General features: G+C 69.4%; 51 protein-coding genes. 20 read left to right on the top strand and 31 right to left on the bottom strand.

The window, feature by feature from the left end:
• Positions 1-24 precede the first annotated feature (24 nt).
• The 11 genes from ACE3QP_RS15755 to ACE3QP_RS15705 form a co-directional block, all read right to left on the bottom strand.
• Complete coding sequence (locus ACE3QP_RS15755) at positions 25-1,131, bottom strand: FAD-binding domain-containing protein (RefSeq protein WP_374437436.1); 1,107 nt, start codon at positions 1,129-1,131, stop codon at positions 25-27.
• A complete protein-coding gene (locus ACE3QP_RS15750; RefSeq protein ID WP_374437435.1) occupies positions 1,128-2,654 on the bottom strand; it encodes a cryptochrome/photolyase family protein in 1,527 nt (508 codons plus the stop codon). The genes ACE3QP_RS15755 and ACE3QP_RS15750 overlap by 4 nt, the downstream gene beginning before the upstream one ends.
• Complete coding sequence (locus ACE3QP_RS15745) at positions 2,651-2,743, bottom strand: DUF2256 domain-containing protein (protein ID WP_374437434.1); 93 nt, start codon at positions 2,741-2,743, stop codon at positions 2,651-2,653. The genes ACE3QP_RS15750 and ACE3QP_RS15745 overlap by 4 nt, the downstream gene beginning before the upstream one ends.
• Before the next feature lie 59 nt (positions 2,744-2,802).
• Positions 2,803-4,371 (bottom strand): deoxyribodipyrimidine photo-lyase/cryptochrome family protein, encoded by a 1,569-nt coding sequence (locus ACE3QP_RS15740; protein ID WP_374437433.1) that lies wholly within the window; start codon positions 4,369-4,371, stop codon positions 2,803-2,805.
• Positions 4,372-4,454: 83 nt separating this feature from the next.
• Positions 4,455-5,756: a histidinol dehydrogenase gene (hisD, locus tag ACE3QP_RS15735; protein WP_374437432.1), complete on the bottom strand. Its 1,302-nt coding sequence runs from the start codon at positions 5,754-5,756 to the stop codon at positions 4,455-4,457.
• Entirely contained in the window at positions 5,753-6,286 is a 534-nt protein-coding gene (locus ACE3QP_RS15730) for a GNAT family N-acetyltransferase (protein ID WP_374437431.1), read from the bottom strand. The genes hisD and ACE3QP_RS15730 overlap by 4 nt, the downstream gene beginning before the upstream one ends.
• Positions 6,286-6,945 carry an ATP phosphoribosyltransferase gene (gene hisG / locus ACE3QP_RS15725; RefSeq protein WP_374437430.1) on the bottom strand — a complete coding sequence of 220 codons (660 nt, stop codon included), beginning with the start codon at positions 6,943-6,945 and terminating at the stop codon, positions 6,286-6,288. Before hisG ends, ACE3QP_RS15730 begins: the two co-directional genes overlap by 1 nt.
• Positions 6,945-8,216: a UDP-N-acetylglucosamine 1-carboxyvinyltransferase gene (murA, locus tag ACE3QP_RS15720; RefSeq protein ID WP_374437429.1), complete on the bottom strand. Its 1,272-nt coding sequence runs from the start codon at positions 8,214-8,216 to the stop codon at positions 6,945-6,947. The genes hisG and murA overlap by 1 nt, the downstream gene beginning before the upstream one ends.
• The gene (locus tag ACE3QP_RS15715; RefSeq protein ID WP_374437428.1) at positions 8,216-8,461 is read right to left on the bottom strand and encodes a BolA family protein; all 246 of its coding nucleotides are present in this window, start codon (positions 8,459-8,461) and stop codon (positions 8,216-8,218) included. The genes murA and ACE3QP_RS15715 overlap by 1 nt, the downstream gene beginning before the upstream one ends.
• 1 nt (position 8,462) lies before the next feature.
• The gene (locus tag ACE3QP_RS15710) at positions 8,463-9,230 is read right to left on the bottom strand and encodes an ABC transporter permease (protein WP_374437427.1); all 768 of its coding nucleotides are present in this window, start codon (positions 9,228-9,230) and stop codon (positions 8,463-8,465) included.
• Positions 9,227-10,132, bottom strand: coding sequence for an ABC transporter ATP-binding protein (locus ACE3QP_RS15705; protein ID WP_374437426.1), 906 nt, complete (start codon positions 10,130-10,132; stop codon positions 9,227-9,229). Before ACE3QP_RS15705 ends, ACE3QP_RS15710 begins: the two co-directional genes overlap by 4 nt.
• Positions 10,133-10,211: 79 nt before the next feature.
• Between ACE3QP_RS15705 and ACE3QP_RS15700 the strand changes: the two genes are divergently transcribed.
• The 3 genes from ACE3QP_RS15700 to ACE3QP_RS15690 are packed head-to-tail and all read left to right on the top strand — an operon-like array spanning position 10,212 to position 13,266.
• Complete coding sequence (locus ACE3QP_RS15700; protein ID WP_374437425.1) at positions 10,212-10,868, top strand: TetR/AcrR family transcriptional regulator; 657 nt, start codon at positions 10,212-10,214, stop codon at positions 10,866-10,868.
• Positions 10,869-10,877: 9 nt separating this feature from the next.
• Positions 10,878-11,654, top strand: coding sequence for a hypothetical protein (locus ACE3QP_RS15695; RefSeq protein WP_374437424.1), 777 nt, complete (start codon positions 10,878-10,880; stop codon positions 11,652-11,654).
• Positions 11,644-13,266 (top strand): MFS transporter, encoded by a 1,623-nt coding sequence (locus ACE3QP_RS15690; RefSeq protein ID WP_374437423.1) that lies wholly within the window; start codon positions 11,644-11,646, stop codon positions 13,264-13,266. The genes ACE3QP_RS15695 and ACE3QP_RS15690 overlap by 11 nt, the downstream gene beginning before the upstream one ends.
• Positions 13,267-13,290: 24 nt before the next feature.
• Here the strand turns inward: ACE3QP_RS15690 and ACE3QP_RS15685 are convergent, their stop codons facing one another.
• Together ACE3QP_RS15685 and ylqF are read right to left on the bottom strand one after the other, a co-directional pair.
• A complete protein-coding gene (locus ACE3QP_RS15685) occupies positions 13,291-16,602 on the bottom strand; it encodes an EAL domain-containing protein (protein WP_374437422.1) in 3,312 nt (1,103 codons plus the stop codon).
• 87 nt (positions 16,603-16,689) lie between these two features.
• The gene (gene ylqF / locus ACE3QP_RS15680; protein WP_374437421.1) at positions 16,690-17,673 is read right to left on the bottom strand and encodes a ribosome biogenesis GTPase YlqF; all 984 of its coding nucleotides are present in this window, start codon (positions 17,671-17,673) and stop codon (positions 16,690-16,692) included.
• A gap of 136 nt (positions 17,674-17,809) precedes the next feature.
• Between ylqF and ACE3QP_RS15675 the strand changes: the two genes are divergently transcribed.
• From ACE3QP_RS15675 to ACE3QP_RS15665, 3 genes are all read left to right on the top strand, one after another.
• Complete coding sequence (locus ACE3QP_RS15675) at positions 17,810-19,129, top strand: iron-containing alcohol dehydrogenase (protein ID WP_374437420.1); 1,320 nt, start codon at positions 17,810-17,812, stop codon at positions 19,127-19,129.
• A gap of 22 nt (positions 19,130-19,151) precedes the next feature.
• The gene (locus ACE3QP_RS15670) at positions 19,152-21,353 is read left to right on the top strand and encodes a saccharopine dehydrogenase NADP-binding domain-containing protein (RefSeq protein WP_374437419.1); all 2,202 of its coding nucleotides are present in this window, start codon (positions 19,152-19,154) and stop codon (positions 21,351-21,353) included.
• A 492-nt stretch (positions 21,354-21,845) separates the two neighbouring features.
• Positions 21,846-24,491, top strand: a complete 2,646-nt coding sequence (locus ACE3QP_RS15665; RefSeq protein ID WP_374437418.1) for a prolyl oligopeptidase family serine peptidase — start codon at positions 21,846-21,848, stop codon at positions 24,489-24,491.
• Between the two features lie 33 nt (positions 24,492-24,524).
• Here the strand turns inward: ACE3QP_RS15665 and ACE3QP_RS15660 are convergent, their stop codons facing one another.
• Positions 24,525-26,087 carry a C69 family dipeptidase gene (locus ACE3QP_RS15660; RefSeq protein ID WP_374437417.1) on the bottom strand — a complete coding sequence of 521 codons (1,563 nt, stop codon included), beginning with the start codon at positions 26,085-26,087 and terminating at the stop codon, positions 24,525-24,527.
• Between the two features lie 46 nt (positions 26,088-26,133).
• Between ACE3QP_RS15660 and ACE3QP_RS15655 the strand changes: the two genes are divergently transcribed.
• A complete protein-coding gene (locus ACE3QP_RS15655; protein ID WP_374437416.1) occupies positions 26,134-27,330 on the top strand; it encodes a M24 family metallopeptidase in 1,197 nt (398 codons plus the stop codon).
• Here ACE3QP_RS15655 and ACE3QP_RS15650 read toward each other — a convergent pair whose 3' ends face one another.
• Complete coding sequence (locus ACE3QP_RS15650) at positions 27,331-28,761, bottom strand: wax ester/triacylglycerol synthase family O-acyltransferase (protein WP_374437415.1); 1,431 nt, start codon at positions 28,759-28,761, stop codon at positions 27,331-27,333.
• 97 nt (positions 28,762-28,858) lie between these two features.
• On the opposite strand from ACE3QP_RS15650, the gene ACE3QP_RS15645 reads away from it, so the two are divergent.
• Positions 28,859-29,110: an acyl-CoA-binding protein gene (locus ACE3QP_RS15645; protein ID WP_374437414.1), complete on the top strand. Its 252-nt coding sequence runs from the start codon at positions 28,859-28,861 to the stop codon at positions 29,108-29,110.
• Positions 29,111-29,264: 154 nt separating this feature from the next.
• Here ACE3QP_RS15645 and ACE3QP_RS15640 read toward each other — a convergent pair whose 3' ends face one another.
• Genes ACE3QP_RS15640 through ACE3QP_RS15630 form a run of 3 tightly spaced genes read right to left on the bottom strand, consistent with a single transcriptional unit; the run spans position 29,265 to position 32,643 of the window.
• Positions 29,265-29,582 (bottom strand): polyhydroxyalkanoic acid system family protein, encoded by a 318-nt coding sequence (locus ACE3QP_RS15640; protein ID WP_374437413.1) that lies wholly within the window; start codon positions 29,580-29,582, stop codon positions 29,265-29,267.
• Between the two features lie 5 nt (positions 29,583-29,587).
• On the bottom strand, positions 29,588-30,613 hold the full coding sequence (locus tag ACE3QP_RS15635) for an aminopeptidase (RefSeq protein WP_374437412.1): 1,026 nt from the start codon (positions 30,611-30,613) through the stop codon (positions 29,588-29,590).
• Complete coding sequence (locus ACE3QP_RS15630; RefSeq protein WP_374437411.1) at positions 30,610-32,643, bottom strand: molybdopterin-dependent oxidoreductase; 2,034 nt, start codon at positions 32,641-32,643, stop codon at positions 30,610-30,612. Before ACE3QP_RS15630 ends, ACE3QP_RS15635 begins: the two co-directional genes overlap by 4 nt.
• A 196-nt stretch (positions 32,644-32,839) precedes the next feature.
• Between ACE3QP_RS15630 and ACE3QP_RS15625 the strand changes: the two genes are divergently transcribed.
• Genes ACE3QP_RS15625 through ACE3QP_RS15610 form a run of 4 tightly spaced genes read left to right on the top strand, consistent with a single transcriptional unit; the run spans position 32,840 to position 36,809 of the window.
• On the top strand, positions 32,840-34,189 hold the full coding sequence (locus ACE3QP_RS15625; protein WP_374437410.1) for a saccharopine dehydrogenase NADP-binding domain-containing protein: 1,350 nt from the start codon (positions 32,840-32,842) through the stop codon (positions 34,187-34,189).
• Positions 34,176-35,366 carry a M20 aminoacylase family protein gene (locus ACE3QP_RS15620; RefSeq protein WP_374437409.1) on the top strand — a complete coding sequence of 397 codons (1,191 nt, stop codon included), beginning with the start codon at positions 34,176-34,178 and terminating at the stop codon, positions 35,364-35,366. Before ACE3QP_RS15625 ends, ACE3QP_RS15620 begins: the two co-directional genes overlap by 14 nt.
• Positions 35,363-35,905, top strand: coding sequence for a DUF1415 domain-containing protein (locus tag ACE3QP_RS15615; protein ID WP_374437408.1), 543 nt, complete (start codon positions 35,363-35,365; stop codon positions 35,903-35,905). The genes ACE3QP_RS15620 and ACE3QP_RS15615 overlap by 4 nt, the downstream gene beginning before the upstream one ends.
• A 1-nt stretch (position 35,906) precedes the next feature.
• Complete coding sequence (locus ACE3QP_RS15610; RefSeq protein ID WP_374437407.1) at positions 35,907-36,809, top strand: 5'-nucleotidase; 903 nt, start codon at positions 35,907-35,909, stop codon at positions 36,807-36,809.
• Here ACE3QP_RS15610 and ACE3QP_RS15605 read toward each other — a convergent pair.
• The 5 genes from ACE3QP_RS15605 to tyrS form a co-directional block, all read right to left on the bottom strand.
• Positions 36,800-37,816 carry a hypothetical protein gene (locus tag ACE3QP_RS15605; RefSeq protein ID WP_374437406.1) on the bottom strand — a complete coding sequence of 339 codons (1,017 nt, stop codon included), beginning with the start codon at positions 37,814-37,816 and terminating at the stop codon, positions 36,800-36,802. The genes ACE3QP_RS15610 and ACE3QP_RS15605 overlap by 10 nt on opposite strands.
• Positions 37,809-38,378, bottom strand: a complete 570-nt coding sequence (locus ACE3QP_RS15600) for a sigma-70 family RNA polymerase sigma factor (protein WP_374437405.1) — start codon at positions 38,376-38,378, stop codon at positions 37,809-37,811. Before ACE3QP_RS15600 ends, ACE3QP_RS15605 begins: the two co-directional genes overlap by 8 nt.
• Before the next feature lie 12 nt (positions 38,379-38,390).
• Positions 38,391-39,218, bottom strand: coding sequence for a hypothetical protein (locus ACE3QP_RS15595; RefSeq protein WP_374437404.1), 828 nt, complete (start codon positions 39,216-39,218; stop codon positions 38,391-38,393).
• A gap of 84 nt (positions 39,219-39,302) precedes the next feature.
• Entirely contained in the window at positions 39,303-39,551 is a 249-nt protein-coding gene (locus tag ACE3QP_RS15590) for a hypothetical protein (protein WP_374437403.1), read from the bottom strand.
• The gene (gene tyrS, locus ACE3QP_RS15585; RefSeq protein ID WP_374437402.1) at positions 39,541-40,770 is read right to left on the bottom strand and encodes a tyrosine--tRNA ligase; all 1,230 of its coding nucleotides are present in this window, start codon (positions 40,768-40,770) and stop codon (positions 39,541-39,543) included. Before tyrS ends, ACE3QP_RS15590 begins: the two co-directional genes overlap by 11 nt.
• Positions 40,771-41,098: 328 nt before the next feature.
• Between tyrS and ACE3QP_RS15580 the strand changes: the two genes are divergently transcribed.
• Positions 41,099-42,475 (top strand): peptidoglycan DD-metalloendopeptidase family protein, encoded by a 1,377-nt coding sequence (locus ACE3QP_RS15580; RefSeq protein ID WP_374437401.1) that lies wholly within the window; start codon positions 41,099-41,101, stop codon positions 42,473-42,475.
• The gene (locus ACE3QP_RS15575; protein ID WP_374437400.1) at positions 42,472-43,557 is read left to right on the top strand and encodes an anhydro-N-acetylmuramic acid kinase; all 1,086 of its coding nucleotides are present in this window, start codon (positions 42,472-42,474) and stop codon (positions 43,555-43,557) included. The genes ACE3QP_RS15580 and ACE3QP_RS15575 overlap by 4 nt, the downstream gene beginning before the upstream one ends.
• 56 nt (positions 43,558-43,613) lie before the next feature.
• Here ACE3QP_RS15575 and erpA read toward each other — a convergent pair whose 3' ends face one another.
• The 3 genes from erpA to rplM form a co-directional block, all read right to left on the bottom strand.
• The gene (gene erpA / locus ACE3QP_RS15570) at positions 43,614-43,973 is read right to left on the bottom strand and encodes an iron-sulfur cluster insertion protein ErpA (RefSeq protein WP_198112824.1); all 360 of its coding nucleotides are present in this window, start codon (positions 43,971-43,973) and stop codon (positions 43,614-43,616) included.
• Positions 43,974-44,075: 102 nt separating this feature from the next.
• Entirely contained in the window at positions 44,076-44,468 is a 393-nt protein-coding gene (gene rpsI / locus ACE3QP_RS15565; protein WP_374437399.1) for a 30S ribosomal protein S9, read from the bottom strand.
• Positions 44,469-44,470: 2 nt separating this feature from the next.
• The gene (gene rplM / locus ACE3QP_RS15560; protein ID WP_198112826.1) at positions 44,471-44,899 is read right to left on the bottom strand and encodes a 50S ribosomal protein L13; all 429 of its coding nucleotides are present in this window, start codon (positions 44,897-44,899) and stop codon (positions 44,471-44,473) included.
• A gap of 213 nt (positions 44,900-45,112) precedes the next feature.
• On the opposite strand from rplM, the gene ACE3QP_RS15555 reads away from it, so the two are divergent.
• Together ACE3QP_RS15555 and ACE3QP_RS15550 are read left to right on the top strand one after the other, a co-directional pair.
• The gene (locus ACE3QP_RS15555; protein WP_374437398.1) at positions 45,113-45,805 is read left to right on the top strand and encodes an N-acetyltransferase family protein; all 693 of its coding nucleotides are present in this window, start codon (positions 45,113-45,115) and stop codon (positions 45,803-45,805) included.
• Positions 45,802-46,857 carry a serine/threonine protein kinase gene (locus tag ACE3QP_RS15550; RefSeq protein WP_374437397.1) on the top strand — a complete coding sequence of 352 codons (1,056 nt, stop codon included), beginning with the start codon at positions 45,802-45,804 and terminating at the stop codon, positions 46,855-46,857. Before ACE3QP_RS15555 ends, ACE3QP_RS15550 begins: the two co-directional genes overlap by 4 nt.
• Before the next feature lie 11 nt (positions 46,858-46,868).
• On the opposite strand, the gene htpG is transcribed toward ACE3QP_RS15550, so the two are convergent.
• The 3 genes from htpG to tldD form a co-directional block, all read right to left on the bottom strand.
• On the bottom strand, positions 46,869-48,755 hold the full coding sequence (htpG, locus tag ACE3QP_RS15545; RefSeq protein WP_374437396.1) for a molecular chaperone HtpG: 1,887 nt from the start codon (positions 48,753-48,755) through the stop codon (positions 46,869-46,871).
• Positions 48,756-48,838: 83 nt separating this feature from the next.
• Positions 48,839-49,945: a 3-deoxy-7-phosphoheptulonate synthase gene (locus ACE3QP_RS15540; protein ID WP_374437395.1), complete on the bottom strand. Its 1,107-nt coding sequence runs from the start codon at positions 49,943-49,945 to the stop codon at positions 48,839-48,841.
• Positions 49,946-50,105: 160 nt separating this feature from the next.
• Positions 50,106-51,563 (bottom strand): metalloprotease TldD, encoded by a 1,458-nt coding sequence (tldD, locus tag ACE3QP_RS15535; RefSeq protein WP_374437394.1) that lies wholly within the window; start codon positions 51,561-51,563, stop codon positions 50,106-50,108.
• 129 nt (positions 51,564-51,692) lie between these two features.
• Here tldD and ACE3QP_RS15530 point away from each other — a divergent pair, with 129 nt between their 5' ends.
• Positions 51,693-52,010 carry a hypothetical protein gene (locus ACE3QP_RS15530; RefSeq protein WP_374437393.1) on the top strand — a complete coding sequence of 106 codons (318 nt, stop codon included), beginning with the start codon at positions 51,693-51,695 and terminating at the stop codon, positions 52,008-52,010.
• On the opposite strand, the gene rsmI is transcribed toward ACE3QP_RS15530, so the two are convergent.
• A complete protein-coding gene (gene rsmI, locus ACE3QP_RS15525) occupies positions 52,004-52,909 on the bottom strand; it encodes a 16S rRNA (cytidine(1402)-2'-O)-methyltransferase (protein ID WP_374437392.1) in 906 nt (301 codons plus the stop codon). The two genes, ACE3QP_RS15530 and rsmI, sit on opposite strands and share 7 nt — an antisense overlap.
• On the opposite strand from rsmI, the gene ACE3QP_RS15520 reads away from it, so the two are divergent.
• The 3 genes from ACE3QP_RS15520 to ACE3QP_RS15510 are packed head-to-tail and all read left to right on the top strand — an operon-like array spanning position 52,908 to position 54,531.
• Positions 52,908-53,285, top strand: coding sequence for a YraN family protein (locus ACE3QP_RS15520; protein ID WP_198112834.1), 378 nt, complete (start codon positions 52,908-52,910; stop codon positions 53,283-53,285). The genes rsmI and ACE3QP_RS15520 overlap by 2 nt on opposite strands.
• A gap of 42 nt (positions 53,286-53,327) precedes the next feature.
• A complete protein-coding gene (locus ACE3QP_RS15515) occupies positions 53,328-53,900 on the top strand; it encodes an SIS domain-containing protein (RefSeq protein WP_374437391.1) in 573 nt (190 codons plus the stop codon).
• A gap of 4 nt (positions 53,901-53,904) precedes the next feature.
• Positions 53,905-54,531 (top strand): BON domain-containing protein, encoded by a 627-nt coding sequence (locus ACE3QP_RS15510; RefSeq protein ID WP_374437390.1) that lies wholly within the window; start codon positions 53,905-53,907, stop codon positions 54,529-54,531.
• Positions 54,532-54,552: 21 nt separating this feature from the next.
• Here the strand turns inward: ACE3QP_RS15510 and ACE3QP_RS15505 are convergent.
• Positions 54,553-55,075, bottom strand: a 523-nt coding sequence (locus ACE3QP_RS15505) for an NAD(P)-dependent oxidoreductase (protein WP_374437389.1), incomplete at its 5' end; no start/stop codon positions are given.

Here is a 55,075-nt window from a genome sequence, read left to right as displayed (position 1 = left end):
TGTGCAGCCCGTTCTGGAGGGGCGTCAGCGGCTCACCCGGCTCCACCACTTGGAAAAGGAGCTGCAACAGCACTCCGGATCGGGAAAGTGCCGGGGCTCGGGCAGCGCCTGCACACCCTCCGGCAACCAGGGGCTGATGTGCGGATTGGCCAGCGTGCGCACGCGCGCCGCACCGCGCAACGCTGCAACCAGACCGGCGCGGTCCACAACCCACCGCCGCGGGCTCAATGCAGCCATGCGCGATTGCACCCAGGCCCAGCGCTGCCGGCTCCAGGGCTGCTGCCCATGGGCTTCCTTCAGCACCAGCGCCACCACCGTCGTCCCTGCAGGGGCCTCGCCCAAGGCCCAGGGGTGGGCCAGCCACAGGTCCGCCCCTGGCAGGGGCTCTGCGGTCGATGCCTCTTGCGGCAAATTGGTCAGGGCGGGTTCCTCCACCCCCACGCCGCGGCCCGCCGCCAGGCTGCGCGGCTCGCGCGCCAGGGCCTCCAGCGCGCCGCGCTCCAAGTCGATGGCACTGCCCTCGCTGTGCCAGGGCGGCGGCGCAAAGCGCGCCACATTCGCGGCATCGAACAGGTAGGGCTTGTGGCTGGCGGTGCCGGCCACCCATTGCCAGCTCAGGTGGTTGCTGCCCAGGTCGCCGTCCAGCAGATGGGCCAGCATCCAGTCGGCCCCGGCGCGCCAATGCACCTTGCGCGCATGCACCACATAGCTGGCCAGCCACAGGCGGGCGTGGTTGTGCAGCCAGCCGCGCGCATAGAGCGTGCGCACCGCCTCATCCACCACGGGCACGCCGGTGGCGCCGCGGCGGATGTCCTGCGGCAGCTCGGCGGCGTAGGCCGCGTCGGACAAGGGGCCGGGGTGCAGGCTGTGCAAGATGCCCTCACCGCGGTGCACCCACACATGGCGGAAGTACTCGCGCCAGCCGAACTCGTAGACGAGCTTGTGCTGCGGCGGCAGGCGCAAGGCCTCCAGACATTCGGGCACGCTCAGCAGGCCGTGGGTCAGGTAGGGCGACAGGCCGGTAACCGCGCCCTCCAGGTGGTTGCGGCTGCGCGCATAGGCCGCGGCATCCACGGCAGCCAGGCGCTGCAGCGCGGCGGCGCGGGTGGGGGGCCAGGCGGTGTCGATCATGCCGCGCGCAAGGCTGCGGCCTGGGCACGGATGCGCGCGCGCTCCTCTTCGGGCACGCGCGCCAGACCACGCACCTGCAGGGCCAGGCGCGGGTGACTGGCAAAGCGGGTTTCGTGGCGCAGCAGGAAGTCCCAGTACAGGGTGGTGAAGGGGCAAGCCCGCGGCCCGGTTCGTTCGTCCGGCCGGTAGCGGCAACTGCCGCACAGCGGGCTCTGGCGGGCGATGTACTTGCCGCTGGCGATATAGGGCTTGCTGGCCATCAGGCCGCCATCGGCGTACTGGCTCATGCCCAGGGTGTTGGGCAGTTCCACCCACTCCACCGCGTCCACGTACACGCTCAGGTACCAGGCGTGCAGCTGCTGCGGCTGCACGCCGTAGAGCAGCGCGTACAGGCCCGTCACCATCAGGCGCTGGATGTGATGAGCGTAGCCGTGTTCGAGCGTCTGGGTGATGGCATCACGCAGGCAGGCCATGTCAGTCTCACCGGTCCAGTACCAGGCGGGCAGATCCGCGGTGGCGCTCAGCGCGTTGCCCTCGGCGTAGGTGGGCATGCGCGTCCAGTAGATGCCGCGCACGTACTCGCGCCAGCCCAGGATCTGCCGGATGAAACCCTCGCCACTGTTCAGCGGCACCCGGCCGGCGCGCACCGCGTCTTCCGCCGCCGCCGCCACTTCGCGCGGCGTGAGCAGCTTGAGGTTCAGCGCGGCGGAAAGCTGCGCGTGGTAGAGCCAGGGCTCGCCGGGCCAGATGGCGTCCTGGTAGGGCCCGAACAGCGGCAGCCGCTCGGTGATGAAGGCCTGCAGGGCCTGCAGCGCTTGTGCACGCGTGAGCGGCCAGGCGAAGGAATCGAGCCGGCCCGGGTGATCGGCAAAACGCGTGCGCACCAGGTCCAGCACCTCGCGGGTGATGGCATCGGGCGCAAAGCGCGGCGGCTGCGGCAGGTCAAAACCGGGGCCCTCGGGGCCGAAAGCGGCGCGGTTGTCGGCGTCGAAGTTCCACTGGCCGCCCAGGGGCTCCAGGCCGTCCATCAGCACGCCGTGGCGCTGGCGCTGCTCGCGGTAGAAGTACTCCATGCGCAAGCCCTTGCGGCCGCGGGCATGGGCGGCGAAGTCGGCCGGGGTGGTGAAGAAGTGGCGGTCCTCCAGCAGCTGCAGCGGCAGGGTTTGCTGCGCCGCCACCGCCTGCAAGGCCTGCAGCACGCGCCAGTCGCCGGGGCGGGTCAGGCGCAGGGCTTGCGGGCGCAACAGGGCCAGGTCGGCGGCGAGTTGCTCGGCCAGGCTGGCGCGGGTGGCCGGTTCGTCCAAGCGGCGGTAGTGCAGCGGCCGCCCGGCTGCGCGCAGGGCCTCGGCGAAGTGGCGCATGGCGGCCAGGAAGACTGCGATGCGCGGCTGGCTGCTCCACACATGCGTGGACTCCTCCGCCACCTCGGCCATCCACACCGCATCCTGGGCCGGGTCAAAGCCATCGAAGGCGGCCGCGTCCAGGTCCAGCTGGTCGCCCAGCACGATGACGAGATGTCTCATGTGCGCCCCGCCTGGGCCGCACGCCGGCAGCGCTCGCTGCAATGCTTCACTTCGGCCCAGTTCTTCGCCCAGGCCTTGCCCCAGCTCATGGGTTTGCCGCAGGTGGCGCAGGGCTTGCTGGGCAGGGCCTGCTTGTTGCCTTTCCAGGTCAGAACAGTTCTCCTTGGGTGGCCGGCACGAGTGGTGCGCGTGGTGCGCGTGGCTTGGGGCTGGGCGGCAGGCCGCTCTTGCGCGAGCCATGTTTCTGTTGCACCGCATCCGCCTGGGCGCGCGCCTGCGGGCTGCGGCGCGCGGCCCAGAGGCGGTCCTTGGCTTCGCGGATGGCCGCGCGCTCGTCCCCCAGCGGGGCCGGGTAGTCGCTGCCGATGCGGCAGCCGGCGCGCTGCTGCACGCTGGCCGGCATGCGCCAGGGCTCGGCCAGCCATTCGGTGGGCACACCGGCCAGCTCGGGCACCCAGCGGCGGATGAAATGGCCCTCGGGGTCCTGGTCGCGCGCCTGCTTGGTGGGGGAGTAGACGCGCAGCGCGTTGATGCCGGTGCAGCCGCTTTGCATCTGCAGCTGGCTCCAGTGGATGCCCGCCTCGAAATCCAGAAACTGCCGCGCCAGGTGCAGCCCGACCGGGCGCCAGTGCAGCCACAGCGGGTAGGCGGCCACGCTGACCAGCAGCGCGCGCATGCGGAAGTTCAGCCAGCCGGTGGCGCACAAGCTGCGCATGCAGGCGTCCACCATCGGCCAGCCGGTCCGGCCCTCGCACCAAGCCGCAAAGCGCACCTGGGCCGCAGCGTCCCAGGGCGGGGCTTCGGGGTGCTCATCGCCCGGGCGCAGGCCATCGAAGGCGGGAGCAAAGGCGCGGAACTCGATGGCCGGTTCGTCCTCCAGCTTCTGCATGAAGTGACAGTGCCAGCGCAGCCGCCCGGCAAAGCCGCGCAAGGCGTAGGCCCAGTCGCGCTCACCCAGGCCGCGGGCGGCATCGATGCGGCGCTCGGTGGCCTGGTGGGCGCGGCGCAGGCTCAAGGTGCCGAAGGCGAGGTGCGGCGAGAGCCGGCTGCAGCCTGCTTCGGCGCTCAGCGGGCTGCTGAGCGCGCGGCGGTAGTCCTGCCCGCGCGCCTGCAGAAAGCTCTCCAGCGTGGCGCGCGCGGCGCGTTCACCGCCGCGCTGGCTGGCGCGCCGGTCTGGCGCGATGCCGAGGTCAGCTGGGCTCGGCAGCGCTTGCTCGCAAAGCCCCCCGGCCGCGCGCCAGCCGGACGGCGGCGCGCACTCGGGCGTATCCATGCGCGCCTGCCAGCGCGCAGCCCAGCCGGCGCGGCTGCGCAGCCGCCGCACCACGCCATGCTGCGGCGTTTCCAGCCAGGCCACGCCTTGAGCACGGCACCAGACCGCCACGGCCAAGTCGCGGGCGTAAGTCCAGCCGGGGCCGGTCTCCTCATGGCTGAACAAGTGCGTGAAGCCCAGCTCTTGCTGCAATTCGGCCAGGCCCTGCACGGCGGGGCGCACGCGCACATGCAGGGGCAGTCCGCGCCGCTGCAGGCGCGCCCGCAGCTCGGCCAGGCTTTCCAGTACGAAGCGCAGGTGCTGGGGGTCGAACTCCGGGCTGGCCAGCCACTCGGGCTCGATGAAGTACACGGCCGCCGCCCGCTCGCAGGCAGCGGCCTGCATCAGCGGGGCGTGATCGTGCAGGCGCAGGTCGCGCTTGAGCCAGACCAGGGCAGTGGACATGGCCCGATTCTGAAAGGTCAGGCCTTGTTTGTCCTGGACAAACAGATTGCCCGACCGGACTGCGCGGGCACTGCCCGCCGGGCTTACAGCCGCAGCGTGGCCGAGCGGGCGTGGGCCTGCAGGCCCTCGCCCTGGGCCAGGGTGTCGGCCACCGGGCCCAGCACCTGCGCGCCCTGCTCGCTGATGTCGATCAGGCTGCTGCGCTTGACGAAGTCGTACACGCCCAGCGGCGACGAAAAACGCGCCGTGCCGCTGGTGGGCAGCACGTGGTTGGGGCCGGCGCAGTAGTCGCCCAAGGACTCCGAGGCGAACGCGCCCAGGAAAATGGCGCCAGCGTGCTTCAGATGCGGCAGCCATTGGCGCGGTTCGGCCGCGCTGACCTCCAGGTGCTCGGGGGCGATGCGGTTGCTGATCGCACAGGCCTCCGCCATTGAACGGGTGTGGATCAGGCCGCCACGGCCTTCGAGACTCGCGCGGATCACCGCGGCACGCGGCATCTCTTGGACAAGGCGTTCCATCGCCGCCGCCACGGCGTCGATGTAGGCAGCATCGGGGCAGAGCAGGATGGATTGCGCCAGCTCGTCGTGCTCGGCCTGGCTGAAGAGGTCCATGGCCACCCAGTCGGGGTTCACCGTGCCGTCGGCCAGCACCAGGATCTCGCTCGGGCCGGCAATCATGTCGATGCCGACCTGCCCGAACACGCGGCGCTTGGCGGCGGCCACGTAGGCGTTGCCGGGGCCGGTGATTTTGTCCACGCGCGGCACGGTGGCCGTGCCGTAGGCCAGCGCGCCCACGGCCTGGGCGCCGCCTATGGTGAACACGCGGTGCACGCCGGCCAGGTGGGCCGCGGCCAGCACCAGGGCGTTGCGCTCCCCGCGCGGGGTGGGCACCACCATGATGATCTCGCCCACCCCGGCCACCTGGGCAGGGATGGCGTTCATCAACACCGAGCTCGGGTAGGCGGCCTTGCCGCCGGGCACGTAAATGCCGACGCGATCCAGCGGCGTGACCTGCTGGCCGAGGCGGTTGCCCTCGTCATCGGTGAACTCGAAGCCCTGGCAGCAGGCCTGGGCCTGGGCCTGGTGGTAGCGGCGCACGCGCTCGGCCGCTAGCTGCAGGGCCTGGCGCTGCACGGCGGGCAGACCGTCGAAGGCGGCCTTCAGCTCGGCCGCGCCGATCTCAAGCTCCGCCACCGAAGCGGCGTGCAAGCCGTCGAACTGCGCGGTGCGGGCCAGCACGGCGGCATCACCCTGACTGCGCACCTCGGCCAGGATGCCGGCCACCGCCTGCTCGATGCCGGCGTCGGTGTCCTCGCTCCAATGCAGCAGCTGCTGCAGGCGCGCATCGAAGTCGGGGGCGGTGGTGGCGAGGCGGGTGATCTTCATGGGGCTGGATTCTCCGGGCCGAGGGCACGGGCGTAGATCCGTGTCTCGTGGACATCTTCTTCGTAGCGGTACACATCGGCACCGAGTTCCGTGTAACCCTGGCGGGCATAGAAGGCACGCGCCTGCTGGTTGTGCACCCAGGCGTCCAGCCAGCACACGGTGGCGCCGCGGGCGGCCATGCCGCTTTCGGCCGCGCGCAACAGGTGCGCGCCCAGGCCCTGACCGTGGCAGCGGCGCTGCAGGTAAAGGCGCTGCAGCTCGGCCGGCCGGCCAGGCTGCAGCAGGCGGTGGCTCACATCCAACTGGCTCTGCGCAAAGCCCAGCAGGCCTTCCCCGCGGGCCAGCACCAGCAGCTCCACGGTGGGTTCTTGCAACAGAGCCAGAAAGCGCTCGGCGGTGAAGAACTCGGCCACCTCGCGGGCGATGGCGAGGTTCACGCCCTCGGTGGCATAGGTGTCGAAGAACACTTGCGCGCCCAGAGCGGCCAGCAGGGGCGCATCGGCCGCCCGCGCCGGGCGGATGCTGTCCATCAGCGCGCCTGGACGGCCGCCTGCAGGCTGCTCAGCAGCGGCCGGATGCGTTCACGCTTGAGCTTGGCCGCCACCGGGTTCAGCACCAGGTGCGAGGAGATCGGCAGGATCTTCTCCACCTCGACCAGGTCGTTGGCTTTCAAGGTGCTGCCGGTGCTCACCAGGTCGACGATGGCATCGGCCAGGCCGGTCAGCGGCGCCAGCTCCATCGAGCCGTAGAGCTTGATGAGGTCGACGTGCACGCCCTTGTCGGCGAAATGCTGGCGCGCCAGCTGGGTGTACTTGGTGGCCACGCGGATGCGCGCGCCCTGGCGCACGGCGGCCTGGTAGTCGAAGTCGGCGCGCGTGGCCACCGAGAGGCGGCAGCGGGCGATCTGCAGGTCCAGCGGGCGCAGCAGCGCGCCACCACCGTAGGGGCCGGCCTCGTGCTCCAGCAGCACATCCAGCCCGGCCACGCCCACATCGGCGCCGCCATGCTGCACGTAGGTGGGCACATCGCTGGCGCGCACCAGCACCACCCGCACGTCGGGCAGGTTGGTGCGCAGGATCAGCGCGCGGCTCTTTTCGGGGTCGTCCAGCACCTCGATGCCGGCGGCCTTGAGGAGCGGCAGGGTGTCGTCAAAGATGCGGCCCTTTGAAAGGGCGAAGGTCAGACTCATCACTTCACCCGTTCAATGTCAGCCCCGAGGCCGCGCAGCTTGGCTTCCATCTGCTCGTAGCCGCGGTCCAGGTGGTAGATGCGGTCCACCAGGGTCTCGCCCTCGGCGCACAGGCCGGCGATCACCAGGCTGGCCGAGGCGCGCAGGTCGGTGGCCATCACGGTGGCGCCACTGAGTTGCGGCACGCCGGTCACCACCGCCGTATGCCCGTCCACCTCGATGTGGGCACCCAGGCGCACCAGCTCGTTCACGTGCATGAAGCGGTTCTCGAAGATGGTCTCGCTGATCTTCGCGGCGCCCTCGGCCACGCAGTTCACCGCCATCAGCTGGGCCTGCATATCGGTCGGGAAGGCCGGGTACTCGCTGGTGCGAAAGCCCACGGCCTTGGGTCGCTGGTCCATGCGGATCCAGATGCCGTCGACGCGCGGCTCGATCTGCGCACCGGCCTCGCGCAGCTTGTCGATCACGGCGTCCAGGTGGTCGGCGCACGCCCCTTGCAGGAAGGCCTCGCCACCGGCGGCGGCCACGGCGCAGAGGAAGCTGCCGGCCTCGATGCGGTCCGGCACGATGTGGTGCGGGATCTTGGGCGCATGCAGCTTGTCGACGCCACGGATCGTGACCCGGCTGGTGCCATGCCCCTCGATCTGCGCGCCCATGCTGATGAGCAGTTCGGCCAGATCCACCACCTCGGGTTCCTGGGCAGCGTTCTCCAGCACCGTCTCACCCTGGGCCAGCGCGGCAGCCATCAGGAAGTTCTCGGTGCCGGTGACGGTGATCATGTCGGTCGTGATGCGCGCACCCTTCAGGCGCCCGCCGGGAACTTCCGCCAGGATGTAGCCATGCTCGACGCGGATCTCTGCCCCCATCGCCTGCAGGCCCTTGATGTGCTGGTCCACCGGCCGCGAGCCAATCGCGCAACCACCCGGCAGCGAGACCTTGGCCTTGCCGAAGCGCGCCAGCAGCGGGCCCAGCGCCAGGATGCTGGCGCGCATGGTCTTCACCAGCTCGTAGGGCGCCTCGGGGTTGTTGACCGGCCCGCCATCCAGGCGCAGCGCGTTGCTCTCGCCCTCCACCCAATCCACCGCCGCCCCCATGTTGCGCAGCAGCTTGATCATGGTGCTGACGTCCTGCAGGCGCGGCACGTTGTGCAGCACCATCGCGTCGGCCGTCAGCAGGGTGGCGCAGAGGTCGGGCAGGGCGGCGTTCTTGGCCCCGGAGATGGCCACCGTGCCGTTCAGGCGGCGGCCGCCGCGGATCTTGAGCTTGTCCATCAGGCGCCTTGCTGGAATTCGGTCGGGGTCAGGGTCTTCATCGAGAGCGCGTGGATCTGCTCCTTCATGCGCTCGCCCAGCGCGGCGTAGACGCGCTGGTGGCGGCGCACGCGCGGCAGGCCTTCGAACTCGCTTGAGACGATGGTGGCGAAGAAGTGGCGGCCGTCGCCCTCCACCTCCAGATGCGTGCAGGGCAGGCCGGCGGCGATGAAGTCGCGCACTTCTTGGGGGGTGGGGTCACTCATATCAATGCCGAATCTTGTAGCCGCGCTGCAGCAGGTGCAACGCGAGGGAAGCAACGATGGCGAAGGCGACGCCAACCACGCCCAGGCTGACCCAGGGCGAGCTGTCGCTGACCCCAAAGAAGCCGTGGCGGAAGCCGTCCACCATGAAGAAGAAGGGGTTCAGATGCGACACGGCCTTCCAGAAGCCGGGCAGCGAGTCGACCGAATAGAACACGCCGGCCAGAAAGGTCATGGGCATGACGATGAAATTCTGGAAGGCCGCGAGCTGGTCGAACTTGTCGGCCCACAGGCCGGCGATCAAGCCCAGACTGCCCATCATGGCCGCGCCCAGCAGGCAGAAGGTCAGCGCCCAACCCAGATGCGCGGGCTGGAAGGCCGACCAGGGCACGAACCACACTGCCGCCAGCGCCACCCCGCAGCCCACGCACAGGCCGCGCACCACCGCCGCGCCCACGTAGGCCACGAACCAGGCGCGCGGGCTCAAGGGCGTGAGCAGCAGGAACACCAGATTGCCGGTGACCTTGCTCTGGATCAGGCTGGAGCTGCTGTTGGCGAAGCTGTTCTGCAGCACGCTCATCATCACCAAGCCGGGCATCAGGAAGGCGCCGTAGGGCACGCCGCGCACCTCGACATGACCTTCCAGCACATGGCCAAAGATCATCAGATACAGCACCGCCGTGAGAACAGGGGCAGCGATGGTCTGGAAGGCCACCTTCCAGAAGCGCAGCAGCTCCTTCTTGAACAGCGTCTGGGCGCCCACGGCCATCATTGCGCGCCTCCGATGATTTCGAGGAACACATCCTCCAGATCGGCGCGGCCGATCTCCAGGTCTTCCACCACCACGCCGCCGCTGCGCAGGCGCGCCAGCAGCTGCTCGACCTCGGCGGCGTCATGCGCCTTGATCTGGGCGATGCGACCCGTCACGCGGGCGTCGATGTCGGCCGGAATCGTCTGATCGGTCTTGAAGCGCAGCACCTGGTGGCTGCGGTGCGAAAGCAGCGCACTGGTGCGGTCCAGCGCCACCAGCCGGCCGCCCTTGAGCATGCCGATGCGCCCGCACAAGGCCTCGGCCTCTTCCAGGTAATGCGTCGTCAGCAGCACGGTGGTGCCCTGCTCGCGGTTCAGGCGGGCAATGAACTGCCACAGCGTCTGGCGCAGCTCCACGTCCACGCCGGCGGTGGGTTCGTCCAGCACGATGACGGGCGGGCGGTGCACCAGGGCCTGGGCCACCAGCACGCGGCGCTTCATGCCGCCGCTCAGCTGGCGCATATTGGCGTCGGCCTTGCTGAGCAGACCCAGTTCGTTCAGCAGCTCCTCGATCCAGCGCTCGTCGGCGGCGATGCCGAAGTAGCCGCACTGGAAGCGCAGGGTCTCGCGCACCGAGAAGAAGGGGTCGAACACCAGTTCCTGCGGCACCACGCCGAGCCGCGCGCGGGCGGCGGCGTAGTCGTTCACCACATCGTGGCCGAGCACGCTCACAAGGCCGGAATCGGCGCGCGAAAGCCCCGCCAGGATGCTGATCAGGCTGGTCTTGCCGGCGCCATTCGGGCCGAGCAGGCCGAAGAACTCCCCGGGGGCGATGTCGAAGCTGACATCGCTGAGGGCAGGTTGGGAGGCGCCGCGGTAGGTCTTGTGCACCCGCTCGAAGCGGATGGCGGGGGTCGCGGTCATGGGTGGGCATTCTAGAAAGCCCCTGTGGAAAGCCCCGATTCCAGGGTTATCGTCCGGCGCTCACGCCCAAGAAGAAGCTATGGCCCCACCCAAGAAGCCCCGTCGTACGGCCGAGCGCATCCTGGAGGTGACGCTGGACCTGTTCAACCGCTTTGGCGAGCCCAATGTCAGCACCACGCTGATCTCCGCCGAACTGAACATCAGCCCCGGCAACCTCTACTACCACTACCCGGCCAAGGATGAGCTGATCAACGCGCTGTTCCAGCGCTTTGACGTCGAGCTGGCCGACCTGCTGCTGGCCGCCGACAACGTGCGCAATGTGGAGGACGCCTGGTTCTTCTTCCACACCCTGTACGAGCTGATCTGGAAGCACCGCTTCCTGTACCGCGACCTGAACGACCTGCTGAGCAAGAACCGCAAGCTGGAGACGCATTTCCAGACCGTGCTGGCGCGCAAGCAAGAGGCCATGCGCGGCGTGCTGGCCGGGCTGAAGATCGGCGGCGCGCTGAAGATGGACCCGCGCGAGGCCTCGCCCGTGGGCGCCAGCATGGTGGTGCTCTTGAGTTACTGGCTGAGCTACGAGTACGTGAAGGACCCGCGCCATGCGCTGGAGCCCGAGCGCGCCGGCTCGGCGCTGCTGCGCGGCGCCTTCCATGTGCTCAGCCTCCTGATGCCCTATCTCGAACCCAACTCTCGCGAGCACCTCTTCAAGCTGGCGGGGAACTACAACTCCTGAGGAGCCGCAATGGCCAAGTGGACCGCCTTCCCCTACGACAACAGCGCCTTCGTCCAGACCCCGGCCAGCCTGAAGAAGGCCTGGCCCAAGCTGCACAAGGGCGACGCCGAGCCCTGGCCCAAGGACGAGGCCGTGCAGCAGGCCTGGATCCACTTCCATGCGGGCGACTTCAAGAAGGCCTTCGACGCCGGCCTCAAGGCGGGCGGCTCGGCCGGCATCAACTGCGCCAACAAGGCCCAGGCCATCTACGCCAACTACCTCGAAAAGAACGAGAAGACCAAGCTGGAGATGTTCCTGGCCGTGGCCCAGCGCGCCGAGGCGCTGCAGGCCGAGGACCCCGAGAACGCCAACGCCTTCTACTGGCAGGCCTATGCGCTGGGCCGCTATGGCCAGGGCATCAGCGTGGCCGAGGCCCTGGCCGAGGGCCTGGGCGTGACGATCAAGAGCGCGCTGGAAACCACCATCGAGCTCGCGCCCAAGCATGCCGACGCCCACATCGCGCTGGGCACCTTCCACGCCGAGGTGATCGACAAGGTGGGGCGCCTGCTGGCCCGCACGCAGGGGGCGGACGCCGCCACCGGCCTGAAGATGTTCGAGCAGGCACTCAAGCTCAATCCCAAGAGCGCCATCGCCATGGTGGAGCGCGCCAACGGTCTGGTGATGATCGAAGGCGAGAAGCGCATGGCTGAGGCCGAGAAGCTCTATGCCGACGCCGCCGCCTGCAAGCCCATCGACGCGATGGACTGCCTGGACATCGAGATGGCGCGCGCCGAGCTTGAGGAATAAGGCGGCCCGCGCCCCGGCGCCAGCGCCCTCGCTGTTCCACCACCCGTTGGCCTTCTGGCTGGGCTGCGCCCTCATCACCCTGGGCGTGCTCTCGCACGGGCCGATGTTCCTGATGGGCCAGCACACACACTGGCACATGGTGGGCATGCCGATGACCTGGGAGATGTGGGTCGGCATGGCCTTGATCCCACTGGGCGTGGCGCTCTCCTGCTACGGCCTGATGCCGCGCCGGCCCGGCAGCGTGCCGCTGGCCGGCGGCCTGCAGTTCCATGTGGCCGATGGCGTGGCGCTGAACCGCGAGCACTGGAAGCTGGTGCTGGTGCTGATCGTCACGCTGGCCATCGACGTCATGAAGCCCGCCACCCTGGGCTTCGTGATGCCAGGCATGAGCGCCGAGTACGAAATCAGTCGCCCGCGCGCCGGCCTGCTGGCGCTCTTCGCGCTCACCGGCACCACCGTGGGCTCGGTGGTCTGGGGTCGCGTGGCCGACCGCTTCGGGCGCCGCGCCGCCATCCTGCTCTCAGCGCTGATGTTCATCGGCACCGCCATCTGCGGCGCCATGCCCACTTTCGAGTGGAATCTGGCGATGTGCTTCCTGATGGGCGCCTCGGCCGGCGGCCTGCTGCCCATCGCCTTCACGTTGATGGCCGAGACCGTGCCCGCCCACCACCGCGGCTGGTTGCTGGTGCTGCTGGGCGGCGTGGGCACCTCGGCGGGCTATCTGCTGGCGGCCGGCGCGGCCACCTGGCTGGAGCCGCTGTTCAGCTGGCGTGTGCTGTGGCTGCTGGGCCTGCCCACCGGGGCGGTGATCATTTTTCTCAACCGCTTCATCCCGGAATCCCCCCGTTTCCTGGCGCAGGCCGGCCTGACTGAGCAGGCGCGCGCGGTGCTGGCCCGCTTTGCCGGCAGCCGCACCGGCTTGGAGCCGGACGATGCCCGCCACCCGGGCGCACCGCCGATCGACGACGAGGCCCACCCCGTGGCCGGCGCCCGCGAGTTGCTGCGCGGGGCGCATGCCGGCATCAGCTCGGCGCTGCTCGTCTGTGGCACGGGCTGGGGGCTGGTGAACTTCGGCTTCCTGCTCTGGCTGCCCAGCAATCTGCAGCAGCTCGGCGTGGACGCCTCGGCCGCCAACGCCTTGCTGGCCAAGTCCTCGCTGCTGGCCCTGCCGGGCATCGCGCTGGTGATCTGGCTCTACCACCGCTGGAGCAGCTTCCGAACCCTGGTGCTGTTCATTGTGCTGAGCACGCTGTGCCTGCTGGCATTCGCACTCCTGGCCTGGGCGGATCTGCGCTCAGCTGTGGCCACCACCGCCGCCACGGCGGCGCTGCTGGTCAGCGTCAGCGGCGTCATCGCCATGCTGATTCCCTATGCGGCCGAGATCTACCCCGTGCAGCTGCGCGGCAGCGGCTCGGGCGTGGTGGCTGCCAGCTCCAAGCTGGGCGGCATCCTGGCCGCGCTGCTGGCGCTGGTCGGCTTCTTCGACCACTTCCTGCTCAGCGCACTGCTGCTGGCGCTACCGATGGCGCTGTCGGCCTGGCTGCTGGCGCGCCGCGGCGTGGAAACGCGCGGCGCCACGCTGGAACAGATCCAGCAGCGGCTGCGGCGCTGAGCACGCAGCGCGGCGCCGCGCCGCTCAGCCCGGCCGGTACGCCGCCGCGCTGTCCAGGCCCTCCACCTGGCGGATCAGCTCGGCGCTGAGGCGCAGCAGCTCGGGGCAGCCGGCCTGCTGTTCGGCCGAGAGCGCCCCGGCGCGCTGCAGATCGAGCAGCACGGCCGCGCGCGCATGCAGGGCCTGGTGCGCAACCTGCACGCCGCTGAAGTCGCGCCCGGGCTCGGCGGCCAAACGGCCGTCCAGCCAGCGGCCGAAGCCACACTCGTGCAGGTCCAGCGGGGGCGGCGCGAGGCTGCGGTCGCTCAGCGCGGCCTGCAGCTCGGCCATCCAGGCGCGGTGCTCCACCACGGCATAGAGGCGTGCGCGCGCCGGGCCCTGCAGCGGCCGCGCCTGCTGCCAGCGCGCGGGCGGGTGCCAGCAAGCCAGCCAGTCGGCCACGGCCTCGGCCGGCATGGGGCGGGCGATGCCGTAGCCCTGGCCGTACTCGCAGCCCAGGCTCAGCAGGGCCTCGCCATGCGCCTCGGTTTCCACCCCTTCGGCAATGGCCTGGCGCTGGAAGGCGCGGGCCAGGCCCAACACGCCTTCCAGGATGGCCAGGTCGTCGGGGTCATCCAGCATGTCGCGCACGAAGCTCTGGTCGATCTTGATGCGCTGCGCATCCAGGCGCTTGAGGTAGCTGAGCGAGGAGTAGCCGGTGCCGAAGTCGTCGATGGCGAAGCTCACGCCCAGCTTGCGGCAGCTTTCGATCACCCGCGCCACATGGGCCAGATCGCCCAGCGCGCTACTCTCCAGCACCTCCAGCTCCAGCTGCGCCGGGCGCACGCGCGGGTGCGCGGCCAGGCGCTCGGCCACGTCCAGCTGCAGCAGGTGCTGGCCGGCGATGTTGACGCTGACGGCCAGCTCCAGCCCCTCGGCGCGCCAGTGCTCCAGCTGGCGCAGCGCCTGCTCGATCACCCATTCGCCGATCTGCACCTGCACCACGTGGCTCTCGATCAGGGGCAGGAACTGGCCCGGCAGCAGCAGGCCGCGCACCGGGTGCTGCCAGCGGATCAGGGCCTCCAGCCCGATCAGCTCGCCGCTGCGCAGGTTCACCTTGGGCTGGTAGTGCAGCACGAACTCCTCGCGTTGCAGTGCCTGCTGGATGTCGGCCAGGCCCTCGTGCAGCTCACGCACCGAGCGGTCGTGCTCGGCGTCGAACTGCGCGTAGCGGTTCTTGCCGGCCAGCTTGGCCTGGTACATGGCCAGGTCGGCCTGGCGCAGCAGCTGGTCGCCGTCGACTTCCTCGGCCTGCGGGTAGTAGGTGACGCCCACGCTGGCGCTGAGCTGCAGGGCATGGCCTTCCACCTCGATGGGCTCGGCCGCGGCCTGCACCAGGCGCTGCACCAGGTGCTCGCCATCGGCTGGCTGGGCCAGATCCAGCAGCACCGCCACGAACTCGTCGCCGCCCAGGCGGGCCAGGGTGTCGCCCTCGCGCAGGGTCTGGCGCAGGCGCTCGCCCAGGGCGATCAGCAGCGCGTCGCCCACCTCGTGGCCGTAGCGGTCGTTCACACCCTTGAATCCGTCCAGGTCCAGAAAGGCCAGCGCCACCTTGAGGCCGCGCCGGTGCGCCTGCAGCATGGCCTGGCGCAGGCGATCGGCCAGCAGGGTGCGGTTGGGCAGGCCGGTCAGGGCGTCGAAGTGGGCGATGCGCTCCAGCTCGGACTGGTGGTGCTTGATGGGCGTGATGTCGGCAAACAGGGCCAGGTAGTTGCGCACCTGGCCCTGGGCGTCGAGCAGGCGGCTGATGGTGATGAGCTCGGCAAAGGGCTCGCCGTTCTTGCGCTGGTTCCAGATCTCGCCGCTCCAGTGCCCGGCCTGCTCCAGGCGCTGCCACAGCGTGGCGTAGAAGTCCGCGCCCTGCCGGCCCGAGCTGAGCAGGCGCGGGTTCTGGCCCAGCACCTCGTCGCGGCTGTAGCCGGTGATGCGCGTGAAGGCCTCGTTGACCTCGACGATGCGCCGCTCGGCGTCGGTGATCATGATGGCCTCACGCGAGTGCGTGAAGACCGAGGCAAACAGCTGCAGGCGCGCCTCGGTGGCCTTGCGCTCGGTGATGTCCAGCGCCACGCCCTGCAGGCCGCGCACCGTGCCGCCGGCATCGCGCACGGCCTCGCCGCGCGCCAGCATCCATACATGGCTGCCATCGGGGCGGCGCATCTCCAGCTCCAGCTCGTAGGGCGTGCCGTCCTGCCGGCTGCGCGCCACGGCGGCACTCAGGCGCGCCCAGCTCTCGGGGGTGAAGAGCCGGATCTGCGTCGCGAAATCGGGCGCGGGCTGCTGTGGGTCCAGCCCGGCCAGCGCGTACAGCTGGGGCGACCAGCCGACCTGGCCGCTGGCCAGATCCATGTGCCAGCTGCCCAGGCCGGCAATGCGTTGCGCCTCGTGCAGGGCGCGCGTACCGGCCAGGATCTGGGCGTCGGCCACGCGCTGCCGGCGCTGGTGGAAGCCCAGGCCGGCTGCGCCCAGGCCCAGCACCAGCAGCGTGGCCAGGCCATGCAGGGCGACCATGTCGCGCCACTCGGCCAGGGCCGCGTCGCGCGCGCGGCTCAGGCCGATGCGCAGCGGTTGGTCCATCCGCAGCTCGGGCGACGCCAGGTCCAGCCAGACCTCCAGGCGCTCGCCAGGCTCGACCGCTCTGCCCTCGGCCACAAAGAGCTCGCCGTGCGGATGGCGCAGCTCGGCGCGCACGTCTTCGGCATGGCGGACCGAGGCGAGCAGGGTGTGGGCATAGCTGGGGTCCAGCGTGGCGGTCTGCACGCCGGCAAGCGCGCCGTTGGCCGTCACGCGGGCCCGCGTCAGATTCAGCGCATAGACCCCCAGCACGGTGCGGAAGGGCGGCGAGACGTACAGGGTCTGCGCATCGGGCTGCGCCAGCGCAGCCTGGAAATAGTGGCGCTGGCTGAAATCCTGGCCCACCAGCTCGACGCGGTTGCTGGCCACGGCACGGCCCTGGGCATCGGTGACGATCAGCGTGCGCAGGCCCGGCATGGCCTGCACCAGATCCTGCAGGTCTTGAGCGCGCGTGGCGGGGTCGAGCCCGGGGCGCCGCTGCAGCTGCTCGGGCACGCTGACCAGCACCTGGCGCGTGGCGCGCAGCTGGGCGCCCAGGTTGTCGCGCACCAGACGGGCCTGCGTGGCCAGATGTGCGGTCTCGCGCGCCAGCGTGCGGGCGCGCTGGTGCACGAGGTTCGCCGTCACCAGGGTCAGCAACGCCAGCGCCAGCGCAGCCCACAGCCCCCACTGGGCGCGCGGCGCGCGGCCCAGGGCTCGGGTGATGGGCGACAGGCTCAGCAGCATGGTGCCCGGTTGATCTTAGGAGCCCGCCCTGGCGCTGGGCTGACAGCGTGGGCGGCTGGCCATAAGGGCGGCGGCGCCCGCCGGGTGTCAGCCCTCGGGCTCGATCTCGGTGTCGTCGTCGCCGTCCGGGTCCTCGCGCCGCCCGCTGCCCTTGCGGCGCTTGGCGGCCCGCGCTTCGCGCTTGGCCTCGCGCTCGGCATCCAGCAGCACGGCGGCCGCGGCCCAGGCGGCGAACTGCTCGGGGGTTTCGAGCGTGATACGCCCCAACACGCCCTGGCGGAATTCGTAGATCAGCACCTCGGCGGCCTTCTGCAGATTGACGCGCCCACCGCTTTGCATCGCACCGCGCTGGCGGCCAATCTGGCTCAGAACCTGCTCTTCATCCCCGGTGTGCAGCAACTCGCCCAGCTTGTAGCGCGCCTCCAGCAGGTCCGGGTAGTCGGCGCGCAGGGTCTGCAGCAGGTCCAGGGCCACCACCTCCTCGGTGAAGGCGTTGCGGCCCACGGCGCCGCTGGCGGCCAGGTTCTGGCCGGCCTGGGGGATGGCGATGCGCGGCCACAGCATGCCGGGCGTGTCGAACAAATAGACGTCGTTCTCTAGCACCAGCTTCTGCTCGACCTTGGTGACGCCCGGCTCGTCCGCCGCCTTCACGGCCTTGCGGCCGAGCATGCGGTTGATCAGGGTGCTCTTGCCCACGTTCGGGATGCCGCAGATCAGGATGCGCAGCGGCTTGGCCATGCCGCCGCGGTTCGGTGCCAGCGCCCGGCATTCCTTGCTCAGGGCCGCCACCGGCGCGCGCATGGCGGTGTCCAGGGGAATGGCGCGCGTGGCGGGCTTGGCGTTGTAGTGCGCCAGCCAGGCCTCGGTGCGCACCGGGTCGGCCAGGTCCTGCTTGTTCAAGAGTTTGAGCGTGGGCTTGTGCCCGGTCATCTCGGCCAGCAGCGGGTTGGCGCTGGAGCCCGGGCAGCGTGCGTCCAGCAACTCGATGACGACATCGATGCCTTCCTTGACGCGGTCCTGAATCGCTTTGCGGGTGGCATGCATATGCCCCGGGAACCATTGAATCGACAAACGCGCCACCTTGAAAAACTGCCGCACCACGCGGCCAAGGGGGGCATTGTCCTGTTGCGCGCCCGCACAGGGCCCGGGCAGCGTGCGGCCGGTGCTACAGAATGGGCCGCACCCACGCTTGCCCCTGGAGACCCTGGTGATCCTCGATTTCATCCCCGAAGCCACCCGCGCCGCCGGCCTGGGCGCCCTGATGAAGGGCGCCGGCAAGGTGACGCGCTACATCCCCATCCCCCAACCCACGCTGCTGGTGGGCCCAGGCGCCAGCATCCGGCTGGGCGAGGCCGTGGCCGGCTTCGGCCACCAGAAGCTGCTGATCGTTACCGACGCCATCCTGGCCAAGATGGGCCTGCTCAAGGGCCTGACGGAGGCGCTCAGCGCCGGCGGCGCCGAGTTCGTCGTGTTTGACGAGATCACCCCCGATGCCCCGATCCCGCTGATCGAGCGCGGCATCAAGTTCTTCAAGGAGCACGACTGCGACGCCATCGTGGCCTTCGGCGGCGGCTCCTCGATCGACGCTGCCAAGGCCATGTGCATGGCCATCGCCAACCCCAAGCCGCTGCGCAAGCTGGCCGGCTATTTCAAAGGCCGGCACAACCCGGTCACGCTGTACGCCGTGCCCACCACCGCCGGCACGGGTTCCGAGGTGACGGTGGCGGCCGTGATCTCCGACCCCGCACGCAAGGACAAGATCGTGGTGGTGGACCCGCGCCTGGTGCCGCGCATGGCCGCGCTGGACCCGCAGCTGATGACCGGCCTGCCGCCGCACATCACCGCCGCTACCGGCATCGATGCGCTGACGCACGCGGTCGAAGCCTTTGTGGGCAACTGGGCCACCGAATACACCGACGGCCTGGCCCTGGCCGCCGTGGGCCTGATCTTCGGCAACCTGCGCACCGCCTACCGCGACGGCAAGAACCTGGTGGCGCGCGAGAACATGTCGCTGGCCTCCACCTACGCCGGCATGGCCTTCACACGCGCCAACGTGGGTTATGTACATGCCATCGCCCACCAGTTCGGTGGCCGCTACCACACGCCCCACGGCCTGGCCAACGCCATCATGCTGCCGCTGGTGCTGCGCTTCTCGGCCCCGGCCATCATTCCGCGCCTGGCCAAGCTGGCGGTGCGCGCCAAGCTGGGCGAGGCCTACGAGCGCGACGACGACCTGGCAGAGCGCTTCCTCGATGCCATCGAGCAGCTGAACCGCGACCTCGCCATCCCCACCCAGCTGGCCGCGCTGCAGGAAGCCGATATCCCCGACATCGCCCACGCCGCCCGCCTGGAGGCCGACACCGGCTACCCGGTGCCGCGCTACATGACGCAGGAGCAATGCGAGCTGCTGATCCGCCAGGTGCTGCCGCCCGCGGCCGCCCCGGCCGAGAAGCCCGCACGCAAGAAGGCCACGGCGCCCAGCAAGACCCCCGCCAAGAAGGCCGCCCCCCGCAAGAAGACCGCCTGACCCACCGCCAAGGACCCGACTCATGAAGAAAGTCATCACCGTCACCCTGGGCTCTTCCCAGCAGGATTTCTCCTTCAAGACCCGCTTCCTGGGGCAGGACTTCGAAGTCCAGCGCCTGGGCGCCGACGACGACCTGACGCAGGCCTGGGAGCTGCTGCGCCGCCACCAGGCCGAGGCCGACGCCGTGGGCCTGGGTGAGATCGGCGACCACTACCAGGTGGGCCTGAACTCGGTCGTCAACAAGGAGACCCGGCGCCTCTTGAACGTGGTGACGCGCGTGCCCGCCACCACCGGTGCCACCCTGCGCCGCCTGCTGCAGGTGCGCGCCGTGCGCCATGTGCAGCACGAGCTGGGCAACTACTTCAACAACAACATCGTGTTGTTCCTCTCGGGCATGCGCAATTACGACATGGCCGTGGCCCTGTCCGAGTACACCAAGAACCTGAACTTCGCCGACGCGCTGTTCCAGACCGGCGCGCCCACGATGCTCACCTCGCTGGAACAGCTGGAGCTGTTCGCCAAGGGCACGCGCTGGGTGCTGCCGGGCAAGCCGCGCGAGATCCTGGAAGCCTCGCTCTCCGGCCTGAAGAAGCGCAAGGTGATGGCCGAGGTCGAGCGCGCCCACCTCATCGTCGGCACCTTCGCCGAGATCAAGGCGGTGGGCAATGCCGACAACCTGAACGGCAAGACTGTCATCACCTCCGCGGTGGACGACGACCGCCTCAAGTTCTTCAAGCAGTGCAAGGTCAACCTCGTCATCGACGTCAGCCCCAAACTGTTCGACCAGGTGGTGGGCATCAACGTCATCGAGGCCATGATCCTGGCCGCGCTGGGCAAGCCGCCCGAGGCGGTGTCGGACGACGACTTCACCGAGATCCTGGACGAGCTGCAGATCGCCCCGCGCCTGCTGCACCCGACCGGCAAGTTCCGCAACATCCGCCGCTTCGCCTTCGTGATCCACCCGCTCTCGCAGGAGTTCATCAAGAAGGGCCTGCCCATCCCCAAGGGCACGCCCAAGTTCATCATGAACCAGGTCGAGACCCTGGCCGCGCACATGCCGCCGATGGTCTATTGCAAGATGGAGAACATCGTCTCGCCCACCGGGGCCGAGGCCGAGGGCTGGCTCATCACCGTGGGCGGCACGCCCAAGGAGATGCTGGCACGCAGCCCCGAGTTCACCTACCGCCGCCTGCTGCAGGCGGCCAAGATGGCCGAGAAGCTGGGCGCACAGATCATGGGCCTGGGCGCCTTCACCAAGGTGGTGGGCGACGCCGGCATCACCGTGGCGCGGCGCTCCAGCATCCCCATCACCACCGGCAACAGCTACTCGGCCTCGGGCGCGCTCTGGGCCGCGGCCGATGCCATGCGCCGCATGGGTTTGGTCAAGGTCAAGAAGGGCGACAAGCGCGTGCCCGCCAAGACCATGGTCATCGGCGCCTCGGGCTCGATCGGTTCCGTCTCCGCCCGCCTGCTGGCGATGGCCTTCGACGAAGTGGTCATCGCCGGCCGCGACATGAAGAAGCTTGAGGAGCTGAAGAAGAGCATCCTCAAGGACACGCCCGACGCCAAGGTGGTCTGCTCCACCGACTACGACAGCCTGCTGGCCGACATGGACATGATCGTCACCAGCACCTCGGGTGCAGGCAAGAAGATCCTCGACATCACCAAGGTCAAGCCCGGCTGCGTCATCACCGATGTGGCCCGCCCGCTGGACCTGCCGCCCGAGGAAGTGGCCAAGCGCCCGGACGTGCTGGTGATCGAAAGTGGCGAGATCGAGCTGCCCACCAAGGTGCGCGGCATGAAGAGCATCGGCCTGCCCAACAACGTCATCTACGCCTGCTTGGCCGAGACCATCGTGCTGGCGCTGGAGGGCCGCTTCGAGGTCTTCACCATCGGCCGCGACACCGAGTGGCCCAAGGTCAAGGAGATCTACAAGCTCGGCATCCGCCACGGCATGAAGCTGGCCGCGATCTCGGGCGTGAACGGCGTGTTCAGCGACAAGGACATTGCCAAGGTCGTCAAGCTCGCACTTGAAGCGCGCAAGACCTGGAAGGCCGGCGGCGCGGTGGAAGACGCCAAGCCCGCCAAGAAGGCAGCGGCGCGGAAGAAGGCAGCCGGCAACGGCAGCGCCGAACCCGTGGCCAAGCCGGCGAAGAAGGCCGCTGCGAAGCCGGCGGCGCCGCGCAAGGCGCCGGCCCGCAAGAAGGCTGCAGCGGCCGAATAAGTCGCTCAGACCTCACCACCACCCCCGGCTCGCCGGGGGTTTTTCGTTTCTGCAGCGCCCTCGCCTGTTCTTGGAGCTCGGTGCTGCAAAGCGAGGGTGTGGGGTGGGTGGCGCAGTGAAGTCAAGGCGGAATCCGCTGCGCGGCAGCGCAGCGGAGGGGGACATGAACGGAGCCACCCACCCCGCGCCCTCGCCGCGCCAGACTCACGCAGGAACAGTGCACGACGCACACCACCACCGAGCCCATCAGGGGGCAGGGGCGCTGTGCTCCGTTCATGTCCCCCGGCGCTGTCCTGCCGGACAGCGCCTCCTCCTTTACTTCACTGCGCACAGCGCCCCAGCCCCCTGATGAAGTGACACCGAGAACTTTCGCGAAAAACGCCACCGATGCGGCACAGGACCATGCCTTTCGGCCCTGCTGCGCCCAGACGCTGCTTCCTAGAATTTCGTCCCACGGCCGCCCAGCTCGGGCATCACGGCCCTCCCCTCCCCATGCGCATTCGTCACCAAGCGGCCGTCGGGCTGCTGGCGGTTCTTTTGACCGCCGTTTCCCTGCCCTCGCACAGCCAACAGGCGCCCGTCCAGGCCCCGGCCTTGAGCCTGGAGCAGCTGTTCCGTGCCCAACCCCTGCGCGGTGAAGCCGCCAAGCAGCCGGCCTTCAGCCGCAGCGGGCGCTATCTGGCCTATCTGTGGAACCCCTACGGCGAGCCGGGCAGCGATCTTTATGTGCACGACACCCGCAGCGGCAACACCCTGCGCCTGAGCTCGCCCTCGCTGATAGCCGCGGTGGAAACGCCCGAGAACCTGGAGCGCTTTGACAAGAAGCGCCAGCAGCGCCAGCAGGAATGGGCCGAGCGCCAGGCGCGCGAGGAGGCGCAAGCTGCGTACCTGCGCGGCTCCAACGTGGACCTGAACCAGTGGGAGCGCACGGCGATCGAGGCGCTCAAGAAGGAACTGCAGGCCAAGAAAGAACGCGAGGACGCGCAAAAGGCCGCCGAGAAGCTGGAGGCCGAAGCCGAGAAGCGCGCCATGGCCGAACTGGAGGCCAAGCGCAGCGGCAAGCCCCTGCCACCGGCCGCAGCCGCCTCGGCCGCGGCGCCCACCCCGCCCAAACCGCTGGAGAAGGAAGACTGGGAGTGGCGCGACGAGCTGAAGAAGAAGCAGGCCAAGGACAAGCTCAAACCCACCGACCTCTACCCCGGCGTGGCCCAGTTCGTGTGGGCACATGAGAAGGACGAGCTGGTGTTCCAGTACCGCGGCCAGCTGCTGCGCTGGCAGGCGGGTCAAGCCCAGGCCCAGCCCCTGCTGGCCCTGGGCCGCAACCTGCGCGCCGTGGCCTACAGCCGCGACGACCAGGGCCTGGTGTTCCAGGACGAGACCCGTGTGCTGCGCACCCGCTTTGCCCAGGGCGGCGTGCAGGTGCTGAACCACGAGCTGGTGCACCCCGACGACGCCGAGCGCAAGTACAAGATCGAAGCCACCACCCTGAGCAAGGACGGGCGCTGGATGGCCCTGCTGGCCCGCGCCCCGCTGGGTGAGGAAGGCAAGCCGCCGCCCAAGCCCGGCCGCCAGGTCGAGATCATGGGCTACGACCAACGCTTTGCCACCGCCAAGAAGGTGGACCGCGAAGTGCCGGACGACAAGCGCATGGTGCCGCCCACGGCGCTCTACATCCGCGCCGTGCCGCAAGGCAACGGCCCGCTGCCCAAGCAGCCCGAGCCGGTATTCACCCACAAGGGCGGCGACGTCTGGTTCGAGATGAGCCCGGTGGCCTGGAGCGACGACGGCCGCCACTACAGCTTCGCCACCTGGGAGCGCGAGAAGGAGCTGCTGCGCGTCTACCTGGGCCGCGCCGACGAGCAAGCCAAGCCGGAAGTGGTGATCGAGCGCCGCGGCGACGTGGGCCATGAAGTGGTGAGCGTGCTGCGCCCGCAGTTCACGCCCGACGGCAAGACCCTGGTGACGGTGCTGGACGAGGCCGGCTGGCGCCAGCCCTACGCGCTGGACCTGGCCAGCAAGCAGTTGCGCCCCCTGCTCAAGGGTGAGTTCGAGGCCCACCAGGTGCTCGGCTTCACGCCCGACAGCAAGGCCCTGTTCGTGCTGGCCAACAAGGACGACCTGGCCGCCATGAACGTGTACCGCGCAGACATGGCCAGCGGCCAGATGCAGGCCCTGGGCCAGGCGCCCGACTATCACCGCAACGCCGCCGTCTCGTTTGACGGCCAGCAAGCCGCCGCCGTGGCCGGCCACTGGGCTGCGCCGCCTGAACTCAAGTTGCTGGGTGCCCAGCCCCGCACACTCACCAGCAGCCACCACCCGGCCTTGGCCTCGCTGATGAACACGCTCACCCCCGAGCGCTTCAGCTTCAAGAACCGCCACGGCGACACCCTGCATGCCTACTGGTTCAAGCCCAATGGCTGGCAGGCCAGCGACCGCCGTCCGGCCGTGGTGTACGTGTACGGGGGCCCGCTGAATGACCGCCACAGCGTGGAGACCGACAGCTACCAGCCCACCGCCTACCAGTTCGGCATGTACATGGCCGCCAAGCATGGCTATGTCACCGTCACGCTGGACACGCGCGGCCACTCCAACTACGGCCGCCGCTTCAGCAACGCTAACTGGGAGCAGCCCGGCGTGCCGCAGAGTGAGGACCTGGAAGACCTGCACCGCCACATCGTGCAGAACCTGGGGGTGGACGGCGCCCGCGTGGGCCTGAACGGCTGGAGCTTCGGCGGCTTCCAGACCCAGCACACCCTGTTCACTAAACCCGACCTGTACGCCGCGGGCATTGCCGGTGCCGGCCCCACCGAATGGGAGAACTACAACAGCTGGTACAGCGGCCGCACCATCGGCAAGGTGGACCGCAGCAAGCCCAATCTGCGCAAGTACTCGCTGCTGCCGCTCGCCAAGAACCTCAAGAAGCCGCTGCTGCTGGTGCACGGCATGATGGACCCGAACGTGCTGTACCAGGACACCGTCAATGTCTACCGCGCCCTGCTCGAATCGGGCAAGGAATCGCTGGTGGACCTGTTCCTCGACCCCGAGGGCGAGCACGGCATGGGCGGCGCGGTGAAGACCGCCGGCTGGCATCGCAAGTACGAAGCCTTCTGGCTGCAACACCTCGGCAAGGCCCAGTAAGCAACAAGGCCCCGCGAGGGGCCTTGTTGCTTTTCAAACCCAGCGGTTGTTCGTCAGCTGCACCAGCAGTTCATGGCGCAGCTCCACCCAGCGCTGCAGCGCGCGCTGCACCGTGCTCTCCGCAAAGGCAGTGGCCTGGGCGCTGCGCTTGGCGGCATCGGGTTCGCGCGCCAGCGCGGCGTCCAGCAGCAGCCATTCGCTCTGCAGGGCGGCCTCGAAGGCATCTCGCCGCTGCTGCACCAGGGGCAGCGCGCGCTGCCAGCCCAGGCGCATCAGGTTGTCGACGAAGTCCACCGCCCAGCGCAGCGAGCCGGTACTGAAGCGATCGGGGTCGTAGTCGCGCACCGGCTCGGGCATCTGGCGCGTGGCCAGCGAGAAGGGCAGCCAGGGCGCGGCAATCGGGTTGTCCAGCGCCAGCCAGTACACGCCGGCGGCGTCGTGCGCGCGGTCGCTGCGCAGCTGGCTGATGGCGGCGTAATGGCCGAAGTGGCGCGCCACCGGGCGCCGGCGCGTCAGGCGCAGCAGGCGCGTCAGCTCCGGGCCCGGGAAGGGCGTGGCGAGCTCGCTCTTGCGGCTTTTGCCCTCGGAGTCCTGCACCGTCCACTGCGGCTGGGCCGTCAGGTCGTAGACCGTGCCGGCGAAGGTGTCACGGTGAAAGGCCATCAGGTCCGCCAGCGCCAGCGGCCGCTCGGGACGGATGGACATGGGGTAAAGGTCGATCGGCTCCAAGGCTTGGACGTAAGCGTCCAGGGTCTGGTGCGCATCGGGCCCGAGCTGGCGCTGCGGCCATTCGCGCAGGCTGGGGGCAAAGCGCTGGTGGAACAGCCACAGGCGCGAGAGTGCCCATTCGCGCGGCAGCGGCGTGAAGGCATTGCGCCAATGCAGCGACTGCCCCGGCGCCAGCCAGCCGCGCGCCTGCGCGAATTCGATGACGCCGCGGCCGATGCGCACGTCCGGGTCGGCCGGGGCCAGCTCGGTCAGCACGCTCCAGTTGGCCACCACCAGGGCCTGATCGCGGGCGATGCGCCGCGCCGCCCACAGCGCGCCGGGCTGGCCGCTGTCCTTGCGCCAGCCCTTGCCGACGCCAAAGACCTCCATCACCCAGGCGTCCTGCGGGTCGGCCAGCAGCAGCAGCTCGCCGCCATCGCCGCAGGAGGGCAGGAAGCCCTGCGCCTCCATCAGACGGCCGATCAGTTCCACGGCCTCCTGCGCCTGGGTGCAACGCTGCAGCGCCAGCGCCATGGCCTGCTCGATGGTCAGGCAACCCTCCCCTTCGCCGCGCAGCGCCACCAGCTCGGGGCGCTGGCTGGTGGTGCTTTCGGCCAGGGCCAGCTGGTGTTCGTTCAGGTGCGGGTAGGCGCTGTGCAAGTAGGCATGCGTGCGCGCCACCTGGGGAATCTGCCCCAGCACCTCGCCGAAGTCCTCCGGGTCGGGGCGAACATCCTGGATGCCGGCGTACAAGCTCGCCACGCTGCCGGGTTCATGCGTGGCCGCCGGCACGCGACGCACGCGCGAGTCCTGGCCGGTGTCCGAGTGGCTGAGCAGGGTGCTGCCATCGGCGCTGGCGCCGGGGCCGACGAAGATCACGGTGCACATAGAGACCTCGATTGCATAATGGATCCAATTATCCGGAGAAGCTGAGATGACGATTGGAGTGGGGGGCCTGAGCCCCGAACAGGCCCTGGCAACGCTGCAGCCCATGCTGGCCGGTGCGCAGGACATCCAGCCGGCCGAGTACCAGGCGCGCATCGCCAAGGTGCAGGGCCTGCTGCGCGAGCAGGGGCTGGCCGGCCTGCTGCTGTACGCGGGCACCAACCTGCGCTATTTCACCGGCCTGCGCTGGCGCGCCAGCGAGCGCTTCGTGGGCGCGCTGCTGCCGGCCGAAGGGCCGCTGCATTACATCGCCCCGGCCTTCGAGCGCGGCACGGTGGAAGAGCTGCTGCTGCTGCCCGGCCCCCTGCACACCTGGGAAGAGCACGAGAGCCCCTACGAGCTGATCCGCGGCCTGGTGCCCGGCCCCGTGCTGCTGGCGCTGGATGAGAGCGCGCCCTGCTTCGTCGTCGACGGCCTGCAGCACGCCGGCCTGGTGCTGCGCAATGGCCACGACCTGACGGCCGAGTGCCGCATGCACAAATCGCCCGCCGAACTGGCGCTGATGCAGCGCGCCTTTGACATGACCCTGGCCGTGCACCGCGCCACGGCCTCGATGCTGCGCACCGGCATCCGCACGGACGAAGTCGAGGCCTTCATCGACCAGGCGCACCGGCGCGTGGGCGCGGCCGGCAACAGCTTCGTCATCGTGCTCTTCGGCGTGGCCAGCTCCTTCCCGCATGGTGTCAAGGAGCCGCAGGTTTTGAAGGACGGCGACATGGTGCTGATCGACACCGGCTGCTATGTGCATGGCTACAGCTCGGACATCACACGCAGCTATGTGTTCGGCACGCCCGACGCCGAGACGCGCCGCCTGTGGAACCTGGAAAAAGCCGCTCAGGCCGCCGCCTTTGCCGCCGCCCGGCTGGGCCAGCCCTGTGAGGTGGCCGACGCCGCCGCGCGCCAGGTGCTGGAGGCCGGCGGCCTGGGCCCTGACTACGCCCTGCCCGGCCTGCCGCACCGCACCGGCCACGGCATTGGCCTGGACATCCACGAGCGCCCCTACCTGGTGCGCGGCGAACGCACGCCGCTGGCTCCGGGGATGTGCTTCAGCAACGAGCCCATGATCGTGGTGCCGGGCCGCTACGGCATCCGGCTGGAAGACCACTTCTACATGACGGCCCAGGGCCCGCGCTGGTTCACGCCGCCGGCGCACGCGGTGGACGACCCGTTCGGCTTGCAGGTCTGATCAACCCGCCTCGTCACCCCAGGGCAGCATCAGCGTCAGCAGGGTCAGCTTCTCGAACTCGGGCTCGAACTGGGCAATGATGGCCTCGGGGTCGGGGCACAGGCCGGCGTCGGTGATCAGGCCGAACTGCACCTTGCCCGCGTAGGTCAGGATGCTGACGCCCATGCCAATATCGCCGCTCTGCGGCACCCAGAACATCACCTTTTCCACCGTGCTGCCGCAGAAGCTCAGGGCCTTCTGCGGGCCCGGCACATTGGTCATCACCGCCGTGGCCTTCTTGGCGAAGATGTTCAGCATGGCGTGCTGCACCGGCTTGATCAGCAGGCCCGCCACCGCCAGCAGGCCAAAGGCCATGATGGGCTGGAAGCTGCCCTTGAGCTCCTGCATGCGCTCGCGCACGGCGAACAGGCGTTCCACCGGGTTGGCGATGCCGATCGGCAGCACCAGCGGCACCAGGCCGAAGCGGTTGCCGAGCTGGTAGGCCTTTTCCAGCGGGCGCAGGTTCACCGGCACCATGGCGCGGATCTCCTGGCCCTCGGGGTCGTCGCCCTTGGCGCGCAGGTAGGCGCCGATGGCGCCGGCCACGCAACTCAGCAGCACGTCGTTCACCGAGGCCCCCAGCGCCTTGCCCACCGCCTTGACCTGCTCCAGCCCCAGGCCATCAGCCCAGGCCACGGTCTTGCTCGGGCCCGGCTTGCCCTTCAGCCGGGTGTGCGAGTCATCCGGCATCAACGCAAAGGCCGTCACATCGCTCACCGCCTGGTAGCCCAGCTTGGCCATGTGCAGCGTGGCGTCCACCGGCGTGTCGGGCGCGATCAGCAGGTCCATGCCCTTGGCCGCGCCTTTGCCGGCCAGGTGGACGGCATTCACCGTCATGTCGGTGATCGGACGCAGCAGGGTGTCGACGATCCAATCCGCCTCGCTCTCGGGTTCGGGTTCACGCCGGCGCCGTGGCGGCGGCGCGCCGCCATCGGTGATGGAGAGCATCACGGCGATCAGCGCGATGCCGTCGCCGATGCAATGGTGGATGCGCGCCACCAGCGCCGACTGGCCCTCCACGTCCTCGATCAGCTCGAACTTCCACAGGGGGTGCTTGGGGTCCAGCGGTTCGGAGGCCAGCGCGCCCACATGGGCCTGCAGGGCCTGCGTGGCCGTCTGCCCCGGTTCGCGCTGCAGCACGGCGCGCTGCACATGGCGGCTGATGTCGAAATCCGGGTCCTCCACCCACTCGGCGCCCAGCACGTCCTCGCGCACGAACTGGCGGAAGCGCCGGTAGGGCAGCAGGCGTTCGACACAGCGCTGGCGCAGCGCATCCAGCGAGATGCTGGGCTTCAGGAACCAGACCCCGACGATCATCATCAGGTTCTCGGGCGTGTCCATCCGCAGCCAGGCGGTGTCGACACGGCTCATGCGCTCGGTGCTGAGGCTCATGGAGTGCGGGCTCTAAGGGGGGATTCGCCGGGATTCTGTCGCTAACATGGCCCGCACCCTTCCCTCTTTAGCCGGGCTGTTGACCCAAGGAGACACGATGAGCCTGAAAGCGAAATTCGAAAAAGCCGTGGCCGATTCCAAGAAGCTCTCGGAGCGCCCGGACAACGCCACCCTGCTGCAGCTGTACGCGCTCTACAAGCAGGCCACCGAAGGCGACAACGAGACCAAGAAGCCCGGCATGATGGATATGGTGGGCCGCGCCAAGTGGGGCGCCTGGGATGAGCTCAAGGGCAAGAGCCCGGAGGATGCGATGCAGGAGTACATCGATCTGATCGAGAGCTTGAAATAGTCCCCCAGGGGGCTGAGTGCGGACTTGGACAGTCCTGAGGACTGACCAAGCCTCACGAAGGCCGAGGCCTCAGGCCCTCGGCGGCGCCAGCGGCCCGGCAAAGCCGGTTCCGCGGTGGCACTGGATCAAGAGCGCGGCCCTTTCGGGCCGCGTTTCATTTCCGCTTCTTAGGCGATTTGGCCTTGGCGGCCAGCAGCCTGTCGAGCTCCTTCTCGATCTCGCTCTCGATCGTGCCGCGCAGCGCGCCCAGCAGCAGGCCCAGCTTGGCCTTGAGCTCGAAGGTGTCGGCCGTGACCACCAGCTCGCCCTTGACGCCGCTGCGCGTGAACTCGATGGTGTCGCTGTCGTCGCCTTCGTAGACCGTGCACTCCATGCCCAGGCGGGCTTCGGCGTCTTCGGCCCATTGCCAGGCCACTTCGCGGGCGCGCGCCATGCCGAGGTGGTGATCGCGGTGGATGTGGATGGTGGACATGGGCTTCAGGTTAGCAAGGCATCGCGCTCGGCGCGGGGAAGGCGGGCCAACCGGGCCACTTCGGCGTGGAAGTCCGGCCAGTGCCGCCCCAGGCGTTCAAACAGGGCTTCAAAGGCCGGCACGCGCTGGTGGTAGGTGGCCAGCAGGGCCAGGTGCGCATTGTTGGCAGCCTGCGCCCAGGCGCGGTAACCCGAGTAACCCGGATCCTGCACGGCCAGGGCGTCGATCTGCTCGCGCAGTTGCGTGAAGCGTTCCGCCTTGGCGCGGGCGCGATCCCGGGTGTCATCTGCGTAGATCGCGCGCAGCTCGTCGCGCGCCTGCACGGCCAGGGCCTGCCAGCGGGCACGGCGCTGTTCGCGCGCCTCGTCCAGCGCCTGCAGTTGCGCGTCGGGGTGGGCGGCCCACCAGGCCTGCAGGCCCAGGCGCTCCACCGCCGTGGCGTAGGCTTCGTTGAAGCCGCTGTCGTCGGGCGAATAGGCGGCTTGGTGCGCCAGCTCATGAAAGATCAGGCGCGCCGTCTCGGGCAGGCCGCCGCGCAGAAAGGTGGAAAGCAGGGGGTCGCCGCCCAGCCAGTTGCTGTAGCCCAGGGTGGAGTAGGCCGGCACGCCGTAGCTGTAGACGTCCCAACCCTCGGCCTGGAGCTGTGCGGCCAGGGCCTCGGCCTCGGCCTTGCTCGGGTAGCCGCGGTAGCCCACGCAGCCCATCACCGGGAAGCACCAGCGCTTGAGCTCGATGGCAAACACCGGTGCGGCCACCACGTTCCACACCACGGCAGGCTGGGGCAGCTCCACATAGCGGCGGTAGCTCGCGTTGTCCGGCAGGGCCAGGGCCTGGCTGGCGAAGGCGCGCAGGCGCTGGGCCTGGGCCAGGCGCTCGCGCAGCGCGGCCGGGGTGCTGGTGTCGGCCAGCCAGTCGTCAATCGGCCGCGCCTGCTTCAGCAGGTCCAGATGGCTGCCCAAGGCATTGGCCCGGTAGCGCCACTCGGCGCAACCGCCCAGCAGGGGCAGGGCCAGCAGCGCGCGCCGCTTCAAGCCGCTTCGACCTCGACCAGACAGTCGTAGAAGCTGGCCCCGCCGCCCAGGTCCGTCAGGCCCTGGTGGGTCAGCTCGTTGACGTTCTTGCCGTCCACGCCGAACTTGCGCCACCACACGCCCAGGCCGTTCACCACGCCGGGCCGGGCGCGGCCGTTCAGGGCCACGCGCAGGCGCTGCTCGCCGCGGGCGTTGAACACGCGGGCCCAGGCGCCATCGCTCAGGCCGCGCGCGGCGGCGTCCTCGGCATGCATCTCCAGCACCGGCTCGCGCTCGATGTCGCGCAGGCTCTGCACGTTGACGAAGCTGCTGTTGAGGAAATTGCGCGCCGGCGGCGAAATCATCGCCAGCGGGTAGCGCGTGGCCAGGGCCGGCGCGGTCTCCATGCTCTCCAAGTTGGGCACGAAATCGGGCAGGCCGATCTCGGGGTGGTCGGCCCAGACCTTGCCATGCGGCGTGGGCCAGCCGCCCTCGGCGAAGGGCGCCTCGGGCAGCGGCAGGGGCACGAAGCCGTTGGCGCGCAGTTGCTCGAAGTCGATGTCCTTCAAGGCCTGGCGCGCCAGGGTCTCGTCGTCCTCCTGCGCCCAGGCCTCGGCGCCGAAGCCCAGGGCCGCGGCCAGCTCGCGAAAGATCTGCGTGTTCGGCTTGGCCTGGCCCAGCGGGGCGATGGCTGGTTCGTTGATGAGCACATCGGTGTGGCCGTAGCTGGTGTGCACGTCCAGGTGCTCCATCTGCGTGGTGGCCGGCAGCACGTAGTCGGCCAGGTCGGCGGTGTCGGTCATGAACTGCTCGATCACCACCGTGAACAGATCGGGCCGCTGCAGGCCGCGCACCACCTGGCCGTTTTCGGGTGCCACCGCCGCCGGGTTGCTGTTGTAGACCACCAGGGCCTCGATGGGCGGCTCGGCGCGCAGCAGGGCGTCGCCAATGGCGCTCATGTTCACCATGCGCGGCGTGCGCGCGCCCAGCAGGTCCGGGCGCTCCAGCGCGTCGTTGTTCTTGTAGGGCGCCGCGTAGCCGGATGTGGAGAGCAGCAGGCCGCCGGCCCGGTGCTTCCAGGCGCCCACCAGGCAGGGCAGCAGAGCGATCAGGCGCACCGCATTGCCGCCACCGCGCACGCGCTGCATGCCGTAGTTCAGGCGGATGGCCGCGGGCGCGGTGGTGCCGTAGTCGCGCGCCAGGTTCTGGATCTGTTCAACGCTCAGGCCGGTGAGGGGCGCAGCCCGCTCGGGCGCCCACTGCAGCGCGCGTTCGCGCAGCTGCGGCCAGCCGTCGACGAAGCGCTCTAGGTAGTCATGGTCCAGCCAGTCGTTGCGGATCAGCTCGTGCATCAGCGCCAGCGCCAGCGCGCCGTCGCTGCCCGGGCGCAGAGCCAGGTGCTCGTGGCATTTGTCGGCGGTTTCGGTGCGGCGCGGGTCGATGCAGATCAGCTTGGCGCCGTTGCGCTTGGCCTGGTTGGCGTAGGTCCAGAAATGCAGATTGCTGGCGATGCTGTTGCTGCCCCAAATCAAGATCAGCTGGCTCTCTGCAAAGAAGCGCAGGTGCATGCCCACGCGCGAGCCGTAGGTCAGGTTCAGCGCAGCGGCGCCGGCGCTGGCGCAGATGGTGCGGTCCAGCCGCGCGGCGCCCAGGCGGTTCCAGAGCCGGTCGGCCATCGAGCCCCCCTGCAGCAGGCCCATGGTGCCGGCGTAGGAGTAAGGTTGGATGCGCTGCGGGTCGCGCGCGGCGATGGCGCCCAGGCGGGCAGCAATGTCGGCCAGCGCGGCTTCCCAGCTCACCGGCTCAAACCGCGGTGGCTCGGTCTTGGCGCTGACGCGCTTGAGCGGCGTCAGCACCCGGTCCGGGTGGTGGGTGCGTTCGGGGTAGCGGCTGACCTTGGTGCACAGCGCGCCATGGGTGCTGGGGTGGTCCGCCCGGCCCTGCACCTTGATGACCTTGCCGGCCTGCACATGCACCTGCAGCGCACAGGTGTCGGGACAATCGTGGGGGCAGGCGCCATTGACCACGCGCACATCGGAACTCGCATTCATGCGGGCATGATGGCAGAGAAGGTTTAGACCTTGTCCGTCCATGGGTGGACGGAGGCTGGCGAGATGATTCGGGATGCGGGGCAAGGCGCAACACCGCAGCAATGCCGGGTGGCATTGCGAGGATTTGCAACGCCGCCCAGCGCCTGAATCGTCCGCCATGCCGACCCCGCCCATGGAGCGGACAAGGTCCCATCCCATGCCCAAGTCACGTTTTGATCTCATTGTTCTCGGCGCCACCGGCTTCACCGGCCGCCAACTGGTGCGCGCCCTGCGCCGGCAAGCCGCCGGGCGCGGCCTGAAGCTGGCGCTGGCCGGAAGGCGGCCCGAGGCCCTGGCCGAACTGGCCGGCAGCGATTTCGCCACCCTGGCCGCCGACCTGGACCAGCCCGAATCCATCGAAGCCCTGGCTCGTCGCGGCCGTGTGCTGCTGAACCTGGCCGGGCCGTATGCCGAGCGCGGCGAGGCCGTGCTGCTGGCTTGCCTGCAGGCCGGTTGCCACCACCTGGACCTGAGCGGCGAGACCTTCTGGATGCGCCGCATGGTGCAGCGCCACCACGCCCTGGCCTTGCGCCGCAAGACCCTGGCCGTGCACGCCTGCGGCTACGAGGCCCTGCCCTTCGAACTCTGCGCCCAGGGCGCCGCCCAGGCGCTGCAGCAAAGAAGTGGCGAGCGCCTGGCCGGCCTGAACATCGCCGTGCACTTCACCGGCCCGCCGCTGTCGCGCCTGGGCGATGCGATCAGTGGCGGCACCCTGGCTTCCATGCGCATGGTGCTGGCGCACGACCACGGCAACAGCCTGCAGCGCATGGACTGCCTGCTGCCTGAAGACCTGCCAGCGGGCTGGAATGCCAATGCCGTGGCTCTGGCCAATGCGGCACCGCTCTCACCCTGGTGGGACGACGCCGCCGGCTCGGTGCTGGCGCCGGCCCTGCCCGCGCCTTTCGTCAACCCACCGCTGCTGCTGCGCTCGGCCGCGCTGGCGCCGGAGCGCTTTGCGCCGAACTTCCGCTACCGCGAGGGCCTGGCGATGCGAGACCTGGCCGAGCGCCTGCTCGCCCCCTTCAGCCGCCACGCCCCGGGCAGCGACAGCCTGCTGGCGCGCTGGACCCTGGCGGGCCTGGGCGGCGCCAGCCTGGCGGCGCAGTGGTCGGCCGCGGCGGCCATTGCCGCGCCGCTGGCGGCCTTTGCCTCGGCCACGCAGTCCGACGCCGCGCGCCAGGCCCTGCAGACCCTGCTGGAGCGCTTCGGCCCCAAGCCCGGCGAAGGCCCCTCGGACGCCGCGCTGGACGCCATGGGCTACGAGCTGCACTGGCAGGCGCAGGGCGAGGCCGGCAGCCAGTTGCGCGGCAAGCTCAGCGCCCGCGGCCACCCGGGCTACCGCTCCACCCCTGAGATGATGGCGGCCGTGGGCCTGGCCCTGGCCGAGGGCCGCCTGGGCCGCGGCCGCGCCGGCGTGCTCAGCCCCGGCGCCGCCTTCGGCCCTGAGGCCCTGCCCCTGCTGCACGACGCAGGACTGAACTGGACGATCCAAGATGAAGCTGCTTGACACCCTGCTCGCCGCGGGCGAAGACCTGACCCGCATTCGCCGCGACATCCACCAGCACCCCGAGCTCTGCTTCCAGGAGCAGCGCACCTCGGATCTGATTGCCAAGCAACTGGAGACCTGGGGCATTCCGGTGATCCGGGGCTTGGGGACCACCGGCGTGGTCGGCGTCGTCAAGGGCGGCGACAGCCCGCGCGCTGTGGGTTTGCGCGCCGACATCGACGCCCTGCCGATGACCGAGCACAACCACTTCCCGCATGCCAGCGTGCACGCCGGCAAGATGCACGCCTGCGGGCACGACGGCCACACCACCATGCTGCTGGCCGCGGCCAAGCACCTGGCCGAACACCGCAACTTCGACGGCACGGTCTACCTGATCTTCCAGCCCGCCGAAGAAGGCGGCGGCGGTGCGCGCGAAATGATCAAGGACGGGCTGTGGCAGCAATGCCCGATGGACGCCGTGTTCGGCATCCACAACTGGCCCGGCATGCCCGCCGGCACGTTCTCGCTGGCCAGCGGCCCGGTGTTCGCCAGCAGCAACGAGTTCAAGATCGTGCTCAAGGGCAAGGGCGCGCATGGCGCCATGCCCCACCTCGGCCTGGACCCGGTGCCCGCCGCCTGCCAGCTGGTGCAGGCCTTCCAGACCATCATCAACCGCAACAAGCGGCCGATCGACACCGGCGTCATCTCGGTCACCATGATCCATGCCGGCGAGGCCACCAATGTCATCCCCGAGGCGGTGACGCTGGAAGGCACGGTGCGCACCTTCACGGTGGAGGTGCTGGACCTGATCGAGCGCCGCATGAAGGAACTGAGCGAGAACCTGGCCGCCGGCTTCGAGCTGCAGTGCCAGTTCGAATTCCGGCGCAACTACCCGCCCACGGTGAACCACGCCAAGGAGACCGAGTTCGTGCGCCGCACCCTCACGGCCATGGGCGCGAAGGTGGAGCACTTCGAGCCCACCATGGGCGCCGAGGACTTCAGCTACTACCTGCTGGACAAGCCCGGCTGCTATTTCCTCATTGGCAACGGCGAGGGCCAGCACCGCGAGGGCGGCCACGGTTTAGGCCCCTGCACCCTGCACAACCCCAGCTACGACTTCAACGACCACCTGATCCCGGTCGGCGGCTCGATGTGGGTGAATCTGGTCGAAGCCTGGTTCAAGGAGCAGCAGGCATGAACGAGGAACAAGTCATCGCTGACACCCGCGCCTGGGTCGACAAGGCCGTCATCGGCCTGAACCTCTGCCCCTTCGCCAAGCAGGTGCAGGTCAAGGGCCAGGTGCGCTACGTCGTCAGCCAGGCCACGAAGGTTGAGGACCTGCTGTACGAACTGGCCAATGAGCTGAACCGGCTTGTGGACACGCCGCCCGACGAGACCGACACCACCCTGCTGATCCACCCCCAGGTGCTGACGGACTTTCTGGACTACAACGACTTCCTCGAAGCCGCCGACGCCCTGGTGGCCGACATCGGGCTGGAAGGCGTGCTGCAGGTCGCCAGCTTTCACCCCCAGTACCAGTTTGAGGGCACCGCGCCCGACGACATCACGAACTACAGCAACCGCTCGCCCTACCCCACGCTGCATTTGCTGCGCGAGGAGTCGATCGACCGCGCCGTGGCCGCCTTCCCCGAGGCCGAATCCATCTTCGAGGCGAACATGGACACGCTGGAAAAGCTGGGGATCGAAGGCTGGCAGAAGCTCGGTCTGAAGCCCTGACATGCCGGCATCCCTCGACGGTTGCCTGGTTGTCGCGATCTCCTCGCGCGCGCTGTTTGATTTTGAGGAAGAGAACCAGCTCTTCGAAGCCAGCGACGACCACGCCTACATGGCCCTGCAGCAGCAGCGCCTGGACGTGCCCGCCAAGCCGGGCGTGGCGTTTTCGCTGGTGAAGAAGCTGCTCGGCTTCAATCAGGCCGGCGAGGCACCGCGCGTCGAGGTGGTGGTGCTGAGCCGCAACGACCCCGTCTCAGGCCTGCGCGTCTATCGCTCGGCCCAGGCCTATGGCCTGCCGATCCAGCGCGGCGTGTTCACGCGCGGGCGCGAGCCCTGGCGCTTCCTGAAGCCCCTGCACGCCCAGCTCTTCCTGAGCGCCAACGAGGCCGACGTGCGCGCCGCACTCGACGCCGGCGTGCCGGCGGCGCGCGTGTACCCCACCAGCGCCCGCGCCAGCGACGCCCACCCGGATGAGCTGCGCATCGCCTTTGACGGCGACGCCGTGCTGTTCAGCGACGAAGCCGAGCGCGTGTTTCAGTCCGAAGGCCTGGACGCCTTCCAGCGCCACGAGACCCACCACGCGCTCGAACCCCTGCCGCCCGGCCCCTTCAAACCCCTGCTGCTGGCCCTGCATGGGCTGCAGCAGCAACGCAACCAGGCCGTGCGCGTGCGCACCGCGCTGGTCACCGCGCGCAGCGCTCCGGCCCATGAGCGCGCCATCCGCACCTTGATGAGCTGGAAGATCGAAATCGACGAGGCGATGTTCCTCGGCGGCCTGCCCAAGGGCGAGTTCCTGCGCGAGTTCGAGCCTGACTTCTTCTTCGACGACCAGCTCGGCCACTGCGCCCACGCCAGCCAGCATGTGCCCAGCGGCCATGTGGCCGCCGGGATTTCGAATCAGGGCTGAGGCGCGGAAGCCGCAGCCGCGCGTAGGCTGACGGCCAGGGCCTTGTGGCCGGCACGTTCGGCCAGCGCGGCGGCGTCCAAGCCCTCGCGGTCGCGCAGCCTGGGGTTCGCGCCCTGGCGCAGCAGCGCCTCCACCGCGTCGACATGGCCCAGCAACGCGGCCCGCATCAGGGCTGTGCGGCCCTGGGCGTCGGGTTGATCCAGCGGCGGGCGCGCCAACCCGGCGGCCAGGTCGCCTCGCGCGGCTGGCGGGGCCGGCATCGTGCTGGCCATGGCTGGCACCGAGTGGTCTCGGGCTTCGGCGCTGCGCGCTGCCTCGGCCTTCTTGGCCAGGGGCTCGGCCGCTGCCACCCGTTCCGCCACCTGGTCGGTCGCAGACCCGGCCTGCGCCACAGGCGCGGCCGGTGCGGGGGGCGCCATGACGGAGGGCGGTGCCGCGGCCACGATCGCCGGGCGCTCCTCGACCACCGGGGCCGGTGCAGCGGCCACGATGGGCGGCTTGGCCGGGAAGGCCTCGGGCTGCGCTTTGGCCGAGCGGGCGGGATGAGTGGGGCCAGCCACCGGCTCCCCCCGACTGCGCACCGCGTCGGCGTGTTCCGCCTGCGCCGGAGCGGCAGACGGCAGCGGCTCGACATTCGCCTGGGCGATCTGCACGGCCGAGGCCGGTGCGGGTCGGGTGGCCGGCGCCTTCTGCTCGGCGAAGCGCCAGTCGGCCGCCGGCTCGCCCGCACGCCAGGGCGCCAGGGCCCAGAGCACGCCGATCAGCAGCCCAGCCCCCAAGGCCAAAGGCAGCAGCGAGCGGCCGTGCCCCCGCGGCGTTGGGTGCGGCCCGGCGGCCTGCAGCACCGGCTCGGCCTGGGCCTGCGGCGCTGGCAGGGCCGCCAGCAGCCGCGCCCGGCGCGCCGCCCGCGCGGCCTCCGGTTCGGCCTGCACCTGCTCGCGGTAGGCCTGGCCCCATTCGTCCAGGCCTTCCAGCTCGGGGGGCAATTCGCGGCGCGACTCAGACATCGGCCGTCCTCCAGGCTTGCAGGCGCTGGCGCAGCGCGTCGCGGGCATAACGCAAGCGGGTCTTGGCGGTTTCCAGCGGCACCTGCGTCAGCGCGGCGATCTCCTGCAGGCTGAGCTCGTCGAAGCTGAACAGCACGAAGGCCTCGCGCTGCGCCAGCGGCAGGGCCTCGACGGCCGCCACCACCGCCTCGGCCATGCGCCCGGCCTCCACGCGCTCGGGCGGCTGCAGGCGCGGCGCATCGGGCAAGGCTTCGGCGCTCTCCAGCACTTCCCAGCCGGCACGGCCCTGCTGGCGCTGCCAGTCGAGTACGCGATTGCGGGCGATGGTGAACAGCCAGGTCACGAAGCGGGCCTTGGACTCGTCGTACTGCGCGGCCGCCCGCGCCACGGCCAGCCAGACCTCCTGGTGCAGGTCTTCGGCAGTGGCGGCATCGGCCGGATGCAGCAGGCGGCGCAGGTAATCGAAGCTCTTGCGGTCATGCCGGTCGTAGAGCCGCGCGAAGGCTTGCGCGTCGCCGGCGCAATGGCGGCGTAGCAGTTCGGCATCGCTGGGCTCCTCCATCGCAGCAGTGTGTCACCAACCCCTGGCCGGAGGGTCAGGCACATAGCCGGGGCTGGCCGGGAAAGCGTTCGGCTGCAGTTGCGCCACCGGTGGGCGCGGCAGCACGCCCTGGGCGACGAGGTTGGCGCGGCTGTCGTACCAGAGCTGCTGCACCCAGGTGGGCTGGGCGCTGCGGCGCTCGAAGGCGGTGCGGCTGACGGGCGACCACTCACGTGGACCATGTGCCGTGCCCAGACGTTCGCGGCGCTCGGCGCGGGCCTCGGCGGTTGCGTCCGCAGATTTGGCGGCCGCCTGGCTGGAGAGCTGGTCACGCGCCGCCGCTTCCGCTGCGGGTGCCGCGTTGACCTGCGGCGCGGGCAGCGGCGGCGGTTCGGGCAGCGCTTCCTGGAACACCGCCACGCCAATCACACCCACATGGTCGGGCCGGCCAGTGCGCGCGGCATAGCTGTCGCGCAGGGCCGCGAACTCGAAGGCCGCCACCTGGCTGTCGCTCTTGCGCCAGCCGGCGATGTCGGCCACTTGGCCGGGGTCCAGCACATAGCCGGTCTGGTTCCAGGCGGCGGTTTCGCCGCTGACGACGTTCACGCCATCCACCGAAAGCACCACCAGCAGGCGCTCGCCCCCGCGGTTGTGCAGGCGGATGGCGTAGCGCGCGCCGGGCTCGCCGGCGCTGTAGCCGCGCCCACGGTGCCAATGGCGCGGCAAGGCCTGGCCGCTGGCGCGGTCGATCAGCTGCCAGTCCAGCGGTGCCGGCGGCGGGCTGATGGATTGGGCGCAGCCCGAGCTCAGGCCGCCAAGCAGGGCGGCGGCCAGAAAAAAGGTGCGGCGGGTGCGGGTCATGGGGCTCTCCTGGCTCAGGGGATCTGGCCTGCCGGGCTGGCAGACCTGAACCCTTGTACGCAGCAGCGCCCCGAACGGGGTGAATCAGCGCGAGGCGGCGGCGCTGGCCGGCCGCGCCGGAATGATGCGGACGTCGATCGGCTGCGGGCCTGAAGTCTTCGCCGCCGGGGCGGAAGCCGCCGGCATGGGCTTGAGGCGGAACACCAGGGGTGTGCTGGCATCCCAGGGGCGCAGCACCAGCAGGATCAGCAGCACCAGCAGCGGCAGAGCCCACCAGCCATGGCGCAGCGCGCTGCGCGGGCTCTTGGCCGTGAAGCGAGCCTCAGGCCGCATGCAAGCTCACCCGCGCGAACTGGCGCTTGCCGACCTGCAGCACATAGGTGCCGGGTTCGAGCTTCAGACCCTTGTCGCTGATGACCACGCCGTCCACGCGCACACCACCCTGCTCGACCTTGCGCAGGCCCTCGCCATTCGAAGGCACCAGGCCGGCGGACTTCAGCAGCGCGCCGATGCCCATGGGCGCACCGTGCACGGTCACCTCGGGGATTTCATCGGGGATGCCGCCGCGCGCACGGCGCTCGAAGTCGTCCTGCGCGGCCTCGGCGGCCGCCGCGCCATGGAAGCGGGTGGTGATCTCGCGCGCCAGCGCCACCTTGGCGTCCTTGGGGTTGCGGCCGGCTTCCACCTCGGCCTTGAGCTTGGCAATGGCCGCCAGGGACTCGAAGCTCAAGAGCTCATACCAGCGCCACATCAACTCGTCCGAGATCGACAGCACCTTGGCGTACATGGTGTTGGCCGGTTCGGTGATGCCGATGTAGTTGTTCTTGCTCTTCGACATCTTCTCGACGCCGTCCAGACCTTCGAGCAGGGGCATGGTCAGGATGCACTGCGGCTCCTGGCCGTATTCCTGCTGCAGCTGGCGGCCCATCAGCAGGTTGAACTTCTGATCGGTGCCGCCCAGCTCCAGGTCGCTCTTCAGCGCCACCGAGTCATAGCCCTGCATCAGCGGGTAGAGGAACTCGTGCAGCGAGATCGGCGTCTGCGCCGCGTAGCGCTTGGTGAAGTCGTCGCGCTCCAGCATGCGCGCCACCGTGGTCTTGGCCGAGAGCTGGATCAGGCCCATGCTGCCCAGGGCGATCGACCATTCGGAGTTGTAGCGAATCTCCGTCTTGCTCGGATCCAGCACCAGGCTGGCCTGCTTGTAATAGGTCTCGGCGTTGGCCTTGATCTGCTCGGGCGTCAACGGCGGGCGGGTGCTGTTGCGGCCGCTCGGGTCGCCGATCAGGCTGGTGAAGTCGCCGATCAGGAAGATCACCTGGTGGCCCAGGTCCTGCAGCTGGCGCATCTTGTTCAGCACCACCGTGTGGCCGATGTGGATGTCCGGTGCCGTCGGGTCCAGGCCCAGCTTGATGCGCAGCGGCTGGCCAGTGGCGGCTGAACGGGCCAATTTTTTGAGCCAGGCATCCTCGGGCAAGAGTTCCTGCGCGCCACGCAGGCTGATGGCCATGGCCTCGCGCACGGCATCGGTGATCGGGTGTTCGGTGGGGCTCATGGGTGGCCTAAATCAAGGGTTTACCCTTGAAACTGGATCTGTAACGGGAGATTGCCCGGAGTTTCCCGGCTGCCACGGCAGCACCCCGCCGATAGAATCGCGCCTTCGTTCCGGCCCCGCCGGCCCGTCTGCCCAGCAGCGGCGCCAACGGCGAAAGGCCGGAATTCTAGGTGACCGCCCCCGGCGCGCTCCCGGCTTGCACAGCCGGTCGAGCACGCGACCCGAGGCCAAGCCCCCGACCGCCGTTGGCCCGGGAGGCCAACCCCTGCAACCCCTGGTGGCTGCGCTGCCCACAAGGCGACCGCGCCCCACACCTCGTGGTTCTGGCATGAATTGGATGACCCGGCTGGCGCCCCTGCTCCAGCCCTTGGAAGACTTTGCAGCCCGCTACCCGCGGGCGCTCACCGGCAGCGTGCTGGCCCTGCTGGGCGGCTTTGCGGTGACGGCTTTCGGTATCGCCCCCTTGGTGCCGAACCCGAACGAGCTGCCCAAGAACGCCGTCGTCGAGGCGCTGCCCGCACTGGCGCTGGAAGACCAGCTCAATGCCCTGGCCGCGCACAGCCAGGCGCTGCGCCGCTTCGAAACCACCCGCAGCGGCGACACCGTCGACAGCCTGCTCGGTCGCCTGGGCGCGTTCGACCCCGAGTTCGCCGCCTTCCTGCGCCAGGATGGCACCGCGCGCCAACTGCTGAGCGGCCGCGCCGGCAAGCGCGTGGAGCTGAGCGCCGACGCCGAAGGCAGGGTCCAGCAGCTGATCGCCCGCTATCCCAATGGCACCAGCGAGGTGGCCGGCACGCACTTCAACCGCCTGATCGTGGACCGCAGCGAATCCGGCGTGCTGAGCGCCCGCATCGAGCTGGGCCGGCTGGAGCCGCAGGTGCGCCTGGCCAGCGGCAGCATCCAGAGCTCGCTGTTCGCCGCCACCGACGAAGTCGGCCTGCCCGACAGCGCCGCCTCGCAGATGGCCGACATGTTTGCCGGCGAGATCGACTTCCACCGCGACCTGCGCAAGGGCGACCGCTTCACCCTCGTGTTCGAGAGTCTGACCGCCGACGGCGAGCCCGTGCCCTGGGGCCAGGGCCGCGTGCTGGCGGCCGAGTTCGTCAATGCCGGCCGCACCCACCAGGCCGTCTGGTTCCAGGACGCCCAGACCGGCAAGGCCAGCTTCTACGACTTCGCCGGCCAGAACAAGCGCCGCGCCTTCCTGGCCAGCCCGCTGGAGTTCTCACGCGTCACCAGCGGCTTTGCAATGCGCTTCCACCCGGTGCTGCAGACCTGGCGCCGCCACCTGGGCGTGGACTACGGCGCCCCCACCGGCACCCCGGTGCGCAGCGTCGGGGATGGCGTGGTTGAGTTCGCCGGCTGGCAGAACGGCTTCGGCAACGTGGTGCACCTGCGCCATGGCGGCGAGCGCGCCACCGTCTACGCCCACCTGAGCAAGATCGACGTGCGCAAGGGCCAGAAGGTCGAGCAGGGCCAGCGCCTCGGCGCGGTGGGTGCCACCGGCTGGGCCACCGGCCCGCATCTGCACTTCGAGTTCCGCGTCAAGGGCGCGCACCAAGACCCGCGCGCCATCGCCAAGGCCAGCGAGACCGTGCTGCTGCCCGCGCACGCCCGCGCCGCCTTCCAGGAGCATGTGGCCAGCGCCAAGACCCAGCTGACCGTGGCCGCCACCCTGGGCCCGGGCGTCACCGGCGCGGATTGAGCGATTGGCTCTATGCCGGACTGATGTCCGGCACGTCGCTGGACGGCATTGATGCCGTGCTGATGGACGCCGAGTTGCGCGTTCTGGCCCACTCGTTTGGCCCCCTGCCGCCCACGCTGCGCGCCGAACTGCTGGCGCTGAATCAGCCCGGCGACAACGAACTGGAACGCGCCGCGCTCGCCGCAAACGCACTGGCCGACGCCTACGCCGAGCGCTTGGCCGAGGCGCTGGCCCAGGCCCAGGTGCCGGCCGGGCGCGTCCGTGCCGTCGGCGCCCACGGCCAGACCGTGCGCCACCGCCCCGAGCGCGGCTACACCCTGCAACTGCTCAATGGCGCCCGCCTGGCCGAACGCAGCGGCATCGACGTGGTTTGCGATCTGCGCAGCCGTGACGTCGCCGCTGGCGGCCAGGGCGCCCCCTTGGTGCCGGCCTTCCACCGCGCCGTGTTCGGCCGCCCCGGTGTGGACGTCGCGGTGCTGAATCTGGGCGGCATGGGCAATCTCAGTCTGCTGGGCGCCGCTGGGCGGACCCGCGGCTTCGACACCGGCCCGGCCAATGTGCTGCTGGATGCCTGGCACCAGCGCCACCGCGGCGGCGCCTACGACGCCGACGGCGCCTGGGCCGCCTCCGGGCAGGTGCATGCGGCGCTGCTGGCGCACCTGTGCGCCGAACCCTATTTCGCGCTGCCCCCCCCGCGTTCTACGGGTCGCGATCTCTTCGACCTCGGCTGGCTGGAACGCCAAGGACTGGACGGCATCGCCCCCGTCGATGTGCAAGCCAGCCTGGCCGAACTCACCGCCTGGAGCGTGGCCGAGGCCCTGCAACAGCAGGCACCGCAGACGCGGGAGCTGATCGTGTGCGGCGGCGGAGCCTTCAACGGCGACCTGCTGCGCCGCTTGCAGGCTCGCCTGCCCGCCGTTCAGATCATGAGCAGCGCAGCGCGCGGCCTGCCGCCGATGCAAGTCGAGGCCACCGCCTTCGCCTGGCTGGCCAAGGCCTTCCTGGAGCGGCAGCCGGGCAATCTGCCTGCCGTCACCGGGGCGGTGGGGTCACGGGTGCTGGGCGCGCTCTACCCAGCCTGAGAGGGCGACAAATACAAAAGCCGCCCGTAGGCGGCTTTGCGCTTAGGCAGGAACGCTCATGCCGAGAAGCTCGATCCGCAACCGCAGGTCGTCGTGGCGTTCGGGTTCTTGATGACGAACTGCGCCCCGCTCAGATCGTCCTTGTAGTCGATCTCGGCACCCATCAGGTACTGCAGGCTCATGGCGTCGATCAGCAGGGTGACGCCGTTCTTGCTCATCTGCGTGTCGTCGTCATTGGCCACCTCGTCGAAGGTGAAGCCGTACTGGAAGCCCGAGCAGCCGCCACCCTGCACGAAGACGCGCAGCTTCAGCTCCGGGTTGCCCTCTTCGGCCACCAGTTCGGCCACCTTGGCGGCGGCGCTGTCGGTGAAGACCAGCGGGGCGGGAATGTCGAGGGTTTCGGCAACGGCGTTCATGGCAGATTCCTTGGGGAAGGCAGCAATTATCAAGGGCAAACAAAAAGGCCGCAGCAAGCTGCGGCCTTTCTTGATGGACAGCGCGGGCTGTCCGTCGGTGCATCAGCGCTTGCTGAACTGCTTCCGGCGACGGGCGCCGTGCAGACCGACCTTCTTACGCTCGACCTCACGGGCGTCGCGGGTCACGAAGCCGGCCTTGCTCAGCTCGGGCTTCAGGGCGGCGTCGTAGTCGATCAGCGCGCGGGTCACGCCCAGACGGACGGCGCCGGCCTGGCCGGACTCACCACCACCGTGGACATTGACCTTGACGTCGAAGGCCTCGTTGTTGTTCGTCAGCACCAGAGCCTGGCGCGCGATCATGATTGAGGTCTGACGGCCAAAGTACTGCTCGATGGGACGACCGTTGACGACGATCTTGCCGGTGCCCTTCTTGATGAAGACACGAGCCACCGAGGACTTGCGACGGCCGGTGCCGTAGTTCCAATTGCCGATCATGCTCAGATCTCCAGGACTTTGGGCTGCTGAGCGGCGTGCGGGTGCTCACCACCGGCGTAGACCTTCAGCTTCTTGACCATCGCGTAGCCCAGCGGGCCCTTGGGCAGCATGCCCTTGACGGCCTTCTCAAGGGCGCGGCCGGGGTGCTTGGCCTGCATGTCCTTGAACTTGGTGGCATAGATGCCACCGGGGAAGCCGCTGTGACGGTAATAGATCTTGTCTTCCGACTTGGTGCCGGTGACGCGGATCTTGTCGGCGTTCAGGACGATGATGAAGTCACCGGTGTCCACGTGAGGCGTGTAGATGGCCTTGTGCTTGCCGCGCAGTCGGAGTGCCACTTCGCTGGCAACACGTCCGAGCACCTTGTCGGTGGCGTCAATCACAAACCACTCGTGCGTCACTTCGGCCGGCTTGGCGCTGAAGGTCTTCATGAATGTCTTTCATTCGGGCTTGATGAACATTCGCCGCTCGGCGCCGCTTATTGGAATCGGGGCAGAACCCCGGCGGCCTCTCGTGACGAACCCCGCGCCCAAAGCCCACTGGACGCGGAAAAGCCTGCGAGTCTACCAGGGTTGGCACGGATCGGGCAAGGACGGCGCTGCCGGGGCACGCCGAGGAGCCTCACTCCCCATAATCAGATCGCCATGACCGCGCCCGCCACCCCCTTGCGCAGTGCCCTGGCCGTTCTGAGTGGCGGCTGGGTGCCGATCCGCTCGCTGGCGCGCCGGCACCGCCGCCGCATCCTGGCCCATCTGCTGGCGCTGGCGCCGGCCGACCGCTACCTGCGCTTCGGCTATGCCGCCGGGGACAGCCAGATCGAGCGCTATGCGCTGAGCCTGGATTTTGGTCGCGACGAGGTGCTGGGCATCTTCAACCGCCGGCTGGAGATCGTGGCCATGGCGCATCTGGCCTTCAGCCAAGGCGGACCGGAGGCCGACACGGCCGAGTTCGGCGTCTCGGTGCTGCAGCGCTACCGCGGCCGCGGGCTGGGCAGCCGGCTCTTCCAGCTCGCCTGCCTGCACGCACGCAACCGCAACATGCGCTTCCTGCTCATCCACGCCCTGAGCGAGAACCAGGCCATGTTGCGCATCGCCGAGAAAGCTGGCGCCTGGGCCGAGGAAGTGGCGGAAGGCAGCGTCAGCGCGCGCCTGCACCTGCCGGCCGACAGCTGGGCCAGCCACGCCGAGCAGGCGCTGGAGCAGGGTCTGGGCGAGCTGGACTTCCGCCTCAAGGTGCAGGCCAAGCAGGTGCAGGACTTCGTCGATTCCGTGCAGACCGAGGTGCGCGAGCTGCTGGGGGATGATCGCGCCCCCGCGCCGCCACCGGACCCCACTTGAACCTCGATTACGCCGAACTCGACCCCAGCCGCGTGCTGGACGCGCTGGACGCCGTGGGCCTGCGCGGCGATGGCCGTCTGCTGCAGCTGAATTCCTACGAAAACCGCGTCTTCCTGGTTCACCTCGAAGACGGCGGCGCCGTCGTCGCCAAGTTTTACCGGCCCGCGCGCTGGAGCAATGAGCAGTTGCTGGAAGAGCACCGTTTTGCGCTGGATCTGCAGGCCGCCGAAGTGCCGCTGGCTGCCCCCCTGCCCCTGCAGGCCGCCGGCGCCGAGCTGCTGGGCCAGCCGCCCACGTTGGCGCTGTGGCAGGGCCTGCGCTTTGCCGCCGCGCCGCGCCTGGGCGGTCGCGCGCCCGAGCTGGAAGACCCTGAGGTGCTGGAGGTGCTGGGGCGCTTCATTGCCCGCATCCACCGCGTGGGGCGCGAACAGGGCTTTGTGGAGCGACCGCGTTGGGCCGGGCGTGCGCCGGGAGATATGGCGCGCGACGCCGTGCTGGCCACCGGCCTGCTGCCACTAGAGCTGGAAGCGCGCTGGAGCGACATGGTGGAGCGCTGCCTGCAGGCCGTGCAGCTGGCCTTCGACAGCCTGCCGGACCTGCGCCTGCAGCGCATCCACGGCGATTGCCATCCCGGCAATCTGCTCTGGAGCCCGGATGGCGGCGCGCACTTCGTCGATCTGGACGACGCCGTCAGCGGCCCGGCGGTGCAGGACTTGTGGATGCTGCTCAGCGGCGAGCCCGAGCAGGCCAGCCGGCAGCTTGGCAGCTTGCTGGCGGGCTGCCAGCAGGTGCTGGACTTCGACCGCCGCGAGCTGCGCCTGATCGAGCCGCTGCGCACGCTGCGCATGATTCACCACAGCGGCTGGATCGCGAAACGCTGGGACGACCCGGCCTTTCCGATCGCCTTCCCCTGGTTCGGCGCGCCGAACTACTGGCTGGATCAGGTGGCCAAGCTGGCCGAGCAGCTGGAGGCCATGGACGATGCACCGCCGGCCCCGCCGCCGAAGGACGACGATGACTTCGTCGACTTCGACGGCGATGGCTTCTCCTGATCAGGCGGACATCAGGCGGACAAGAGCAGCGCGTTGACGCGCTTGACGTAGGCGGCCGGGTCTTCCAGCTGCCCGCCCTCGGCCAGCAAGGCCTGGTCAAACAGCACCTGGGCCAACTCGTCGAACTTCGGGTGGCCGTCCAACGCCTTCACCAGGGCGTGCTCGGCATTCACCTCCAGCGTGGGCTTGGCCTCCGGTGCCGCCTGGCCGGCCTGCTTGAGCAGGCGCGCCAGATGGGCGGACATATCACCCTCCTCCACCACGATGCAAGCCGGCGAATCGACCAGGCGGGTGGTGACGCGCACGTCCTTGGCACGGTCCTTGAGCGCTTCCTTGAGCTTCTCCAGCACCGGCTTGAAGGCCTCGGCGGCTTCCTCGGCCGCCTTCTTCTCGGTCTCGTCCTGCAGCTTGCCCAGGTCCACGGCGCCCTTGGCCACCGATTGCAGCGGCTTGCCCTCGAACTCGTGGAGATGGCTGAGCATCCACTCATCCACGCGGTCCACCATCAGCAGCACCTCGATGCCCTTCTTGCGGAAGATTTCGAGCTGCGGGCTGCTCTGGGCGGCGGCCAGGCTGTCGGCCGTGATGTAGTAGATGTGCTCCTGGCCTTCCTTCATGCGGCCCACGTAGTCCGTCAGGCTGACGTTCTCGCTGGCGTGGGTGGAGGCAAAGCGCAGCAGCTTGGCCAGGCGCTCCTGGTTCTGAAAGTCCTCGCCCATGCCCTCCTTCAGCACGGCGCCGAACTCCTTCCAGAAGGCGGCGTACTTGTCCTTGTCGGCCTGATCGTCGCTTTCGGCCAGGGCTTCCAGCATGCCCAGCACCTTCTTGGTCGAGCCTTCGCGGATGGCGCGCACGTCGCGGCTTTCCTGCAGCAGCTCGCGGCTCACATTGAGCGGCAGGTCGGCCGAGTCGATCACGCCACGCACGAAGCGCAGATAGGCGGGCATCAGCTCCTGGGCGTCGTCCATGATGAAGACGCGCTTCACGTAGAGCTTGACGCCGGGCTTCTTGTCGCGGTTCCACAGATCAAACGGCGCCTTGGCCGGGATGTAGAGCAGCTGCGTGTACTCGCTGCGGCCCTCGACGCGGTTGTGCGTGTAGGTCAGCGGGGCCTGGCTGTCGTGGCTGAGGGTCTTGTAGAACTCCTCGTACTGCTCCGTAGTGACCTCACTCTTCGGGCGCGCCCACAGGGCCGAGGCCTTGTTGATGGTTTCCCACTCATCGGTCGCCACGTAGGCGCTCTTCTCGGCGTCCCAGACCTCTTTCTTCAGCAGGATCGGCAGACTGATGTGGTCGCTGTACTTGCCGACGATGGCGCGCAGCTTCCAGGGCTGCAGGAACTCGTCCTCGCCCTCGCGCAGATGCAGGATGACGTCGGTGCCGCGCTCGGCCTTGTCGATCGGCTCAACTTCGAACTCGCCCGTGCCTTCGCTGCTCCAGCGCACGCCTTGACCCGCCGACAAGCCGGCGCGGCGGCTCTCGACCGTGATGCGGTCGGCCACGATATAGCCCGAATAGAAGCCGACGCCGAACTGGCCGATCAGGTTGGCGTCGCCCTTCTTGGCTTCGTCCAACTGGGCCATGAAATCGCGCGTGCCGCTCTTGGCAATGGTGCCCAGGTGCGCGATGGCCTCGTCGGCACTCATGCCGATGCCGTTGTCGCGAATCGTCAGCGTGCGCTTTTCCTTGTCCACCAGCAGGCGGATCTCGAGGTTCGGCGCATCCTCGAACAGCTCGTTCTTGTCCAGGGCCTCGAAGCGCAGCTTGTCGCAGGCGTCACTGGCGTTGGACACCAGCTCGCGCAGGAAGATTTCCTTGTTCGAGTACAGGCTGTGCGTGACCAGGTGCAGGATCTGCTTGACTTCGGCCTGGAAGGCGTGGGTGTGCTTGGTGCTCATGGTGTTTGTGGCGTGAAAAACAAACCGGCGGCAGCCCAACTGAGGGCGTGCCGCCGGGTTTCAAGAGCGGGGATTCTGATCGATCAGGCGCCGCGCACCGCCGCGTCCAGCCCGGCCAGCAGCTCCAGGGTCTGGGCCCAGTCGATGCAGGCGTCGGTGATGCTCTGGCCGTAGAGCAGCTTGGCCGGGTCATCCTTGCCGGGGCTGAACTTCTGCGCGCCGCCGTTCAGATGGCTTTCCACCATCACGCCAAACACCTGGCGGCGGCCGGCGCGCCACTGGCGGCCGAGCTCCTCGGCCACCAGCAGTTGCCGCTCGTGCTGCTTGCTGCTGTTGGCATGACTGCAATCCACCATCAGGCGGTTGGGCAGTTTGGCGGCGGTCAGCTCGGCGCAGGCGGCATCGATGCTGGCCTCGTCGTAGTTCGGCGCCTTGCCGCCGCGCAGGATGACGTGGCAATCCTTGTTGCCCTTGGTCTGCACGATGGCGACCTGGCCGTTCTTGTGCACCGAAAGGAAATGGTGCGGGCGGGCGGCGGCCTGGATGGCGTCGGTGGCGATCTTGATGTTGCCGTCGGTGCCGTTCTTGAATCCGATCGGGGCGGAAAGACCGGAGCTCAGTTCGCGGTGCACCTGGCTTTCGGTGGTGCGGGCGCCGATCGCGCCCCAGGCGATCAGGTCGCCGATGTACTGGGGCGAGATCACGTCCAGGAACTCGCTGCCGGCCGGCACGCCCAGGCGGTTGATCTCCAGCAGCAGCTGGCGGGCGATGCGCAGACCCTCGTCGATGCGGTAGCTCTCGTCCAGATAGGGGTCGTTGATCAGGCCCTTCCAACCCACCGTGGTGCGCGGCTTCTCGAAGTACACGCGCATGACGATCTCCAGCGTGTCCTTGTACTGCTCGCGCACCGGCTTCAGGCGGCGCGCGTAGTCCAGGGCGGCGGCGGGGTCGTGGATGGAGCAGGGGCCCACCACCACCAGCAGGCGCCCGTCCTTGCCGGCGAGGATGTTGCGGATGGCCTGGCGGGTGTTCAGCACCAGCTTCTCCATCGGCGTGCCGGCAATCGGGAAGAAGCGGATCAGGTGCTCGGGCGGCGGCAGCGGCGTGATGTCGGCAATGCGCTCGTCATCGGTGCGGCTGGTGCGGTCTTCCTGGCTGTACACACGCTCGGGCAGGGCTTTGGCGTTCATGGTCCGGTTCCGTGAGGGAATAAAAAAACCGCCGGGCTTTGGGGCCCGGCGGTTCTTGGGGAGTCTGGGTTGCGCGTGCGCTCAGATCTCTCCACCGCCGGGGCGGGGATAGAACCAAAAGCTAAAAAAGGCGGCGACGCGGAACATGGCGACGAATGTATCAGGCGGTCCCGCCCACCGTCAGCCCTTCGATGCGAAGGGTGGGTTGCCCGACACCGACGGGCACCGACTGACCTTCCTTGCCGCAGACACCCACGCCCGAGTCCAGCGCCATATCGTTGCCGATCATCGAGACGCGGGTCAGCGCCTCGGGCCCATTGCCGATCAGGGTGGCGCCCTTGACCGGGTACTGGATCTTGCCCTTCTCGACCCAATAGGCCTCGGAAGCCGAGAACACGAATTTGCCGCTGGTGATGTCCACCTGGCCGCCGCCGAAATTGGTGGCGTAGAGGCCGCGGTCGATGCTGGCGATGATCTCGGCCGGGTCGCGGTCGCCGCCCAGCATGTAGGTGTTGGTCATGCGCGGCATCGGCACGTGGGCGTAGCTTTCACGGCGGCCGTTGCCGGTCTGCGGCACCTTCATCAGGCGGGCATTGAGCGCGTCCTGGATGTAGCCGACCAGGATGCCGTCCTCGATCAGCACATTGCGCTGCGGGGCGTGGCCTTCGTCGTCGATGTTGAGGCTGCCGCGGCGGTCGGGAATGGTGCCGTCGTCGAGCACGGTCACGCCCTTGGCCGCCACGCGCTGGCCGATGCGGCCGGCGAAGGTGGAACTGCCCTTGCGGTTGAAGTCGCCTTCCAGACCGTGGCCAACCGCCTCGTGCAGCAGCACGCCCGGCCAGCCCGGGCCGAGCACCACGGTCATTTCGCCGGCTGGGGCGGGGCGGCTTTCCAGATTGGTTAGCGCGCCGTGCACGGCCTGCTCCACATAGCTGGCCAGCATCTCGTCGGTGAAGTAGGCCAGGCCGAAGCGACCGCCGCCGCCACCGCTACCCACCTCGCGCCGGCCGTTGCGCTCGGCGATCACGGTGATGGAGAGCCGCACCAGCGGGCGCACATCCGCCGCCAGCAGGCCATCGGCACGGGCGATCAGCACCATCTCATGCTCGGCCGCCAGGCCGGCCATGACCTGCACGATGGCCGGATCCTTGGCGCGCGCCATGCGCTCGACACGCTCCAGCAGCGCCACCTTGGCGGCGCTGTCCAGGCTGGCGATGGGGTCGGCCGCGCCGTAGAGCTGCATGCCTTGCGCGCGGCGCGGGTTGACCTTGACGCGGCGGCTCTGGCCGGCGGCAGCGATGCTGCGCACGGTCATGGCGCAATCGGCCAGCGCGGCTTCGCTCAGGGAATCGGAGTAGGCAAAGGCGGTCTTCTCGCCCACCACAGCACGCACACCCACGCCCTGGTCAATCGAGAAGCTGCCGCTCTTGACGATGCCTTCTTCCAGACTCCAACCCTCGGCACGGGTGGTCTGGAAGTAGAGGTCGGCGTCGTCCACGCGGTGCGCGGTGATGAGCTTGAGCGCGCGGCTCAGCGCGGCCTCGTCCAGGCCGAAGGGGGTGAGCAGGCTGGCCTGGGCGCTAGCCAGCGCGCTCAGCATCGAGTCGGGGGCATTCATGCCCCAATTGTGGGGGGCTTCACAAAACTTCATTCCGGTTTACGGTTGCTCGGTCGCCGCCCGGAGGCGACATGCCGTTGCTGCCCTCAACCCGGCCAACTCCGCGCCGGCAACCCCAGGAGAACCTGCATGAAGACGATTTGCACCGCCCTGCTGCTCAGCCTTGCCGTGCTGAGCGCCCAAGCCCAGACCCACACCCCTAAAGTGGACGAGCGCCAGGCAAACCAGGAAAAGCGCATCGACCAAGGCGTGGCCAGCGGTGAGCTGACGAAGCGCGAGGCGCGCAAGCTGGAGCGCGAGCAGGCCGCCGTGGACCGCATGGAAGACAAAGCCAAGGCCGATGGCAAGGTGACGCGGCGCGAACGCGCCAAGCTCGATGCGGCGCAGGACGCCACCAGCCGCGACATCAAACGCAAGAAGCACAACGCGCGCGACCGCGATCACTGATCCGCGTTCTTCAGCTCCAGGGCGCGCGCATACAAGCTGTTGCGCGCCACGCCGCTCAGGCGCGCGGCCAGGGCCACGGCCTGCTTGAGCGGCAACTCCTCCAGCAGCAGCACCAGAGTCTGCTCGGCCGCGGCCGGCAGGCCCTCGCTGGCCGGCTGGCCTTCGGCATGCAGGGCCAGCGCGAACTCGCCACGCTGCGCGTGGGCGTCCGAATCCAGGTAGGTCGGCAGCTCGGCGCAGCTCAAGGTGCGCAGGGTCTCGAACTGCTTCGTCAGCTCGCGGCCCAGCGTGATGCGGCGCTGCGGCCAGCGCTGCGCGAGCTCGGCCGCCAGGTCGGCAATGCGGTGCGGCGCTTCGAACAGCACCACGGTGTCGCGGGCATCCGCCAGCCCGGCCAGGGCTTGCGCACGCGCCTCGCCCTTGGGTGGCAGGAAGCCGGCAAAGCGAAAGCCCTGGGCCTGGGCGTCACCCGCCACGCTGAGGAGCGCCAGGGTGCTGCTGGCGCCGGGAATGGGCACGCAGCGCAGGCCCGCCGTCTGCAACTCGGCCACCAGGCGTGCACCGGGGTCGGAGACGGCCGGCGTGCCGGCGTCGGAGATCAACGCGATGCGCTCGCCGCGCTGCAGGCGGTCGATCAGACCTTGCGCGGCCTCGCGCTCGTTGTGCTGGTGCAGGGCCAGCAGGGGCTTGTGCAGACCCAGATGGCGCAGGAGCTGGGCGCTGACGCGGGTGTCCTCGCAGGCCACGGCGTCCACCAGGGCCAGCACATGGATGGCGCGCAGGCTCAGGTCGGCCAGATTGCCGATCGGCGTGGCGACGACGTAGAGCGCGCCAGTCGGATACTGCTGCGCGCCGGCTGCTTGGGCGGCGGCGGCAACGAGGTCGGGGAGTGCAGACATGCTGGGCTTTGGTAGCACCCGCAGCAAAGGGGCGGATGGCGAGGAGCGCGCGCTCAAGCACCTGCAGAAGCAGGGGCTGAAGCTGGAAGCGCGCAATTATCGAATCGGGGGGGGGCCGCGCCGGCCCGCCGGTGAGATCGATCTGGTGATGCGCGACCGCTCCGGCGTGCTGGTGTTCGTGGAGGTGCGCCAGCGCGCGGCTTCCAGCCATGGCGGCGCGGCCGCGAGCATCGACGCCGCCAAGCGCCGCCGCCTCGTACGAGCCGCCCAGCACTACCTGCTGCAGCTGCCCCAGCTTCCGCCCTGCCGCTTCGATGTGGTGGCGATCGAGGGCGAGCACATCGAATGGCTGCAAGCCGCCTTTGATGCTGGATGAGAAGCGGGTAATCACGGGGGCGCGCCGTATCATCCGCGCCCCATGACGGAAGCCCGCATCCAGCAGCAGTTCTTCGAGAGCGCCGACCTGTTCTACCAGGCCGCCGAGCAGCTCACGCGCCCGCTCGCCGCGGCCGCGCAGATGGCGGTGCTGACCATGACTGGCGGCGGCCGGCTCTTCCTCGCCGGCGCCGGCCTGGCCCAGCTCGACGCCCAGTGGGCCAGTCAGCTGCTGCTCAACCGGCTGGAGCAGGACCGCCCCGCCCTGTGCGCGCAGCTGCTGAGCGCGCAACTGGGCGATCTGCAGGGCGTGCCCGCCTTTGCGCGCCAATTGCAGGCGCTGGCCCACCCGGGCGATCTGCTGATCTGGGTGGATCCGCTGGGTGAACCCGGCGTGGCGGAGCTGGTGCAGGCTGCGCGCGCGCAGGACATCGGCATCGTCGCACTGTGTGGCCAGCAAGATGGCCGCCTGCGTGACTGCCTGGCCGACACCGATCTGCTGATCCGCGTCAACCACGCGCGCTGGCCGCGCGTCAGCGAAACCCATCGCCTGGCGCTGCATGCGCTCTGCGATGCCATCGATGCCCAACTGCTCGGCCTCGACGCCGGCGTCTGAACCCATGAGCCTGACCCAAAAATTCCTGCCCCTGTCCCTGGCCCTGGCAGCGCTGACGGTGTCCCTGTCGGCTTGCGCGCCCCTGGTGGTGGGCGGCGCCATGATGGGCGGCGCCCTGGTGGCCACGGACCGCCGCACCGCCGGCACGCAGTTGGAAGACCAAGGCATCGAGCTCAAGGCCGCGATGCGCCTCAAGGAGCAGCTCGGCGACCGCGTGCACATCAACGTCAACGCCTACAACCGCGTACTGCTGCTGAGCGGAGAAGTGAAGGACGAGGCCGACAAGCAGCGCGCCCAGACCATCGCCGCCCAGGTGGACAACGTGGCGCGCGTGGTCAACGAGCTGCAGGTGGGATTCATCAGCAGCCTGAGCTCGCGCTCGAACGACCTGGTGCTGGCCGCGAAGATCAAGGCCACGCTGATCGACGCCCGCGACCTGATGTCCAACGCTTTTCAGGTGGTGGTGGAGCGCGGCGAGGTCTACCTGATGGGCCGCGTAACGGAGCGCGAAGCGCACCGCGCCAGTGAACTGGTGCGTGGCATCCCCGGCGTGCAGAAGGTGGTGCGGGTGTTTGACATCCTCAGCGAGGAAGAGCTGGCCCGTCTCGTTCCACCGAAACAATCCAACTGAAGCAGCGCCGCTGCGCGGCGCTTACTTCAAGCGCCTGATCAGGCTGGAGGTGTCCCAGCGGCCGCCGCCGAGCTTCTGCACCTCGGCGTAGAACTGGTCCACCAGGGCCGTGACGGGCAGGCTGCTGCCGTTGCGGCGCGCCTCGTCGAGCACCAGGCCCAGGTCCTTGCGCATCCAGTCCACCGCGAAGCCGAAATCGAAGCGGTCTTCCAGCATGGTGGGGCCGCGCTGGTCCAGCTGCCAGCTCTGGGCGGCACCGCCGCCAATGACCTTGAGCACCGTGGGCATGTCCAGGCCCGCGCGCTGGCCAAAGGCGAGGGCTTCGGCCAGACCCTGCACCAGGCCGGCGATGCAGATCTGATTGACCATCTTGGCCAGCTGGCCGGCGCCGCTCTCGCCGAGCAGGGTGACGGCCTTCGCGTAGGCGCGCAGCACGGGTTCCACACGCCCGAACGCCGCCGCGTCGCCACCGCACATCACCGTCAGCTGCCCTTTCTGCGCTCCCACTTCGCCGCCGGAAACCGGGGCATCGATGAAGGCTACG

This window comes from Inhella sp. (genome assembly GCF_041912635.1).
Classification (GTDB): Bacteria; Pseudomonadota; Gammaproteobacteria; order Burkholderiales; family Burkholderiaceae_C; genus Inhella.
The sequence above is the reverse complement of the archived record's forward strand: the minus strand, read 5'-3'. Positions and strand labels throughout refer to the sequence as shown.

Excerpts from the sequence above, each read along its gene's own strand:
- ACE3QP_RS15755 (WP_374437436.1), bottom strand. The coding sequence starts at position 1,131 with ATGATCGACACCGCCTGGCCCCCCACCCGCGCCGCCGCGCTGCAGCGC.
- ACE3QP_RS15750 (WP_374437435.1), bottom strand. The coding sequence starts at position 2,654 with ATGAGACATCTCGTCATCGTGCTGGGCGACCAGCTGGACCTGGACGCG.
- ACE3QP_RS15745 (WP_374437434.1), bottom strand. The coding sequence starts at position 2,743 with ATGAGCTGGGGCAAGGCCTGGGCGAAGAACTGGGCCGAAGTGAAGCAT.
- ACE3QP_RS15740 (WP_374437433.1), bottom strand. The coding sequence starts at position 4,371 with ATGTCCACTGCCCTGGTCTGGCTCAAGCGCGACCTGCGCCTGCACGAT.
- hisD (WP_374437432.1), bottom strand. The coding sequence starts at position 5,756 with ATGAAGATCACCCGCCTCGCCACCACCGCCCCCGACTTCGATGCGCGC.
- ACE3QP_RS15730 (WP_374437431.1), bottom strand. The coding sequence starts at position 6,286 with ATGGACAGCATCCGCCCGGCGCGGGCGGCCGATGCGCCCCTGCTGGCC.
- hisG (WP_374437430.1), bottom strand. The coding sequence starts at position 6,945 with ATGAGTCTGACCTTCGCCCTTTCAAAGGGCCGCATCTTTGACGACACC.
- murA (WP_374437429.1), bottom strand. The coding sequence starts at position 8,216 with ATGGACAAGCTCAAGATCCGCGGCGGCCGCCGCCTGAACGGCACGGTG.
- ACE3QP_RS15715 (WP_374437428.1), bottom strand. The coding sequence starts at position 8,461 with ATGAGTGACCCCACCCCCCAAGAAGTGCGCGACTTCATCGCCGCCGGC.
- ACE3QP_RS15710 (WP_374437427.1), bottom strand. The coding sequence starts at position 9,230 with ATGATGGCCGTGGGCGCCCAGACGCTGTTCAAGAAGGAGCTGCTGCGC.
- ACE3QP_RS15705 (WP_374437426.1), bottom strand. The coding sequence starts at position 10,132 with ATGACCGCGACCCCCGCCATCCGCTTCGAGCGGGTGCACAAGACCTAC.
- ACE3QP_RS15700 (WP_374437425.1), top strand. The coding sequence starts at position 10,212 with ATGGCCCCACCCAAGAAGCCCCGTCGTACGGCCGAGCGCATCCTGGAG.
- ACE3QP_RS15695 (WP_374437424.1), top strand. The coding sequence starts at position 10,878 with ATGGCCAAGTGGACCGCCTTCCCCTACGACAACAGCGCCTTCGTCCAG.
- ACE3QP_RS15685 (WP_374437422.1), bottom strand. The coding sequence starts at position 16,602 with ATGCTGCTGAGCCTGTCGCCCATCACCCGAGCCCTGGGCCGCGCGCCG.
- ACE3QP_RS15670 (WP_374437419.1), top strand. The coding sequence starts at position 19,152 with ATGAAGAAAGTCATCACCGTCACCCTGGGCTCTTCCCAGCAGGATTTC.
- ACE3QP_RS15665 (WP_374437418.1), top strand. The coding sequence starts at position 21,846 with ATGCGCATTCGTCACCAAGCGGCCGTCGGGCTGCTGGCGGTTCTTTTG.
- ACE3QP_RS15660 (WP_374437417.1), bottom strand. The coding sequence starts at position 26,087 with ATGTGCACCGTGATCTTCGTCGGCCCCGGCGCCAGCGCCGATGGCAGC.
- ACE3QP_RS15655 (WP_374437416.1), top strand. The coding sequence starts at position 26,134 with ATGACGATTGGAGTGGGGGGCCTGAGCCCCGAACAGGCCCTGGCAACG.
- ACE3QP_RS15650 (WP_374437415.1), bottom strand. The coding sequence starts at position 28,761 with ATGAGCCTCAGCACCGAGCGCATGAGCCGTGTCGACACCGCCTGGCTG.
- ACE3QP_RS15645 (WP_374437414.1), top strand. The coding sequence starts at position 28,859 with ATGAGCCTGAAAGCGAAATTCGAAAAAGCCGTGGCCGATTCCAAGAAG.
- ACE3QP_RS15640 (WP_374437413.1), bottom strand. The coding sequence starts at position 29,582 with ATGTCCACCATCCACATCCACCGCGATCACCACCTCGGCATGGCGCGC.
- ACE3QP_RS15630 (WP_374437411.1), bottom strand. The coding sequence starts at position 32,643 with ATGAATGCGAGTTCCGATGTGCGCGTGGTCAATGGCGCCTGCCCCCAC.
- ACE3QP_RS15625 (WP_374437410.1), top strand. The coding sequence starts at position 32,840 with ATGCCCAAGTCACGTTTTGATCTCATTGTTCTCGGCGCCACCGGCTTC.
- ACE3QP_RS15620 (WP_374437409.1), top strand. The coding sequence starts at position 34,176 with ATGAAGCTGCTTGACACCCTGCTCGCCGCGGGCGAAGACCTGACCCGC.
- ACE3QP_RS15615 (WP_374437408.1), top strand. The coding sequence starts at position 35,363 with ATGAACGAGGAACAAGTCATCGCTGACACCCGCGCCTGGGTCGACAAG.
- ACE3QP_RS15610 (WP_374437407.1), top strand. The coding sequence starts at position 35,907 with ATGCCGGCATCCCTCGACGGTTGCCTGGTTGTCGCGATCTCCTCGCGC.
- ACE3QP_RS15605 (WP_374437406.1), bottom strand. The coding sequence starts at position 37,816 with ATGTCTGAGTCGCGCCGCGAATTGCCCCCCGAGCTGGAAGGCCTGGAC.
- ACE3QP_RS15600 (WP_374437405.1), bottom strand. The coding sequence starts at position 38,378 with ATGGAGGAGCCCAGCGATGCCGAACTGCTACGCCGCCATTGCGCCGGC.
- ACE3QP_RS15595 (WP_374437404.1), bottom strand. The coding sequence starts at position 39,218 with ATGACCCGCACCCGCCGCACCTTTTTTCTGGCCGCCGCCCTGCTTGGC.
- ACE3QP_RS15590 (WP_374437403.1), bottom strand. The coding sequence starts at position 39,551 with ATGCGGCCTGAGGCTCGCTTCACGGCCAAGAGCCCGCGCAGCGCGCTG.
- tyrS (WP_374437402.1), bottom strand. The coding sequence starts at position 40,770 with ATGAGCCCCACCGAACACCCGATCACCGATGCCGTGCGCGAGGCCATG.
- ACE3QP_RS15580 (WP_374437401.1), top strand. The coding sequence starts at position 41,099 with ATGAATTGGATGACCCGGCTGGCGCCCCTGCTCCAGCCCTTGGAAGAC.
- erpA (WP_198112824.1), bottom strand. The coding sequence starts at position 43,973 with ATGAACGCCGTTGCCGAAACCCTCGACATTCCCGCCCCGCTGGTCTTC.
- rpsI (WP_374437399.1), bottom strand. The coding sequence starts at position 44,468 with ATGATCGGCAATTGGAACTACGGCACCGGCCGTCGCAAGTCCTCGGTG.
- rplM (WP_198112826.1), bottom strand. The coding sequence starts at position 44,899 with ATGAAGACCTTCAGCGCCAAGCCGGCCGAAGTGACGCACGAGTGGTTT.
- ACE3QP_RS15555 (WP_374437398.1), top strand. The coding sequence starts at position 45,113 with ATGACCGCGCCCGCCACCCCCTTGCGCAGTGCCCTGGCCGTTCTGAGT.
- htpG (WP_374437396.1), bottom strand. The coding sequence starts at position 48,755 with ATGAGCACCAAGCACACCCACGCCTTCCAGGCCGAAGTCAAGCAGATC.
- ACE3QP_RS15540 (WP_374437395.1), bottom strand. The coding sequence starts at position 49,945 with ATGAACGCCAAAGCCCTGCCCGAGCGTGTGTACAGCCAGGAAGACCGC.
- tldD (WP_374437394.1), bottom strand. The coding sequence starts at position 51,563 with ATGAATGCCCCCGACTCGATGCTGAGCGCGCTGGCTAGCGCCCAGGCC.
- ACE3QP_RS15530 (WP_374437393.1), top strand. The coding sequence starts at position 51,693 with ATGAAGACGATTTGCACCGCCCTGCTGCTCAGCCTTGCCGTGCTGAGC.
- ACE3QP_RS15520 (WP_198112834.1), top strand. The coding sequence starts at position 52,908 with ATGCTGGGCTTTGGTAGCACCCGCAGCAAAGGGGCGGATGGCGAGGAG.
- rsmI (WP_374437392.1), bottom strand. The coding sequence starts at position 52,909 with ATGTCTGCACTCCCCGACCTCGTTGCCGCCGCCGCCCAAGCAGCCGGC.
- ACE3QP_RS15515 (WP_374437391.1), top strand. The coding sequence starts at position 53,328 with ATGACGGAAGCCCGCATCCAGCAGCAGTTCTTCGAGAGCGCCGACCTG.
- ACE3QP_RS15510 (WP_374437390.1), top strand. The coding sequence starts at position 53,905 with ATGAGCCTGACCCAAAAATTCCTGCCCCTGTCCCTGGCCCTGGCAGCG.